Here is a 49,666-nt window from a genome sequence, read left to right as displayed (position 1 = left end):
GGGCCACCGCCCTCGACGTGCGCCGTCGGGTCGACTCGGTCGGTGGCCCGGGCGCCCGGCGGTCGGACCGAGGCCGGTGGCCTCGCGCCGCCGCCCCGCACCGCCTGGTAGCGCTGCCGCCGGTCTGGCCCTGCGGGGTCGGGCCGGCGTAGCGGGCCACGGGCCACGACCCCACCCTGCCCTGGTCATTTGTGACTAGCAACCCGTAACCCGATCGGGCCATGCTCGTTGTGCCTGGCGTCACAGCCACGTCCGGTCCCGCCCGACGGCGGGACCGCCCAGCGGGAGGACCACCTCACCCATGCGCCTGACCACCAAGATCGCCGTCGCAGCAGCCGCGACGGCCGTCGCGCTCGGCACGACGTTCGCCGGGGCCACCCCCAGCAGCACCGCTGCCGGCACCCGGGTCACCTCGTTCGCCCCGGCCGCGACCGCGACCATCACGCCCGGCGTCCAGATGTACACCCAGGGCGCGCAGTGCACCGCCAACTTCGTCTACACCGACGCCACCGGCGCGGTCTACGTCGGCTACGCCGCGCACTGCGCCGGCCTGGGCGCGGCCACCGACACCAACGGCTGCCTCAACGAGTCGGTGCCGCTGGGCACCACCGTGACGTTCAACAAGGGCGGGTCGCTGATCTCCGAGGGCACCCGCATCGGCACCGGCACCCTGGCCTACAGCTCGTGGCGCACGATGCGGGCCAAGGGCGAGACCGACCCCAACACCTGCGCCTACAACGACTTGGCCCTGGTCAAGGTCAGCGCCGCCGACGTCGCCAAGGTCAACCCGAGCATCCCCTTCTGGGGCGGCCCGACCGGCATCGACACCGACGGCACCGCGGCCGGTGACCGGGTCTGGTCCTACGGCAACTCCAGCCTGCGCTTCGGTCTCACCCAGCTGTCGCCCAAGACCGGCGTCAGCCTCGGCGACGACGCTGCCGACGGCGGCTGGAGCCACCCGCTCTACACCGTCACCCCCGGCGTGCCCGGCGACTCGGGCTCGGCGTTCATGACCGCGGACGGCAAGGCGATCGGCACCCTGTCGACCCTCGGCCTGGCGCCGCTGCCGGCGTCCAACAACATCGGCGACCTCGCCAAGGAGCTCGCCTACGCCCAGGCCAACTCCGGCATCGACGGCCTGCAGCTGACCCTCGGCACGGAGCCGTTCGACCCGATCCTCTGACCTGGCTCCGTCCGCGCCTCGGACCGGCCCCGTCCCCAGTGCCCTGGGACGGGGCCGGCTCGCGTTCGTGACCGTGACCGCATCGTGACCACCGAGGGTGGTCTGTCCCGACGTCTCGAGGGGTACTTTCGCGCCATGACCGAGGGCGGTGGGGCGCCGACGGAGCCGCGGGCCGCGATCCTCGCCACCGTCGCGGTCGGGCTCCTCGTCGTGCTGGTGTTGCTCGTCGCCGTGTGGGCGGCGGCCGCCGGCCCGGACGAGACGCTTCGCGGCACCGGTACGCCGCCCGAGCGGATCTCGCTCGCGCCGCAGACGACCGACGCGGCGGCGACCGACGGCAACCAGGAGGCTCCCGAGGAGCAGTCCGACACCGACGGCACGTGGATCGGCACGGTGATCGGGGTGCTCGTCCTCACCCTGGGCGTGATGGTGGGGCTCGGTGCGCTGTGGCTGCTCGGCGGGGCGCTGTGGCGCCTGCGCGACGTCCGGCTGCACCGACGACGCCGGGAGCCGGAGCTGCCACCCCTGGACCCGGTCGAGGCGGTCGTCGGGATCATGCTGGCCGACGCCGAGGCCCAGGAGGACCTGCTCACCTCGGGCACCCCGCGCAACGCCGTCGTGCAGTGCTGGCACCGTTTCGAGGTGCAGGCCGCGGCCGCCGGCGTGCCCCGCCAGCCGTGGGAGACCTCGGCCGAGTTCACCCTGCGCCTTCTCGAGCTGGTCGAGGCCGACGCCACCTCGGTGGCCCGGCTCTCCGAGCTCTACCGCGAGGCGCGATTCTCCGAGCACGAGCTGGGCGAGGACGCCCGGGCCGCCGCCCTCGACGTCCTGCGCGCCATCCACCGTGACCTGCGCACGCTGCTGAGCGGCGGCCGCCTGTGAGCGCCCCCGCCGCGCGGTGGATACGCCGCCTGGTCGCCGCGGCGGTCGTGGCCGGGGTGGCCGTGGTGGTCACCGGCGCCCTCGACTACGACCCCGAGCCAGTGCGCCTGGTGCTGCTCGTGCTGCTGCTCGTCGCCGGGACCGGCCTGCTCCTCGACGGCCTGCCCCGCACCGGCGTCACGTGGTACCCCACGCCGCTGCACCCCCCGGTCAACGCCGGGCGCGACGAGGTCACGCAGGCCCACGTGCGGCTGCTCGAGGACCACCAGCGCGCCCGGCACCCCGACGCCCTGCTGCGCGAGCGGCTCACCGCGCTGGCCGACCAGGTCCTGACCGTCCGCCACGGCGTGCCCTCCCACTCCGAGCGCGGTCGTGCGCTGCTCGGAGCCGACGTCGTCGCGGTGCTGCACGGCCCCGTCGCGCGTCTTGGACCCCGTCGCATCGATCAGGTGCTGCGTCGCATCGAGGAGCTGTGATGACCCCGCCCGACCCCTCCCGCCCCGCCCACCCCGCCGGAGCCCGCCCGGAGCCCGCGACCCCCCTCGCCCCGGCGGCCGCCGCCGACCTGACCGCCCGGATCCTCGACGAGGTCGAGAAGGCCGTCGTCGGCAAGCGGCAGCCCCTCACCCTCGTGCTCGCGGCCGTGCTGGCCAAGGGCCACGTGCTCATCGAGGACCTCCCCGGGCTCGGCAAGACCCTGACGGCCAGGTCGTTCGCCCAGGTGCTGGGGCTCGACTTCGCGCGGGCCCAGTTCACCCCCGACCTGCTGCCGGCCGACCTCACCGGCTCGTTCCTCTACGACCAGCGCCGCGGTGCGTTCGACTTCCGTCCCGGACCGGTCTTCGCGGGGCTGCTCCTGGCCGACGAGGTCAACCGCACCCCGCCCAAGACGCAGTCCGCGCTGCTGGAGGCCATGCAGGAGCGCCAGGTGACCGTCGAGGGCCAGACCTTCGCGCTGCCCGACCCGTTCTGCGTGCTCGCGACCGCCAACCCCGTCGAGTACGAGGGCACCTACCCGCTGCCCGAGGCCCAGCTCGACCGGTTCCTGCTGCGGGTCGCCTTCGGCTACCCCAGCGCCGAGCACGAGCACGACGTCGTCGCGCGCCGCCTGGCCCGACGCCGCGAGGAGACCGTCTTGGATCAGGTCACCGACGCCGCCGGCCTGCGCGCGCTGCAGGCGACCGTGGAGGAGGTGCGCGTCGACCCCAGCGTGGCGCGCTACTGCGTCGCCCTGGCCGCCGCCACCCGGTCGCACGGCCACGTGCAGACGGGGGCCTCGCCCCGCGGGTCGTTGGGGCTGGCCCTCACCGCGCGCGCCTTCGCCGCCATGCGCGGTCGCGACTACGTCGTGCCCGAGGACGTCAAGGCCGTGGCGACCCCCGTGCTGGCCCACCGGGTGTCGGTCAAGCCCGAGCTGTGGATGACCGACGCGAGCGGGGCGAGCGTGGTCGCCGAGGTGCTCTCGCGGGTCGCGACGCCGACGACCCTGGAGCAGCCCGTCGACCCGGCGCGCGCGCGATGAGTGCCGGATGAGCGGGCCGGTGTGGCACCCGACCGGTGGGCTGGTGCGTGCGGTCGTGGTGGGTGCCGTCGGCCTCGGGTGGGCCGTGGTCGGTGGTGAGCCGGCGCTGCTGGTGCTCACCGCACCGCTGCTGGTGGCCGCCGTGCCTGCGGTGCTGCGGCGGCCGCGGGGGGTGCCGTCGGTCCACGGGATGGTCGACCGCGCCTCGATGCACGAGGGCCAGAGCGCGGTGCTCGGCCTCCACGTGCGCCCGGCCGCGCCGGCCGACGTCGAGCAGGTCACCCGCGTGGTGAGTCCGGTCCCCTTCGAGCGCGCCACGCCCGCCGACGGGCACCAGTCGGTGCTGCACCCCGACGTGCATCGCGACGTGCACCGCGACGGCGAGGGCCGTGAGGTCGAGGTCAGCCCACGCCGCTGGGGCGTCTGGACGCTCGGCGAGGAGCGGGTCGCGCTCACCAGCGCCTGGGGCGGCTTCCGCTGGGGTCCGGTCGTGGTGCCCGGGCGTCAGGTCCGGGTGCACCCCGCGGCGGCGTACTCCTCGCGGGCGGAGTCGCCGCGACCGCGCGGGCTGGTGGGGGCGCACCGCTCCGACCGGCCCGGGTCGGGCACCGAGCTCGCGGGCATCCGGTCCTTCCAGTCCGGCGACCGGCTGCGCCGCATCAACTGGCGGGTGTCCGCGCGCACCGGCACCCTCCACGTCACCACCACCCGCGCCGAGCAGGACGCCGGTCTGCTGCTCGTCGTCGACCTGTACGCCGAGCACGGCGTCTCGGGCGGCGTCGACGGGGCGCCCAGCAGCCTCGACCTCACCGTCCGGGCGGCCGCGGCGCTCGCCGAGCACGCCGTGCGCACCGGTGACCGGGTCGCGCTGCGCCCGATCGGCGGCCGGTCGCGCCCGGTGCCGCCCGGGGCCGGACGGCGTCACCTGCGCCGGGTGCTCGGCACGCTCGCCGACGTCCGCACGGGCTCCACGCCCTACGACGACGTCAGCCGGCTCGACCTGCGCGTCGGCGCCGGCACGACGGTCGTCGTCCTGACGCCGCTGCTGGTCGACGCGGTGGCGACGACGGCGGCCGACCTGGTGCGGCGCGGCCTGCCGACCGTGGTGGTCGACACGCTCCCGCCCGATGCCCGTCCCGATCTCGGCGACAACGACGCCGGGCTGGTCGACCTCGCCTGGCGGATGCGCCTGCTCGAGCGCGAGCACGTCCGGCTGGCCCTCGACGCGGCGGGCTGCCCCGTCGTCACGTGGCGCGGGCCGGGCACCGTCGACGAGGTGTTCCGCCGACTGGCCCGGCGGCGCCCCCGCGCCGGGTCGGCACCGTGAACGGCACGGTCACGGCGGTGCGGGCCGTGCGCGGGTGGCCCGCCTCCCAGCGGTGGCTGCGGCTGGTGGTGCTCGTCGGCCCCCTGGTCGCGTTGCTCGCCGCCGCTGCGGCCGGCAACGGCCCACGGCCCTGGGTGGTCGCCCTCGTGCTGGGGCTGTCGGTGATGTGGGCGTCCGCGCCCGAGTCGGGCGTCGGGAGCCTGGCCCTGCTGGTCGTGCTCTTCTGGTGGACCCGCGTGCCCGACGACGCACTGCATCCCGCGGCCCTGGTGGCGGCAGCGGTGCTGGTGACCGCGCACGTCGCCGCCCTGCTCGCCGCCACGGCGCCGCCCCGCACGCCCGTCGACGTCGGGGTCCTGCGGTTGTGGGTGCGCCGGGGCTGCGCGGTGCTGCTCGTCTCGCCCGTGCTGTGGGTGCTCGCGCGGGTCCTGCGCGACGAGACGGCGCCCGCCGGGCTGTGGCCGGCCGCCCTCGCCACCGCGCTGCTCGTGGTCGTCGTGCTCGCCCTCGCCCTGGGCCGTGACGAGGAGGTGGGCTGATGGTCACCGCCGACGAGGACTTCGTCGAGCGGGTGCTCGCGCTCGTCGAGTCGGTCCCGCGCGGGCGCGTGACGACGTACGGCGCCCTGGGCGACGTCGTCGGCAGCGGGCCGCGCCTGATCGGCAACGTGATGGCCCGCCACGGGGCCGCGGTGCCGTGGTGGCGGGTCGTGCGCGCCGACGGCTCGCTCCCGCCGAGCCACCAGGACCAGGCCCGGCAGGCCTACCTCGAGGAGGGCACGCCGCTGCGGCGCTCGGGCCTGGCCGTCGACATCGTCGCCGCGTTCGTCACACCGGGGGAGTAGGTCAGCGCAACCGGCCGACGTAGCGCGCGGCGGCGCGCAGCTCGACGACGCGGCGCTCCCAGGTCGTCCCGACGACGACCAGGACGGTCCCGGCGACACCGATCAGCACCCACTGCGGCGTCGCGGCGGCGTACGGCGCGAGCTCGATCAGCGTGAGTGACCCACCCACGCCGGCGCCGACGAGCAGCGGCGCGCTCCAGCGCAGCCGGGCGCCGCCGACCACGAGCAGCAGGCTTGCGGCGCCGAGGAGCGCGGCGCGCAGGGAAAACGGGCCGGTGGCCAGCACCTGCAGGAAGGACGGCACGGTGGCCAGCACGAGGCCGGGCAGCAGGGTCGTCGCGGTCGACGCCGACGGGTCGCGGCGCAGCCGGTGCAGGCCGACCGCGACTAGCAGCAGGGCCGTCGGCAGCGTGTAGGGCTCGGGGGCGTGCACGCCGAGGTCGGCGAGCCGGACCCACGTGGCGAGCACCAGCAGGGCCGTGCCGACGTAGGCCAGCCGCCGGCGCGACGGGTGGACCAGCGAGTGGACGTCGACCAGAGCCCCCAGGAGCGTCAGGTGCAGCGCGAGGCTCAGCGTCTCGTCGGTGGCCAGGGGGATCGCGGCGAGGGCGGCGACCGCGGCGGCGGCACCGGTGGCGGCCTCGAGCGCCACCTGGGGACGGGCGAGCGCGACGGCGGCCAGCACGCCCAGGACGGGCACGGCGCGCAGGCCGTCGAGGCCGGCGAGGTCGCCGAGGACCCAGGTCAGGCCCGCGAGCGCGGGCGGCAGGAGGAGTCCGCCGACCTCGGTCGCGGCGGGGACGCGTCCGAGCAGGAGCGTCGCGGCGGCGACGGCGGTGAGGAGCGCGAGCGGGACCAGCGTCAGGGCCGTGCTCGGCCCGGCGACCACCACGGTGGCGGCGAGCAGGCCGGACCCGGCGAGCACCTGCGCGAGGGCGCCGGTGTCGCGGCGGCGCAGCCCGTCGGCGGCGTACGCCGCGGCGAGCGCGCCGAGGCCGGCCACGACGGTCCACAGGGCGACCGGCTGGAGGGCGAGGGTCGCGACGGCGGCGAGCAGCACCGCCGGGAGCGCGACGCGGACGCCGACCGTGCGACGCCACGCGGCCGGAACGACGACGAGGGCGAGCGCCCCGACCGCGGCGACCACGGCGACGAGCAGCCAGGGGGCGGCGACCGGGACGCCGGGCTCGAGCCGCAGGGCGCCGGTCGGGGTGAGCGCCGACTCCAGGGCCTGACCCACCAGGGCCAGGGCGAGCATGGCGCCGGGAACCAGCGACAGCGCCGCCGGGACGGTCGGCACCGCGAGGCGGCGACGGGGCGCGAGCACGGCGACCGCGGTCCAGAGCGCGCCGGCCACCACCGACGCGAGACCGACGTCGGTGGTGCCGTTGTCGAGCACGGGCAGCACGGCCACGCCGGTGGCCGTCGCGGCAGCGGCCGTGACGCAGACCTGCAGGAGGGCCTCGTCGCGACGCGCCGCCAGCGGGGCGAGCAGGAGCAGGGCCGCGCCGAGCAGCGCGACGCCGTCGCCCGACGTCCAGAGCTCGCCGAGGGTGAGGCCACCCCGGTCGGCACCCTCGGCGACGCCCGCCAGCGCGCTCAGCGTGAGGTCGCACCAGGTGAGGACGGCCGCGACGGCGGCGCTCCACAGGGCGGTGCGCAGGTCGGTGGTGGCGGCGCGGTGCAGGGCGGCGGCCAGCGTCGCGAACCCGAGGGTGGCCACGGCGGCGACCAGGAGGTCGTGGCCCACGGCCGTGGAGGGCAGGGCGACCTGCGCGACGAGGAGACCGAGCACGGCCGCGACCTGGGGGACGGCGAGCCGCCGCTCGACCACCACGAGGAGCGTGCCTGCGGCGGCCAGGGCGAGGCCGACCAGGAGGGCGAGGCCCGCGCCGTCGAGGCCGTCGGCCCCGCCGACCCAACCGGCCCGCTCGGCGCCCAGCACGTCGAGGACCAGCAGGCCGAGCGACACGGTGACCAGCGCCTCGGCCGAGACCCGCAGCCCGCGGACCCGGATCACGACCGCGCCGCCCGCGGTGGCGGCGGTGAGGGCCACCAGGACCACGGTGCGGCCGCCGACACCGAGCCAGCCCCACGCGACGGCGAGGAAGATCACGGCCGCGACGAGCAGGCACAGCGCGCCCAGGCCGAGCAGGATCGCGGGGACCGACGAGGTCCGGACGCCCGTCCTGGGCGGGGCCGCGAGCGGCGGCACCACGGGATCGGCGGGTGGCGCGGCGGCGTACGACGGGACGGGGGCCGCGGCGCCGACCGGGACCGGGGCGGGCGCCCAGGAGACGGCCCGCAGGCGCCCGACGAGGGTGTCGACCCGTTCGAGGGCCTGGAACACCTCGGCGGCACGGGGGTGTCCGAGCAGCACGTCACAGGTGCGGCACCGGTGGTCGGGGGCGAGGCCCTGCGGCAGCGGCTCTCGGCAGGACGGGCACACGCGAGGGTCGGCGTAGGTGAACATGGCGCCATCAGAGCAGCGCACGACCCCGGTGGGCCGGGCGCGACGGCTCACCCTGGCTGAGTACCGGGACTCACGGGGACTCACGGGGACCCGGGGGCCCAGGGCGGCCCGACCGGCGGGAGGGCCGGCCGAATGAGGGTGACGACCGGGCACGCGGGCCCGAGGATGGGTGCGTGCCCGACGCGACCGACCTCCTGACCGCCTACGACACCCAGCTGCGCGGGATCGCCGAGGTGGCCGACGCCGACGCGTTCGCCCAGGTGGGGCCGTTGTGGCGGGCGGTCCACCGTGACCGCGGGTTCGTCACCTACGAGGACCTGGCCGGCCACGACGTCGCCTGGCTGGTCGCCGCGACGGTGGCGTTCTTCCGTGACGAGACCGACGTGCCCACCTTCGAGTGGAAGACCCGCGGCCACGACGACCTGCCGGAGCTCGAGGCGGCGCTGCGGGCCGGCGGTCTCGTGCCCGAGGAGGTCGAGACGGTGATGGTGGGCGAGGCGACCGCCCTCGCGGTCGACGTACCGCTGCGCGAGCCCCTGTCCGTACGCCGCCTGCGCACCCCCGCGGAGATGGCGGCGGTCGACGCGGTGTCGCAGGCCGTCTTCGGTCGCGGCGGTGACCTCGCCGAGCAGGTGGCGCGGGGCGAGGGTCGCGTCGAGGCGTGGGGGGCCTTCGACGGCGAGCAGGCGGTGTCGTCGGGCCGGCTGGTCGTCGTCGACGGCACCGACTTCGCCGGGCTGTGGGGCGGCGCGACGCTGCCGACCCACCGCGGGCTCGGCCTCTACCGCGCGCTGACGGCGGCGCGGGCCCGCTCGGCGCTGGCGCGCGGTGTCCGCTTCCTGCAGAGCGACTGCACGGTGATGTCGCGACCCATCCTCGAGCGCTCGGGCCTGGTCGCCGTCACCACCACCACGCCGTGGGTGTGGACCCGCCCACGGTGAGCGGCCGCGTGACCGAGGTCCCCCCGACTCGGTGGACCCACCGGTAACCGCCACACTGACCGCGTGGTCATGTACCGGGTCCTGCACGCGGTCGTCCCGCCGCTCGCCAAGGCCGTCTGGCGTCCGACGGTGCGCGGCCTCGAGCACGTCCCGCGCACCGGCGGGGTGATCCTGGCGAGCAACCACCTCAGCTTCGTCGACTCCGTGGTGATCCCGGTGGTCGTGCCCCGCAAGGTGGTGTTCCTCGCCAAGTCCGACTACTTCGAGGGCACCGGTGTCCGCGGGGCGTTGCAACGGGCCTGGTTCGAGGGACTCGGCATGCTGCCCGTCGACCGCGACGACACCCGGGCCGCCATCGCGTCCCTCGACGTCGCGCTGGAGGTGCTCGGGCGCGGGGAGGCGTTCGGGATCTACCCCGAGGGCACCCGCTCGCGCGACGGTCGCCTCTACCGCGGCCGCACCGGGGTGGCACACCTGGCGCTGACCGCCGGCGTCCCCGTGGTGCCGGTCGGGCTGGTCGGCACCGAGAAGCTGCAGCCCGTCGGGTCCCGGCTGCCGCACCTGGTGCCCCTGACCGTCTCGTTCGGGGCGCCGATCGACGTGGCCGGCCGCCTCGACGGCGTACCCCTGGGCAAGGCGCGACGGGTCCTGACCGACGAGGTGATGGCCGCGATCGCCGGGCTGTCGGGCCAGGAGCCGGCCGGCACCTACAACGAGCGTGAGGTCCGGCCAGGACACTCCTAGAGCCCGAGGCGCAGCGGCTCGTCGGGGGGAGCGACCAGGACGTCGCGCAGCAGGGTCGGCAGTGCGCGCGGCGAGAACAGCACCCCGGCGCCGTGGGCGTCGGCCATCTCGGAGAGCGACCACCAGCGCATCGCCTCCATGCCCTCCTGGTCGGGGTGGCCGGGGTCGTCCTCCGCGACGCCGCTGCCCGGCTCGAAGGCCTCCACCGGCACCAGGAAGAAGTGGTTGCGCACCCCCGCCCAGCCGTGGGGGCGCAGCTCGGGCAGGTCGAGCTCCTGGACCCACACCAGGCGGGCGTCGTCAGGCTCGGCCAGGACGTGCCCGGTCTCCTCGAGCAGCTCGCGGGCCAGGGCCTCCTCGAGCCGCTCCTCGCCCTCGACGCCACCCCCGGGGCCGACCCACACGACGTCGTCGGGGCCGTCGCCGATGCGGTGGCGGGCCAGCAGCACCGTGTCGCCGTCGACGAGGAGGGCACGGCAGGACCGGCGCCGGGGCAGGGAGTGCTCGTCGTGCGTTGTGTCCATGCCGTCCATGATGGGTGCATGAGCGCTGACGACAGGCCCCCGGTCGCCCGCTCCCTCGACCTCGCGCCCCACCCCGAGGGCGGCTGGTACCGCCAGACGTGGCGCTCGCCGGTCGAGGTCACGCTGCCCGACGGGCGGGTGCGGCCGACGTCGACGCTGATCCACTTCCTCCTCGCGGCCGGGGAGTCGTCGGCCTGGCACCGGGTGGGCTCCGACGAGGTGTGGCTGGCCCACACGGGGTCGGTGCGCCTGCAGGACGGCGGCTCCGCGGACCAGCCGGTCGCGGGGCGCGAGGACGTCGTCGGCCTCGGCCCCGGCGAGGCCGCGCAGGTCGTCGTACCGGCGGGGGAGTGGCAGCGCACGCTGCCCGGCGACGCCGACGCGCTGGTGTCGTGCCTGGTGTCGCCCGGCTTCGACTTCGACGACTTCGAGCTCGCCGGCCCGGTCTGACGTGGGTCGAGCGCGGGTCGAGCGCGGGTCGAGCGCGGGTCGCGCCGTGCTGTCGGTGGTGCCTGGTTGAGTGTCGCCATGACCGCCACCGCGACCCGGCCCCCCGCGACGGGCTACCGCCTGGTCCGCGAGCACGTCGCGGTCGACGTGCCGGTGCTCGACGAGCACCAGCAGGCCGTGGTCGACCACCGTCAGGGACCGCTGCTGGTGCTCGCCGGTCCCGGCACGGGCAAGACCACGACCCTCGTCGAGGCCGTGGTCGACCGGCTGCAGCAGCCCGGGGTCAACCCCGACAACGTCCTGGCGCTGACCTTCTCGCGCAAGGCGGCCGAGCAGCTGCGCGACCGGGTCACCGCCCGCCTGGGCCGCACGCTGGCGACCGGGCTGTCCTCGACGTTCCACTCCTTCGCCTACGCGCTGGTGCGTCACCACGCCCCGGCCGACATCTACGCCGCGCCGCTGCGGCTGCTCTCGGCCCCCGAGCAGGACGTCGTGCTGCGCGAGCTGCTGACCGACCACCCCGAGTCGGTCACCTGGCCCGACGGGCTGCGGCGTGCCCTGGGCACGCGGGGGTTCGCCCGGGAGGTCAACGCCGTGCTGTCGCGGGCCCGCGAGAAGGGCCTCGACGGCGACGAGCTCGTCGCCCTCGGGGCCGAGCACCGCCTGCCCGAGCTGGTCGCTGCCGGGCTCTTCCTCGAGCAGTACCTCACGACCCTCGACTCGATGGGGGCCACCGACTACGCCGACCTCATCCGGCGGGCGACCATCGAGGCGGCGGCCCACCGCGACGAGCTGCGCCAGCGCTACCGCTACGTCTTCGTCGACGAGTACCAGGACACCGACCCCGGGCAGGTCGCGCTGCTGCGCCAGCTGGCCGGCGACGGACGCAACCTGGTGGCCGTCGGCGACCCGCACCAGTCGATCTACGGCTTCCGGGGCGCCGAGGTGCGCGGCATCCTCGACTTCCCCGCCCAGTTCCCCCGCGCCGACGGGGCCCCGGCCGACGTCGTGGCCCTGCGCACCACCCGACGCTTCGGGGCCCACCTGCTGCTCGCCTCCCAGCGCGTGGCCTCCCGGCTGGCGCTGCCGGGCTCGATCCCCGAGACGGCCAAGGCGGCGTTCCTCGACCCCCGGTCCTCGGCGCCGACCAAGGGCCGCGCCGAGGTGTTCACCTTCGACACCGACCGCGCCGAGGCAGAGCACCTCGCCGACCTGCTGCGCCGCGCCCACCTCGAGGACGGCGTCGACTGGTCCGAGATGGCCGTGCTCGTGCGGTCCGGTCGCTCGACGATCCCGCCGCTGCGCCGCGCCCTGGGCGCTGCCGGGGTCCCGGTCGAGGTGGCCAGCGACGAGGTCCCGCTGGTCCGCGACCCCGCGGTCGTGCCGCTGCTCGACGCCGTGCGGGCGGTGGTCAACCTCGACAACGACGACCCCGACCACGTCGACTTCGTGCACGCCTCGCGGGCCGAGTCGCTGCTGCTGAGCCCGATCGGCGGGCTCGACGCCGGTCAGCTGCGCCGCCTCGGCCGGCAGCTGCGCGCCCGGGCCAAGGAGCAGGTGCGCACGGTCGGTGACGACGAGGCCCCCGTCGCGCCGCCCCCGACGTCGCGCGAGCTGCTGCGCGCCGCCGTGGTCGACGCCGGCTTCCTCGACGGGCTCGAGGGCCCCGAGGTCGAGCGGGCGCGGTCGCTGGCCCGGCTGCTCGCCGCGGCGCGCGCCGAGCTCGACGGCGGCGCGTCGGCCGAGGAGGTGCTGTGGCACCTGTGGTCGGGCACCCCCTGGCCCGAACGCCTGCGCCGTGCGGTCGCCAACGGCGGAGGAGCGGCCCGGCGCGCCCACCGCGACCTCGACTCGGTGTGCGCGCTCTTCGAGGCGGTCGCGCGCGCCGAGGAGCAGCGGGTCCACCTCGGCGTCCCCGACCTGTTCGCCACCCTGTCGGCCCAGCAGATCCCCGCCGACACCCTGGCCGAGCGGGGGGCCCGCGGGTCCGCCGTACGCCTGCTGACCGCCCACCGGTCCAAGGGCCTGGAGTGGCGCCTGGTGGTGGTGGCCCACGTCCAGCAGGAGGCCTGGCCCGACCTGCGGCGCCGCGCGACCCTGCTGCAGGCCGACCGCATCGGCGAGGACGGCCTGGTCCCGCCCGTGACGCCGCGCGAGCTGCTGCTCGAGGAGCGCCGGCTCTTCTACGTCGCCTGCACCCGGGCCCGCGACCGGCTGGTCGTGACCGCCGTCCGCTCGCCCGACGACGAGGGCGAGCAGCCCTCACGCTTCGTCGACGAGCTCGGTGTGCCCGTCGTCCACCAGGTCGGCCGGCCCCGCCGCCCACTGTCGATGGCGGGCCTGGTCGGCGACCTGCGCCGGACTCTCGCCGACCCGACGACCCCCGAGCCGCTGCGCGAGGCGGCGGCCCGACGCCTGGCCCGGCTGGCCGGCGAGACCGTCGGCACCCGGCGGCTGGTGCCCCAGGCCGACCCGGCCACGTGGTGGGGCACCCGCGCCCGCTCCTGGTCGACGCAGCCGGTCCGCGACCTCGACAAGCCCGTGCCGGTCTCGGCCAGCGTGCTCGAGCAGCTCATGGTCTGCCCGACGCAGTGGTTCCTCGAGCGCGAGGCCGGGGGCGTGGCCCGGGCTCACCAGGCCGCCAACCTCGGGCTCATGGTGCACGCGCTGGCCGAGCGGGTGGCCAGTGGCGAGATCGACGCCGGCGTCGACGACGGCGAGGCCCTGATGGCCCACGTCGACGAGGTCTGGGACCGCCTGGAGTTCCGGACGCCCTGGTCCAAGGCGCGTGAGCACGAGCGCACCCGCGCGGCCCTCGCGCGCTTCCTGCGCTGGCACCACACCAACACCCGCACCGTCCTCGGCGTCGAGCACGACTTCGCCGCCGTCGTCACGGTCGAGGGTCCCGACGGCGACCCCGTGCCGGTGCGCCTGACGGGCTACGCCGACCGCGTCGAGCTCGCCGGCGACGGCAGCGTGGTGGTCGTCGACCTCAAGACCAACCGGTCGATGCCGACCGGCACCGGCGTCGCCCAGCACCGCCAGCTCGCCCTCTACCAGCTCGCCGTCGACGCCGGTGCCGTCGACGACCTGCTGCCCGAGCCGGGACCGGCCCGCTCCGGAGGTGCCGAGCTCGTGCAGCTCGGCAGCCTCGACGACCGCGACACTGCCGTCGTCCAGGCCCAGGACCCGCCGTCGCCCGACGGTCCCGAGCGCCGTGCGCTGGCCGCCGAGCTCGGGCAGGCCGCCCGGATGCTGCGCAGCGAGGAGTTCCCCGCCTCACCCGGGGCGCAGTGCCGTGACTGCTCGTTCGTGCCGATCTGCCCGGCCCGCAGCGCCGGTTCGGTGACGGGATGACGACGACGATGACGACCACACCCCGCACCCTCGAGACCCCCGCCGACCTGCAGGCCGTCATGCAGGCGGCGTTCCCGGTCAGCGACCAGCAGTGGCGCGCCGTGAGCGCCCCGCTCGAGCCGGCCGTGGTCATCGCCGGCGCCGGCTCGGGCAAGACGACGCTCATGGCGGCCCGGGTGGTCTACCTCGTCGTCACCGGCCAGGTCCGGCCCGACGAGGTGCTCGGGCTCACCTTCACCACCAAGGCGGCCAGCGAGCTGCGCCGCAAGATCCGCGACGCCCTGGTGGCGGCCGGGGCGCTGGGCGACCTGCGCCCGGCCCGCGACCGCGACGAGGCGGGCTCCGAGGAGCAGCTCGAGCCCACCGTCCTGACCTACAACGCCTACGCCGCGCAGCTGCTGACCGAGCACGGCCTGCGCATCGGTCACGAGCCCGACACCCGTGTCGTCACCGACGCCGCCCGCTACCAGCTCGGCGCCCGGGTGGTCGACCGGTTCACCGGCGACGTCCACCACCTCACCGACCACCCGCCCACCGCCATCCAGAACCTCCTGGCCCTCGACGGCGCCATGAGCGAGCACCTGGTCGGGCCCGACGAGGTGCGGGCGTTCGACGCGCGAGAGCGGGTCGCGTTCCTGCGCGCGGTGGCCGAGGAGGAGGCCGGCAAGAACCGCAAGACCTACCGCGAGCTGCCCGAGAAGGCGATCTTTGCGATCGACCGGCGCGGCGAGCTGCTCGACCTGGTCGCCGACTACCGCCGGCTCAAGGCCGCCCTGGGCCTGATGGACTTCTCCGACCAGATCGAGCTCGGCGCACGGCTGGCCCGCGAGCGGCCCGAGGTCGGCGAGGTCGAGCGCGCCAAGTTCAAGGTGGTGCTGCTCGACGAGTACCAGGACACCTCGGTGGCCCAGGCCACGATGCTGTCGCGCCTCTACTCCGGCCCTGACGTGGCCAGCGGGCTGGGCCACGCCGTCACCGCCGTCGGTGACCCCAACCAGGCGATCTACGGCTGGCGCGGCGCGTCGGTCAGCAACATCGTCAACTTCGCCCACACCTTCCCGCCCGTGTCGGGCGAGCCGGCGCTGTTCCACCTCACCGTGAGCCGGCGCTCCGACCGCCGCATCCTCGAGGCGGCCAACCACCTGGCCGCGCCCCTGTACGCCGCCTACGACCAGGTCGAGGCGCTGCGCCCGGCCGAGGGTGCGGCCGACGGCGAGGTGCGCGTCGCCGTGCACGAGACCGCGGCCGACGAGCTCGACGCGCTCGTCGCGTCGGTCCGCGCCGTCCACACCGGCGAGCCGGGCGGGCTGTGGTCCGACGTCGCCGTGCTCACCCGCGACAACGCCCACGCCGAGGGGGTGTTCGACGTCCTCACCGACGCCGGCATCCCCGTCGAGATCGTCGGCCTCAAGGGCCTGCTGCGCCTGCCCGAGGTCGCCGAGGTCGTCGCCACGCTCCACCTGCTCCACGACGTCACCCACAACCCGTCGATGCTGACGCTGCTGACCGGGCCGCGCTGGGCGATCGGCCCGCGCGACCTGCGCCTGCTGAGCCGACGGGCGCTCGAGATCTCCGGTCGCTCCGGCACCGCCGGGCGCGACCTGACCCTGGCCGACCAGCTCGTCGAGATCGCCGACGGCGTCGACCCGGCCGAGCTGCCCGCCCTCGACGACGCCCTCGCCGACCCGGGGGAGGCGGCCTACTCGCCCGAGGCGCTCGAGCGCTTCGCGCTGCTCGCCGCCGAGCTGCGCTACCTGCGCGGCCACGTGGGTGAGCCGCTGCTCGACCTCGTGCGCCGCATCATGGACGCCAGCGGCGTCGACGTCGAGCTGGCCTCCGCGGTCAGCCCCGCTGCGGCCGCCCGGCGCGACAACCTCGACCTCTTCGTCAAGGCGGTCGCCGACTTCCAGGCCGTCGACGGCGACGTCACCCTGTCGGCCCTGCTCGCCTACCTCACCGCCGAGGACGACCAGGGCAACGGGCTCGACCTGGCGACGCCGAGCGAGGCCGACTCGGTCAAGCTGCTCACCGTCCACCGCGCCAAGGGGCTCGAGTGGGCCTCGGTGTTCCTGGTCGGTGTGTGCGAGGCACGGTTCCCGTCCGGCCGCTCGCGCACGCTGTGGACCTCCTCGCCGTCGGTGCTGCCAGCCCCGTTGCGCGGCGACGCCGCCGACCTGCCCCAGCTCGCCGGGCACGACAAGGCCGCCCTCGAGGCCTACCGCAAGGCCACCCGCGAGCACGACGCCGAGGAGGAGCTGCGCCTGGGCTACGTCGCGGTGACCCGCCCGGCCCACCTGCTCTCGGTGTCGTCGTACTGCTGGGGGCCGCGCCCAACGCCCTACGGCCCGTCGGCCTACCAGGCCACGCTGCGCGAGCTGCTCGAGCAGTGGGGCGAGCAGGCGACCCCGTGGCGCGACAAGCCCGCCAAGGGCGACCCCCACCCCTACGCCGACGACGACGCGTCGGTGCCGTGGCCCTCGACCGTGCGCACCGACGAGGCGCAGCTGCGACTCGAGGCGGCCGCCCGGGTGGCCGCGGCCGACCCCCACGCCGACGACGCCGACCTCGACATGCTCACCGCCGCGCGCATCGGTGAGTGGGACGACGAGATCGACCGGCTGCTGACCGAGGCCCGCCGCGACCGGGGCGACCTGGTCGAGGTGCCGATGCCCTCCAGCCTCTCGGCCACGGCCGTCGCCCGCCTGCGCGACGACGCCGAGGGGTTCGCCCGCGACCTGGCCCGGCCGATGCCGCGGCCGCCCTCGCCCGCCGCCCGGTTCGGCACCCGTTTCCACGCCTGGGTCGAGGCCCGGTTCGGGCAGCTCGCGCTCCTCGACACCGACGAGATCTCGGGTCGCGGCGACTCCGACGTCGCCGACGACGCCGAGCTCCAGGAGCTGGTCGAGGCCTTCGAGAAGGGCGCGTTCGCCGACCGGGTGCCCCTGGCGGTCGAGCCGGCGTTCGCCCTGGTGCTCGACGGGCAGGTGGTGCGCGGCCGGATCGACGCCGTCTACCGCGAGCCCGACGGGTCGGTGCTGGTCGTCGACTGGAAGACCAGCCACCGCCAGGCCGCCGACCCGCTGCAGCTGGCGATCTACCGGCTGGCCTGGGCCGAGCTCCACGACCTGCCGCTGGAGCGGGTGCGGGCCGGCTTCTACTACGTGCGCTCGGGCGAGCTGGTCGAGCCCGACGACCTGCCCGGGCGCGATGCGCTCGAGCAGCTGTTCACGCCGTGACTGCCTCGCGGTGCCGACTCAGCCACGACGCGACCGCGCGGGCGGCGACCCGCCCGGCGCGGTTGGCGCCGATGGTGCTCGCCGACGGGCCGTACCCCACCAGCTGCACGCGGGGGTCGGCCACCGCGGTGGTGCCGTCGAGCCGGATGCCGCCGAGGCGACCGCGCAGGTGCAGGGGCACGAGGTGGCCCACGGCCGGGCGGAACCCCGTCGCCCACAGGATCGCGTCGACCGGCTCGGTCGTGCCGTCGGCCCAGCGCGCGGCGCCCGACTCGAGCGAGGCGAACATCGGCCTGCGCTCGTAGGCGCCCAGGGCGTGCGCGGCGCGCTCCTGCTCGCGCAGCGCCAGCCCGGTCACGCTGACCACGCTGGCCGGCGGGAGCCCCCGGCTGACCCGGTCGGCGACCAGGGCCACCGCGGCGCGACCGACCTCGGGGGTGAACTCGTCGGTGCGCCACACCGGCGGCCGGCGGGTGACCCACACGGTGTCGGTGACCAGCGCGACCTCGCCGAGCAGCTGCACGGCCGACGCGCCCCCGCCCACGACGAGGGTGCGAAGCCCCCGGAACGCCTCGGTCCCGGGGTAGTCGGCGGTGTGCCACTGGGGCCCGGCGAAGCGCTCGAGCCCGGGGTAGTGGGGGACGAAGGGCCGCGTCCAGGTGCCGGTGGCGTTGACCAGGGTCCGCGTGGTCCACGTGCGGTCACCGGCCTCGACCACGAGCAGGCCGTCGTCGTCGCGGACGCGCCCGACGGCGACGGGCCGCACGACCGGGAGGTCGTGGTCGCGCTCGTACGCCGCGAAGTAGGCCGGCACGGCCGTGTTGGCCCGCTCGTCGTCGCCGGCCACTGGCGCCACCGCGTCGGGCAGGGCCGCCACGCCGTGGACGTCGCGCATGCGCAGCGAGTCCCAGCGGTGCTGCCACGCACCGCCCGGGGCCTCGTCGGCGTCGAGCACGACGTGGTCCACGCCCCGGCGCTGCAGGTGGTACGACGTCGACAACCCGGCTTGGCCGGCTCCGATCACGAGACTGTCGAGGACCTCCACGTCCGCACAACGCCACGACCCGGTGCCCTAGTCCCTGATGCCTTGGTCCCGGTGGGCGTGCTCACGCCCTGCGTCCTAGGCTCCCTGGGTGAGCTACCCGCACCTCCAGCTGACCGACGGCGCCCACGACCGTCTCGGGATCCACCGCAAGGAAGATGCCTGGCTGGCCGAGCGCTGGGCCGACGACCGCTCCCGGGTCCTGGTCGTGTCAGGCACCCGCGTGCGCCCCGTGGGGGGCACCCTGCCGTGGGTCGCCCCGGCCGACGTGCGCGAGGCGTCCGACGACACCCGCGTGCTGCTCGGCGAGCGCGACGGCCTGACCTACTGGGCGCTGATCACCGGGCCCGAGGCGGCCGCGAGCCAGGAGGGGGAGTGGTACCCCCTGCGCGGCCTGCTGCCCGCCCTGGCCGGCGACCACGTGGTCGACGCCCCGCTGGTCTTCCACGCCCTGGGCCTGGCCGAGTGGCACTGGGCGACCCGGCACTGCCCGCGTTGCGGCGGCACGTTGGTGTCGCAGGCGGCCGGCCACGAGCTGCGGTGCACGGCCTGCGGGCGCACGCAGTTCCCCCGCACCGACCCGGCCGTGATCATGCTGGTCAGCGCGGGAGAGCCGGGGGCAGACGACGAGAGGTGCCTGCTCGGGCGATCGCCGCTGTGGCCCGCCGGGCGATTCTCCACCCTGGCCGGGTTCTGCGAGCCCGGCGAGAGCCTCGAGGACGCCGTACGCCGCGAGGTCGCCGAGGAGTCCGGCATCGTGGTGGGGGAGGTCGAGTACTTCGGCAACCAGCCCTGGCCACTGCCGCAGAGCCTGATGCTGGGCTTCTTGGGACGCGCGGTGTCGACCGAGATCGACATCGACCACGACGAGCTCGAGGACGCCCGGTGGTTCACCCGCGCCGAGATGCGCGTGCAGGCCACCGACGGCAGCCTCGTGCTGCCGGGCGGCGTCTCGATCAGCCGCTCGTTGGTGGAGCACTGGTACGGCGGGCCGCTGCCCGGGTCGTGGTGACCGCCTGAGTCAGGCCGCAGGTCAGGCCGTGGGTCAGGCCGTGGGTCAGGCCAGGGAGGCGACCTTCTCCTTGACCTGGGCCAGCGACGGGTTGGTCTGGGCGGTGCCGTCGGAGTAGACCAGCGTCGGCACGGTCTGGTTGCCGTTGTTGGCCGTCTCGACGATCGCGACGGCCTCGGGCTGCTGCTCGATGTCGACGATGTCGTAGGCGATGCCCTCCCGGTCGAGCTGGCTCTTGAGCCGGTGGCAGTAGCCGCACCAGGGAGTGGTGTACATCGTGAAGCTGCTCATCGCGGAAGTGTCCCCTCGGACGTCTAGGGTCGGGTGTCACACGATCCAACCACCTCACCAGGAGTGTTGTTCCAGCATGGCCGCCGACCTGTTGTCCTCGCTCGACCCCGAGCAGCGCGAGGTGGCCGAGACCCTGCGCGGACCCGTGCGTGTGCTCGCAGGTGCCGGCACCGGCAAGACCCGGGCGATCACCCACCGCATCGCCCACGGCGTGGCCACCGGGGTCTACGCGCCGACCGAGGTCCTGGCGGTCACCTTCACCACCCGCGCGGCCGGTGAGATGCGCGGACGCCTGCGCGGCCTGGGTGCGCCCACGGTCCAGGCCCGCACCTTCCACTCGGCGGCCCTGCGCCAGCTGCGCTACTTCTGGCCCCACACCCACGGCACCGAGCTGCCCGAGCTGACGGCGTCCAAGATCCCGCTGGTGGCGGCGGCCGCGCGCACGCTGCGGGTGCGCCCCGACCAGGCGATGCTGCGCGACCTGGCCTCCGAGATCGAGTGGGCCAAGGTCAGCAACGTGCGGCCCGACGACTACGCCGCGATCGCGGTGGCCCGCAACCGCTCGGTGGCCAAGGTCGAGCCCGACTTGGTCGGCCGCATGATCGCGGCCTACGAGGACGTCAAGCGCGCCCAGGGCCGCATGGACATGGAGGACGTCCTGCTGCTGACCGCCGGGTTGCTGGCCGAGGACGAGCGCGTCGCCGCCCAGGTCCGCCGCCAGTACAAGTGGTTCGTCGTCGACGAGTTCCAGGACGTCTCGCCGCTGCAGTCGGCCCTGCTCGACCTGTGGCTGGGCGGGCGCGACGAGATCTGCGTCGTCGGTGACCCGGCCCAGACCATCTACTCCTTCGCCGGCGCCAACGCCGACTACCTGCGTGACTTCCCCGCCAAGCACCCCCGCACGACCTCGATCGAGCTGGTCCGCAACTACCGCTCGACCCCGCAGGTGGTCACTGCCGCCAACACGCTGCTCGCCGGCACGAGCTCCACCAGCGTGCAGCTGCGCGCCCAGCGTCCCGCCGGGGCCGCCGTGACCTACCAGGGCCACCCCGACGAGGTCGCCGAGGCGTCCGCCGTGGCGCGCGAGGTCGTGCGCCAGCGCGCCGCCGGCCGCCCGCTGTCGGAGATCGCGGTGCTCTTCCGCATCAACGCCCAGTCCGAGGTCTACGAGGAGGCCCTCACCTCGGCGGCCGTCCCCTACGTCATCCGCGGCGCCGCCCGCTTCTTCGACCGGCCCGAGGTCCGCGAGGCCGTGACCCGGCTGCGCGGCGCGGCCCGCGGTGGCGTCAGCGCCGCCGCCGGAGACACCTGGGTCGACCTGGTGCGCGACACGCTCTCGGGCATGGGCTGGACCCCCGACCCGCCCGAGGCCCGTGGCCAGACCCGCGACCGGTGGGAGTCCTGGCAGGCGCTGGTCAGCCAGGCCGAGGCCCACGGGGCAGAGTCGTCGACCCACGACCTCACGACCTTCGTCGACGACCTCGACCGGCGTGCCTCCGAGCAGCACGCCCCGGTCGCCGAGGGCGTCACGCTCGCGACCTTCCACGCCGCCAAGGGCCTCGAGTGGGACTCCGTGTTCCTCGTCGGCCTCCAGGACGGCACCCTGCCGATCACCTACGCCCAGACCCCCGAGGCGATCGAGGAGGAGCGCCGCCTCCTCTACGTCGGCATGACCCGTGCCCGCGCCGACCTGGCGCTGTCGTGGGCCCAGGCCCGCAACCCCGGGCAGGCCGCGCGCCGCAAGCCGTCGCGGTTCCTCGACCCCCTGCTGCCCGACGCCGACCGCGCGCCCGCCCGGGCCAAGGCCGCGCGCGGCACCCGCACGTGCGTCGAGTGCGGCAAGCCGCTGGCCGGCACCGACAAGACCCGGCGTCGCTGCACCGACTGCCCGGCCCCCTACGACGAGGCCCTCTTCGAGCGCCTGCGCGGCTGGCGCCTCGAGCGCGCCCGCGCCGACGAGGTCGCCCCGTTCATGGTCTTCAGCAACGCCACCCTCGAGGCGGTCGCCGAGCGACGGCCCCAGACACCCCAGGCCCTGCTGGCGATCAGCGGGATCGGTCCCGACAAGCTCGACCGCTACGGCGACGAGGTGCTCTCGCTGCTCGCCGACGACTGAGGTACCTCAGATCCGAGAAAGTCGGAAAATAGGTCATTAAATAGTTTGCTCCTTACATCAGGGAACGCGTAGCGTTCCCGTCAACAACCAGTCCGCGCACCAGGGCACTGACAACGCCCGCGCCAGAAGATCCGAAGGAGGTGGCCCCCGTGGAGATCACCAACACCATCCAGACGCCGAACCAGCTCATCAGCAGCGTTCGCCCCGCGTCCGGTTTTGGCATGCCCAACGGCGGCCAGCAGTCCTGCTTCGGCATCCTCGCCGACGCTCGTGGTTCGTGGATCCCGGCCACCGGTCTCATCTCGATGACGACCGAGGGCGCGGACGTCCGCGACCGCAAGGACCTGGCTGCCAAGGGACACGTGGCTGTCGTTGCCTACGTCCCGGGTTACCCCGCCTGGAGTCCGCCGATCTGTTGACACCCGACAGACCAGCAGCCTCCAGGCCGCGGAACCCGAACACCGGGATCCGCGGCCTTTCTGTTTCTCATCACAGCCTTGGCCCTGACAGAAAGCCAGGAGATGACCACCCAGCACCACCCGGCACCACCCCGCACCATCCCTGCACCATCCGCGATCAAGAAGAAGAGAGGTGACACGATGACTACCAGCCTTCTGCAGCGCAGCGACGGCAAGCTGGTCGAGTTCCAGGCCACTTCTGGCCCCGGCCTCGGCCACCTGCACGACGAGGCCGACCGGTACGGCGAGGTCGACGAGACCTCGCTCCCGTGCCGCGTCAACGACCCCGAGCTCTGGTTCGCCGAGCTTCCGGCCGACGTCGAGTTCGCCAAGGACCTCTGCCAGACCTGCCCGGTCCGGCAGCTCTGCCTCGGCGGCGCCCTCGAGCGTCGTGAGCCGTGGGGCGTGTGGGGCGGTGAGCTGTTCCTCCAGGGAACCGTCATCCCCCGCAAGCGCCCCCGGGGCCGTCCGCGCAAGGACGCCGTGGCGTGAGCACCGCGCAGCCCAGCACCACCCCAGACCACCAGACCACCGACACGAATCGGAGCACCACCGTGAACACCATGCATGAAGACCATGCGCGCGCACAGATGAGCGCGCGCCTGGGAGAGGCGCGCGAGATGCGTACGGGCCACCAGCTGGCCCGTGCCAGGCGCTTGAGCCGCAAGGCCGAGCGTGCCGCGCAGCAGGCTCGCCTCGCCCTCGCTCGCGCTCTGTAAGGAACCTCTAGGAGCTGTCACCTCCCAGGGCACCCAGATCGCGGGTGGATGCAACTGCACAGGAAACAACCGACCACGAGCCGGGTCCGACACACGTCGGGCCCGGCTCGCTGGTCCTACGATCAGGTCATGACGCTGACCTGCGACTTCTGCGGACGTCAGGCCGATGAGGCCGACGAGGCCGACACGTTGGCGTGGACCACGAGCGTCGAGAACAAGCGGCTCAAGCGCTACTGCGTCAGCTGCTCGCGCGAGCACCTGCGCTCGATGGAGGGCAAGCTCGACGCCGAATTTTGGTGACGGCTAGTAGGGGAGGACGTCCCAGGCGCAGCCGCAGTACGGGTGCCGCTGCCAGGTGCGGACGACCGGAGCGGCGCTGTCGGGGCGGTCGGGGCCGGCCAGGTCGACGGTCGTCGACCAGGTCAGCGGACGACCGCCCCCGACGTAGGTCGCCGCCTCACGCGCCGCCCAGGCCACGGCCAGGGCCAGCAGCGCGGGGTCGGGCGTACGGGCGGGCAGCGCGGCCAGCTGCTCGACGACCAGGGTGCGACGGGGGTCGCGCGCGGCCTCGGCCGCGTCGACGCAGCGCACGCAGGCGGTCAGCCCGGGCTCGACCAGGGGCCCGAGTCGCAGGCTGCCCGGCGCGCCGGTGCCGGCCAGCACCAGGTGCGGAGCGCCCTCACGCACCCAGCCGTCGAGGCTGGCGCGCGGCACGGGGCCCGCGGAGCCGACCACGTAGAGGTCGGGCGGGTGCCCGGCGCGCGCCGGACGGACCCCGCTGCGCACCAGCAGCCGGGTCAGGGCGTCGAGGCCGAGCCCTCGGTCGACGACGGCGACGGTCCCGGTCGGGGTCGCGGCCGGCGGGGGAGCGGCGAGCAGGCCGGCCGCGTCCAGCGAGTCCAGCAGCGCCGCGGCGTCGGGTCCGTCGACCCGGGGCTGCCGCCCGCGGACCAGGTCGTCGAGGACGGCGAGCAGGTCGGCGCGGCGGCGTACGACGACGCGGGCGGGCGGGTCGAGCCCCACCTGCACGTGGTCGTCGTCGCGCGGCACCACGTGCACCCCGGGTGCGAGCCGGACCGTCGTCGTGGTCGCCATGCCTCGACCCTGGCACGAGACGACGACCTCGTGCCGACGTCATCCACAGGAGCACGTCGACCCGTCGCGTAGACGCGACGGGTCGACCTGGTCATCCACAAGAACACGTCGACCCGTCGCGTAGACGCGACGGGTCGACCTGGTGGATCGGGGTGGGCCGGGTGGATCAGGCCTTGCCGAGGATCCGGTTGAGGTTGGTGCCGCAGACCGGGCACACGGCCTTCGCCATGCGGGTGCCCTTGTCGTTGACCTTCACCTCGCCCTCCGCCTCGCGCTTCTCCTTGCACTTCACGCAGTAGAACTCACCGCTCCAGGTCTCTGCCATGACGGCCTCCTTGCCCTTGGTATGTCTGGGTCTCGTGATCGGTTGACCACGGCGGGGGACATTCGGGGGAAGCCCGCCCGGGGCCCTGCGTCGCCGCGGAGCCGCTCCGACCCTACGGCACACCCGCGGGTGTGGCCGTCAGGTGCGCGGCGCGGCGTGGAGGCTGCCCTAGGGTCGGGGCCATGCCCGAACTCGCTCACCTGCGCCTCGAACGCCCTCGCGACGGGGTCGCCCTGCTCGTCCTGGACAACCCCGACCAGCGCAACGCCATGTCGCCTGCGATGACCTCGTCGTGGGTCGCGGCCATCGACGAGCTGGCCGCCGACACCTCGGTGCGCGCGGTCGTGGTCACCGGTGAGGGTCGGGCGTTCTGCTCCGGCGGCGACACCGCCTGGATCGCCAGCGAGCCCGAGGCGGGCGTCGACCGGCTGCGCTCGCGGATGCTTCCGTTCTACCGCGCGTGGCTGTCGGTGCGCCGTCTGGAGGTCCCGACGATCGCGGCGATCAACGGCGCGGCCATCGGCGCCGGGCTGTGCCTGCCACTCGCGATGGACCTGCGGTACGCCGCCCGCGGCGCCAGGCTCGGGGTCCCGTTCGTCAAGCTCGGGATGCACCCCGGCATGGCCGGGACCTACCTGCTGCCCGAGGTGGTCGGCGAGGCCGCGGCCCGCGACCTGCTGCTCACCGGCCGTCTGGTCGACGCCGACGAGGCGCTCTCCCTCGGCCTGGTCTCCCGTGTCGTCGAGCCCGACGCCCTGCTCGACACCGCGCTCGAGGCCGCCGCCGCGATCGCCGCCACCGCCCCGATCGCCAGTCGCCTGACCACCCTGGCCCTGCGCCAGCGCCACGCCTCGATGGAGTCGGCGCTGCAGTGGGAGGCGATGGCCCAGCCGTTGACGCTGGCCACCGCAGACCTGCAGGAGGGGATCCGGGCCGCGCAGGAGAAGCGGCCGCCCCGGTTCGAGGGTCGGTAGGACCGCAGGACCGGACCACACGACAGGACCGCCGAAGACAGGCGGCCCCCGGATCCGGGTCGCGACACTTGCCTTCCCCTTGCGAGTGTCAGTCACCGGCCCCGGGGGCCATCTGGCCGCAACGCTAGGGACGGCGGTGGGGCGGGTCAATGCCGCGCGCTCCACGCCTGTGGACAACGCTGTGTACAAAGGTGTGGAGAACCGCGAGAACCGTGGAGACGCGCCGGAAACCCCTGTGCACAGGGTGTGGAAGAACCTGTCACAACGACGACGTACCCTGCGGTGACCAGCACGGACGCTCGTCCACCGCCTGTGGAGGAAAGAAATCCCGGTGCCCGACACCCCTGACCCGCCCGCCGCCCCCGCGTCGTACGACGCCGGCCCCGTCGCCGCGCTGCGCCGCATCGCGTTCCTGCTCGAGCGCCACCGCGAGGACACCTACAAGGTCAAGGCCTTCCGAGGCGCGGCGGCCGCGATCCTGCCGCTGGGCGACGACGCGGTCGCGCAGGCGGCCGAGGCCGGCACCCTCGTCGCGCTGCCCGGGGTAGGGGCCAGCACGGCGAAGGTGATCGCCGCCGCCGTCCGCGGCGAGATGCCCGAGCGGCTGGCCCAGCTCGAGCGCACCCACGCCGCACCGCTGACCGCCGGGGGCGCCACCCTGCGCGCGGCGCTGCGCGGCGACTGCCACTCCCACTCCGACTGGAGCGACGGCGGCTCGCCGATCGAGGAGATGGCGATGACGGCCATCGAGCTGGGGCACGACTACCTCGTGCTCACCGATCACTCGCCGCGGCTCAAGGTCGCCCGCGGCCTCAGCGCCGAGCGCCTGCAGCGCCAGCTCGGCGTGGTCGAGGCCGTCAACGAGCACCTGAGGTCCGGTGCCGGCGGGGGCTTCACGCTGCTCAAGGGCATCGAGGTCGACATCCTCGACGACGGCTCGCTCGACCAGAGCGACGAGATGCTCGACCGGCTCGACGTCCGGGTCGCCAGCGTCCACTCCAAGCTCGCGATGGACGCCGCCCCGATGACCCGCCGGATGGTCGCGGCGGTCCGCAACCCGCGCACCACCGTGCTCGGCCACTGCACCGGCCGGATGGTCACCGGCAGCCGCGGCACCCGCGCGCCGTCGCAGTTCGACGCCCGCGCCGTCTTCGAGGCCTGCGCCGAGCACGACGTCGCGGTCGAGATCAACGCCCGGCCCGAGCGCTGCGACCCGCCCGACGAGCTGCTCGCCCAGGCCCGCGACGCCGGGTGCGTCTTCTCCATCGACTCCGACGCCCACGCCCCCGGGCAGCTCGACTTCCTCGTGCTGGGCTGCGAGCGGGCCGAGGCCGCCGGCATCGACGCCGACCGGATCGTCAACACGTGGCCGAAGGACCGGCTCCTGGACTGGGCGCGGAAGTAGGTTGACGCCATGGGGGCCCCGCGAGACGTCGAGGTACGCCGCTCCAAGCGGCGTCGTCGCACGGTCTCGGCCTACCGCGAGGGCGACCGGATCGTCGTGCTGATCCCGGCCTCGTTCAGCGCGGCCGACGAGGCCGAGTGGGTCGAGACGATGGTCGCCCGCATCGAGCGCTCCGAGCAGACCTCACCGGTCACCGACGACGACCTGCTCGAGCGGGCCCTCGCCCTCAGCGACCAGTACCTCGGGGGGCTCGCCGTGCCCGAGTCGGTGCGCTGGGTCACCAACCAGCACACCCGGTGGGGCTCCTGCACCCCGGTCGAGCGCACGATCCGGCTCTCCGAGCGACTGCGGACGATGCCGGGCTGGGTCGTCGACTACGTCATCGTCCACGAGCTCGCCCACCTGCTCGAGCCCGGCCACGACGCCGGGTTCTGGGCGTGGGTCGAGCGCTACCCCCGGTCGGAGCGGGCGCGGGGCTACCTGCTGGGCTGGTCGGCGGCCGCCGAGATCACGCCGCCCTCGGAGTTCACGCCCGCCGACACCGACTGACCGGGCTGACCCGGCCGACCCGGCCGACCGGGCCGGCCCGCCGCCCGTACGGCGAGGGCCGCCGCGACCAGCGGCCCCAGGTCGTCGCCCGGCAGCGCGTCGACGGGCCACCACCGCACGTCGAGCGACTCGTCGCTGACCACGGGCACGGCCTCGGCCGGGGCCACGGCCAGGAACCGTACGTCGAGGTGGTGGACCAGCAGGCCGTCGGCGCTGCCCCCGCAGAAGGGCACCTCGTGCTCGTCGAGGTGGATCGGCACCGGGCCCAGGGCGAGGTCGGTCAGCCCGGACTCCTCGACGGCCTCGCGCAGCGCGGCCCCGGCCAGCGTGGTGTCGGTCGCCTCGGGGTGGCCGCCGAACTGGAACCACGCGCGGGCCTTGCGGTGCAGCGTGAGCAGCACGTGGGTGCCGTCGTGCGACAGCACCAGGGTGCTGGCCGTGAGGTGGTCGGGCCGGCAGTCACGACTCAGCGCATCGGGGTGGGCCTGCAGGTGCGCGACGTAACGGTCGCGCAGGGCGGCCTGGGCGGCGTCCGGCGGCTGCCACGCCCGCAGGGTCGCGAGCGCGTCGGCGTGGAGCGTCACTCCTCGTCGGCCGGCTCGTCGCCCTCGAGCAGCTTGCGCAGCTCGGCGTCGAAGTCGTCCTCGCTCAGCGAGTCGGGCGCGGCGGCCTCCTCGCGGAAGCCCAACGGGTCGTCGAGGTCGGCCGAGGTGGGCAGCAGGTCGGGGTGCAGCCAGACGCCGTCGCGGGCCTCGGTGCCCTGTCGGGTGCGCAGCGAGGCCCACAGGGTCGAGGCGTCGCGCAGCCGGCGCGGGCGCAGCTCGAGACCGACCAGGGCGGCGAACGTCTGCTCGGCGGGCCCGCCGGCGGCACGGCGGCGGCGTACGGCCTCCTGCAGCTTGGCGGCCGACGGCATCCGCTCGGCGGTGGCCTGGCCGACGACCTCGTCGACCCAGCCCTCGACCAGGGCGAGGGCGACCTCGAGGCGCTCGAGCGCCGCAGCCTGGGCGGGTGAGCGGGGCAGGTCGAACATGCCGCCCTCGACGAGCTGCTGGATCGACTCGGGGTTGCTGGGGTCGACGCCGCGCAGCTGCTCCTCCATGCGGCGCTGGAGGCTCTCGGCGTTGACCTCGAGGCCACGGGCGTAGTCGGTGACGGCGCCGATGAGGTGCTCGCGCAGCCACGGCACGTGGCTGAAGAGCCGGTGGTGGGCGGCCTCGCGCAGGGCGAGGTAGAGGACGACGTCGTCCTCGCTGACGTCGAGGCCCTCGGCGAAGGCCTTGACGTTGGTGGTCACCAGGGCGGCCTTGCCCCGGGCGCCCAGCGGGAGCCCGACGTCGGAGGCGGTGAGCACCTCGCCGGCCAGCTCGCCGAAGCCGGAGCCGACCTGGGTGGCCAGCATCGCGCCGACCGCCCTGCCGATGATGCCGAGCAACGGGGCTGCCTGGGCGGCGGCCTCGGGCGGCAGGGCGCCGCTGAGCCCGCGCACGGACTGCTCGGCGACGGGCTCGACGAGGACCTTCCAGACCTCGAGGGTGCCGACGATCCACTCCGCGCGGCTCCAGGCCGCGGTCGAGGTGACGCCGGAGGGGAACTCCGTGGCCTCGTCGAGCCAGTGGTCGGCGAGCCGGACGGCGTCGGCCACGGCGTCGGACTGCTTGGCCGTGGGGGTCGGGTCGGGCTGCTGCGCGACGGCCTTGCGGGCGAGGTCGACGGCGACGTCCCAGTTGAGGGCGCCGTCGTACGGCTGCATCAGCGACTGGATCTGGCCGAACAAGGCACCCAGGTCGGGCATCCCGGCGCCGCCGGGACCGCCGGGGAAGCCCCCCGGCCCGCCCAGGCCGCCCAGGCCGCCCAGGCCCATCTTGCTGAGGTCGAACCCGTCGCCGCCGAAGAGGTGCTCGAACGGCGTGCCCTTGAACGGGTTGGGCTGCTCGTCGTCGGACTGGTCACTCATGCTCCAACCGTACGCCGCACGCATAAGGTGCGTGCGTGACCTCCAGCACCGTGCGCCTCGTCGAGATCCGTGACACCCCGCTCGTCGTCGACGACGTGCTCGCCAGCCTCGACGAGGACGTCGACGGCGGCGTCACGCTCTTCGTCGGCAAGGTCCGCGACCACGACGGGGGGCGTGCGGTCAGCGGCCTCGACTACTCCGCGCACCCCAGCGCGCTCCAGCGGCTGCGCGAGGTCTGCGAGCTCGTCGCCTCCCGCCACGACGTGCACGGGGTCTCGGCCATCCACCGGGTCGGCCGGCTCGCGATCGGCGACCTCGCCGTCGTCGTCGGCACGGCCGCCGCCCACCGCGGCACCGCCTTCGAGGCCTCACGCGACCTGATCGACACCCTCAAGGACGAGGTGCCGATCTGGAAGCACCAGGTCTTCGCCGACGGCACCGACGAGTGGGTCGGCACGCCGTAGCGCCTGCACCGAACCAGCGCCGGGGCGACCTACCCTCGAGGCATGGTCCTGCTCTGGCTCGTGCCCACGGTCGTCGTGACCGTCGTCGCGATGCTCTGGGTCTCGTGGGTCGGTCGCGCGGGTCGCGGCGAGGTCGACCGCGAGGTCGCGCTGCGGCGCCTGGCCCAGGCCCTCGACCCGGCCCCGCGCCGCGGACTGGCGCGGCTGTCGCCACGGTCGCGCCCGCGCGCGCTGCCGTCGTACGTCGCCCCCGCGCGCCGCGACCGCAGCACCGGCATCGCCGTACGCCCCTCGCGCCCGGTCGCGCCGCGCGACCAGCAGCCCGGGCAGCAGCGCCGCGCCTCCTGACGTCGCCCCGCCGGGCCAGGCCGGCGGCAGCACGACCAGGAAGCGCGGGCGGGCGACGCGAGCCCACCGGCCGGGACCCGTATTGGAGCCGGATGAGAGGCTGGTGCGCATGAGTCAGCGCCTGATCGCAGCAGTGATCGCGATCCCTGCGGTCATCGCGCTGTTCGTCTACGCCTGGACCAGCCCGCTGCCCTACGCCTACTACCAGCCCGGCACGACCATCGACGTGCTCGGCACCGACGGGGCCGACGCCGAGGTCATCCAGGTCGACGGCGCCACGACGTACCCCGACGACGGCCAGCTGCGGATGACGACCGTGCAGGTGTCGCCGGCGGCGGTCAAGGGCGAGAAGGGCGGCGAGAGCCTCGTCGACCTGATCTCGACGTGGGCCAACCCCGACAACGCGGTCTACCCCTACGACGTCGTCCACCCCGACGGCGAGACCCTCGAGAGCAACCGCGAGGAGGGCCAGCTGCAGATGGCGACCTCGCAGGACGCCGCCGTCGAGGTCGCGCTGTCGGAGATGGGCATCGACGTCCCGCAGGTGCTGGCGATCACCGCGCTGACCCCGGGCAAGCCGGCGGAGAAGGTGCTGGAGGTCGACGACGTCATCCGCACCGTCGCCGGCACGAAGGTCGACGACGCCGGGCAGCTGGTCAAGCTCATCAGCGACAGCCCGGCCGGCAGGCCGCTCACCGTCGGCATCACCCGCGACGGCAAGGACCTCGACGTCTCGGTCGTGCCGGTCACCGAGGGCGGGCGCTCGCTGATCGGGATCACCCCCGAGGTCGCCGAGTACAAGTTCCCCTTCGACGTCAAGATCAACATCAACCCCAACATCGGTGGCCCCAGTGCCGGCCTGATCTTCTCCCTCGCCGTCTACGACACCCTCACCGAGGGGTCGCTGACCGGGGGACACGAGATCGCCGGCACCGGTGAGATCGCCCCCGACGGCACCGTCGGGCCGATCGGCGGCATCCAGCAGAAGATCGCCGGGGCCCGCGACGACGGCGCCGAGCTGTTCCTCGTCCCGATCGACAACTGCGCCGACGCCCTGGGCGCCGACAACGGCGACATGCGCCTGGTGATGGCGCAGACCATGCACGACGTCCGTCAGGCGCTGGAGAAGTACGCCGCCGACGACGACCCCGCCGACCTGCCGTCCTGCGAGGACGCTGCCGCCATCCTCTCCGGAGCTGCCTCATGAGCGAGACCGACCACACCGAGCCCGCACCGGCGGACGATCCGGCGGGCGATCCGGCGGGCGATCCGGCGGGCGATCCGGCGGGGGATCCGGCGGGGGAGGAGGCGTTCACCGCCGACCCGCGCTGGGGCGACCTCGAGGCCGACCCGGCCCTGGCCAGCGCGGTGATCGAGATCGAGCGCCACCTGGCCGGCGACGGCTGGGACCAGCCGGCCCGGCTCTACGCCCTGGTCGAGACCGCGAGCCTGGTCGTCCAGGAGCCGGCCCTGGCCGCGGCGATGGGCCTCGACGCCGACGCCGAGCGGGGCTCGCTGACCGCGGTCGAGCAGGAGATGGCCGACCCCACGACGCCGCTGGAGCAGGTCCTCGAGTCGATCCTGTGGCCCCCGACCGTCGACGGGTGCGCGGTGATGGTCGAGCGCCTGGTGCTGCCCCCCGGCTCCGACGACGAGCTGCCCGACGACGTCGCGGCCGCGCAGGCCTTCGCCCGCGAGCACCCCGATCGCCAGGAGGTCCGCATCGTCGCCGGCGCGACCCGCACCGGCTCGACGTACTGCGCGCTGCGCCTGAGGGCCCACGACCACGACACCTCGGTCGTCGGCGGTCTCGACCTGGTGCCCGGCCTGCTCCAGCTGCTGCACGCCACCCTCAGCGACGACACGACCGACGACACGACCGACGACACGACCGACGCCCCCCACATCCCTGACCCCCTCGGCACCACCGACACGCACGACGACAAGGACGAGACGCCGTGAGCGAGCTGTTCGACGACGACCCCCGGGCCACCCCGCCCCCGCGCGCATCCGGCGGGCGCTCACGGGCCCTGCTGATCACGGCGGTGACCCTCATCCTCGCGATCTTCGCGCTGACCGGTTTCGCGTCGATCTACACCGACCGACTCTGGTATCAGTCCGCGGGCTACGGCCAGGTCTTCAGCACGATGCTGTGGACCAAGGTCGTGTTGTTCCTGCTCTTCGGGACCCTGCTCGGCGGTGCGGTCGCGCTCAACATCTACCTCGCCTACCGGTTCCGGCCGCTGTTCCGGCCGACGTCGCGCGAGCAGTCGAGCCTCGACCGCTACCGCGACGTCGTCACGCCGATCCGTACCTGGCTGGTCGTCGGCATCGCCCTGGTCCTGGGCGCCTTCGCGGGAGCCTCCGGGCTCAGCCACTGGCGCACCTACCAGCTGTGGCGCAACGGGTCCTCCGTCGGGTCGCAGGACGCCTACTTCAACAAGGACATCGGCTTCTACCTCTTCGACCTGCCCTGGTGGCACTTCGTCGTCGACTTCACGATGGCCACGATGGTGCTCGCGATCATCGCGGCCCTGGTCACCCACTACCTCTACGGCGGCATCCGCCTCCAGGCCACCCAGGACCGGCTCTCGGGCTCGGCGCAGGCCCAGCTGTCGGTGCTGCTCGGCATCTTCGTGCTGGCCAAGGGTGTCGACTACTACCTCGACCGCTTCGACCTGGTCACCCAGAAGAACCGTCTCTTCACCGGCATGAACTACACGGGCGAGAACGCCGTGCTGCCGGCCAAGAACATCCTCATGGCCGTCGCGGTCATCTGCGCGGTCCTGTTCTTCCTCAACGTCTGGCGCCGCACCTGGCAGCTGCCGTCGGTGGGCCTGGCCCTGCTGGCGCTCTCGGCGATCCTGATCGGGATGATCTTCCCGGCGGTCGTCCAGCAGTTCCAGGTCAAGCCGTCGGAGGCCGACAAGGAAGCGCCCTACATCCAGAAGAACATCGACGCCACCCGGCAGGCCTACGACATCGCCGACGTCGAGCCGACGCCGTACTCGCCCAACACCGACCTGCAGAAGGTCGTCCAGGCCAACCTGCTCAGCGCGACCAGCACGACGCCGGTGATGGACCCCAAGCTCGTGTCGCCGGCGTTCGAGGCGCTGCAGCAGCAGTTCGGCTACTACTCGGTGCCGCCAGTCCTCGACGTCGACCGCTACACCGTCGACGGCAAGGACCGGGCGATGGTCCTCGGCGTGCGCGAGCTCGACCAGGCCGGGCTGAGCGACGACGCCCGCAACTGGTCCAACCTGCACACCGTCTACACCCACGGCGCCGGCATCATCGCGGCCTACGCCAACCAGCGTGACCGCACCGACGCGTTCAGCGCCGACACCACGACCGACTCCTCGGCCGCGACCTCGGGGCGCATCGAGTGGGCCCAGGGCCGCGGCAGCGAGGACGACCTCACCCAGGCGCTCGGCCTCGACACCTACGAGAGCCGGATCTACTACGGCGAGCGCAGCCCCGACTACTCCGTCGTCGGCAAGGCCGACGCCGGTGCCGACGACGTCGAGCTCAACCTGCCGGTCCCGGGCTCCGACCTCGGCGAGGCCACGACCTACGGCGGCGAGGGCGACGCCTCGGTCGGCAGCACCTTCAACCAGCTGATGTTCGCCATCAAGTTCGGCGAGCCCAACTTCCTGCTCTCGGGCCGCGTCAACGACAGCTCGAAGGTCCTCTACGTCCGCGACCCCCGCGAGCGGGTCGAGAAGGTCGCGCCGTGGCTCAACGTCGACACCGACGCCTACCCGGCGCTGGTCGACGGCAAGATCCTGTGGATCGTCGACGGCTACACCACGACCGACCGCTACCCCAACGCCCAGCGTGAGTCGTTCGACGCCATGATCAAGGACGCCCTGCAGACCAACACCGGCCTGCAGACCGTGCCGACTGACGAGATCAACTACATGCGCAACGCGGTCAAGGCGACCGTCGACGCCTACACCGGCGAGGTCACGCTCTACGCGTGGGACGAGACCGACCCGATCCTCAAGGCGTGGCGCGAGGTGTTCCCCGGCAGCGTCAAGGACCAGGACGAGATGTCCGAGCAGCTCCTCGACCACGTGCGCTACCCCGAGGACCTCTTCAAGGTCCAGCGCTACCAGTACGCCCGCTACCACGTGCAGTCGGCCAACGACTGGTACGAGAACAACGACCGCTGGGCCGTGCCGGTCGACCCGCAGGCGACCAGCACGTTCCAGGCGCCCTACCGGCTCTTCGTCGGCGACACCGCAACCGGTGCGGCCGACTCGTCGACCGACGTCCCGTCGACGAGCGGCGCGGCGTCCAACTTCGCGCTCACCTCGGTCTACGTGCCGTTCAACCGCGACAACCTGGCGTCCTTCGTGTCGGTCGACTCCGACGGCACCAGTCCCGACTACGGCAGGTTCAGCGTGCTCGAGCTGAGCAACGCCGACTCCGACAACCAGAACGACCAGACGTCGGGCCCGGGGCAGGTCGCCAACGAGTTCGTCAACGACACCGACATCAACGCCGCGTTGCAGCCCCTCAAGGTCAGCGGCGCCAAGATCACCTACGGCAACATGCTGACCCTGCCGGTCGAGGACGGGCTGATGTACGTCCAGCCGGTCTACGCCCAGAACCAGAGCAGCAACGCCAGCTACCCCGAGCTGCGCTACGTGCTGGTCAAGTACGGCGACGAGATCGGCTACGGCACCAACCTGCAGCTCGCCATCAAGAACCTCTACGGCGGCTCGCCCACGGTGACCAACCCGCCCGACGGCACCAACAACCCGCCGGCCACCGGGCAGACCCTGCAGGAGCTGCTCGACGCCTCGCTCGACACCGCCATCACGGCCTTCACCAGGGCCGAGACCCTCAAGTCCGAGGGCGACTTCGCCGGCTACCTGGTGCAGGTCGACCTGGCCCGCAAGGCGCTCGACCGGGTGGCGGGCTACCGCCAGCAGATCGAGAACGGCGCCGACCCGGACAAGGCGCCCACCCAGGAGCCGTCGGGCCAGCCCAGCGCCGGCAGCACCGACCAGCCGACGGGCGCCGCGACGACCGAGCCGACGGCCTCGGCGTCGCAGACGCCCGCGACGACGCCCGCGAGCTGATCCGCGGGTCCTCCCGGAGCCAGACCCTCGGCTCGTTCTCCGGGAGGACGCGCAGGTGGGTAGGATTCGGGCTGCATCCTGTAGCCCGTCCTGCACCCGTCCCCTGACGGATCGCGTCTCACGTCCGTCTCCCAGAACCCCGGAGCCCATGTCCTCGTCCTCCGCCTACTCCAGTGCCACGGAGCAAGCAGCCAAGCTGCGCCGCGACGCGGAGATGGCCGCGGCCGAGCAGGCGGCCGAGCGGATCGTCGCCGAGGAGCTCGCGACCGAGGCGATTCAGGCCCGCACCGTCGCCGAGCGGCTCGCCAAGGAGCACGCCGAGGCAGCAGCGGCCGCCCACGAGGCCCGCACCGTCGCGGAGGCCGCGGCGGCGACGTACGCCGAGCAGCGCCGGCAGGCCGAGGAGGCCGCGACCCGCGCAGCGCTGACCCGGGAGGCGGCCGAGCGCTCGGCCCGCGACCACGTCGAGCTGGCCGAGTCCGAGTCGGCCAAGCGGTCCTCGGCCGAGCGGCACGCCTCTGAGCTCGCCGAGCGGGTCGTCAGCACCCTCGCCGAGCGCGAGGCTGCCGAGGCCGCCGCCCGGCGCGAGGCGCTCAACGCCCAGGAGGCCTCCGCGGCCCGGGCGCGCGCCGAGGAGAACGCCAAGTACCTCGCCGAGCTCGCCGAGCAGGCCCTGGCCGACCGCGCCGAGAGCGAGCGCCGCGCGCTCGAGCTCTCCGAGGCCGCGGTCGTGGCCGCCGACGAGCACCTCACGATGCTGCGCGAGGCCCACGAGGAGCGTGAGCGGCTCGAGCGGATCGCCCGCGAGCAGGTCCGGGCTCGCACCTCCGCCGAGGAGGCCGCCCAGCGCCAGGCCACCCTGGCTGCCGAGGCCCACCAGGCGGCGCGCGACGCCGAGCTGCGTGCTCGCAGCACCGCCGACCAGGCCGCGGCCAAGGCCGAGGAGCACGCCGCGTTCGCCCGCCACGCCCTCGCCGAGCGCGAGACGGCCGAGGCGGCGCTCACCGAGCTCGCCGATGCACGTCGTGCCGCCGAGCAGTCGGCCGCGGAGCAGTCGGCGCTGGCCGAGCAGGCCATGCTGGCCCGCACCCAGGCCGAGGAACGGGCCCGCGACCTCGCCGACAGCGCGAGCGCCTCGGCCCAGGAGTACGCCGAGTTCGTCCGGCGCGCCGGGCTCGACCGCGACGAGCTGCAGTCGGTCGCCACCGAGCAGACCAAGGCCCGCACCCGCGCCGAGGAGATCGCCGCCGAGCAGGCCGAGCTGGCCCGCCTGGCGCACGTCGAGGCGACCCGGGCCGCCGAGATGGCCCAGCAGGTGGCGGCCGCGGCCGCGACCGCGGCCGAGGAGCACGCGTCGTTCGCCCGCCAGGCCCTCGAGGAGCGACGCGCGATCGAGGACCGCGTCGCCGAGATGGCCGAGGCGCGCCGCGCCGCCGACGAGGCGGCCGCGGTGCAGGCCGAGCTGGCGCGGGTCGCGCTGCTCGACCGCACCCGTGCCGAGGAGCAGGCCCGCGAGACCGCCGAGGCTGCGCGCCGCTCGGCGGCCGAGTTCGCGACGTTCGTCGAGCAGGTCGAGCAGGAGCGCTCGGTGCTGCAGGAGAACGCCCAGGAGCAGACCCGCGCCCGCGGTGAGGCCGAGCGCGCCGCCAGCCGCCACGCCGGGCTCGCCGCCGAGGCCCACGCCGCGGCCATGGACGCCGAGCTGCGGGCCCGCGAGGTGTCCGAGGCCGCCATCGCGAGCGCCGAGGAGTTCACCGCCTTCACCACGCGTGCGCTCGAGCAGCGCCAGCTCGCCGAGGCCGCGGCCGCCCAGAAGGCCGAGCTCGCCGAGCAGGCGTTCCTGGGGCGCGAGCAGGCCGAGATCAAGGCCCGCGAGCAGATCGAGCTGGTCCTCGAGGCCAACCGCATCGCTGCCATCAGCCAGGAGCAGGCGGCCTCGGCCGCCGAGGAGGCCCGGCTCGCCAACCAGCTGCGCACCTCGGTCGAGGACGCCGCCAAGAAGGCCTCCCGTGCCCGTCTCGAGGCCGAGGAGTCGGCCCGCGAGATGGCGCTGATCGCCGAGACCGCCGCGCAGCAGCGCCGCGAGGCCGAGCTGCGGGTGCGCGACGTCCACCAGCAGGCCGAGTCGCTGCTCAGCGAGCACCGCGAGTCGTTGCGCATCGCCCAGGAGCAGCTCTCGGGCGCCAAGCGCGAGGCCGCCGCCCAGGCCCAGGCCCGTGCCGACGCCGAGCGCACCGCGGCCCGCCACGCCCAGGCCCGCGCCGAGGCCGAGACCCGCGCCGCCGACCTCGCGATCCAACTCGCCGAGGCACGGGCCCGGCTGCTCGCCGTGCCCCGGCCCGCCACGCTCCCGGTCGCCGTCGAGGCCCCGGCCGCACCGGAGCCCGAGCCGGAGCCCGAGCCGGCCCCCGCCGTACGGGCCGAGACCGAGCCGCCCGCGGACGCCTCGGTCGCCGAGCCCGCCACGACGACCGGAGGGGTCGACCTCGACAAGACCGTGGGGGAGTCGGAGCCCGGCTCCGCGCGTCCGGTGCCCCCGCCTGCTCGGGCCGCTGTGCTGCCGCCGCCCGCGACGACCGAGCGCGCTGACGCTCCACGCACCCCCGCCACGCCGGGCCTGGCGCCGGCGTCGCTCACCGGCCTCGGACGACGCCTGGCGTCGCGCCTGCGCCCCGAGCAGCAGGCGGCTGCGGCCGAGCAGACCGACGCGGCCCCCGAGGAGCCTGAGCCTGCCGCCCGTGAGCAGCGCACCGCCGGGGCCGGTGCCGGCGACGACGGTTCCGGTGCCGCGGCCCTGGCCCCGGCGTCCGCTGGTGACTTCGCCGAGGTCCGCACCCACCGCACCCCGATGCGGGTCGCCGGGGGCATCGCCGTCGCTGCGGCCCTGACGTCGGCCGTCCTGCTGATCGCCGGTGGCTTCTCCGCGGTCCTGCTCGTCCCGGTCTTCGTCATGCTCATCGCGGCGTTCGTCGTGATCTTCCTGGGTGGCCGGACCTCCGAGGTCCGCCTCGAGTCCGGCGTGCTCCACCTGCGCCTGGGCGACGAGCGCCGCACCTTCGACCTGACCAACGACACCACCGTCATCGAGGTGCGCTCCGAGCCGACCAGCCCCGACTGGGCGATCGTCTTCGTACGCCGCGGCCTCGCCCCGGTCCAGGTCGACCGCCGCGTCGTCGACCCGCCGGCCTTCACCAGCGCGATGAACGTCTGGCGTCCCGACGTCTTCCAGACGTCGCACCAGACCTTGGACCAGTCCTCGGACCAGGGCCCGGACCAAGCCTGAGACCACCGTCACCGAACCCGGTTTTGGCAGTCCCGCACTGGTCCGGTAACGTTCTGTTCACCGACGCGGGGTGGAGCAGCTCGGTAGCTCGCTGGGCTCATAACCCAGAGGTCGCAGGTTCAAATCCTGCCCCCGCTACGAATTTCAGGCTCGGTTCCCTCTGGGGAACCGAGCCTGAAAGCTTTCTAACTTGACTCGGTCATCACAAAGTCATCACCTACTCGTCCAGCAGGTGTGCCCGGCGGCCCGCGCCGAGAACTGGCATGGACCGTCTCGGGGCGCCTTGGAGCCGCTCGGAGCGTCCAGCCCACCTACAGGGCATGAAGACCCAATTCCACCCGATCAGCGGACTCGAACCGCTGCTAAGCATCGAGGACCTCGCCGAGTACCTCGGCGTGCCGGTCACGACCATCTACGACTGGCGCGTGGACGGCAAGGGTCCCTGCGGCGTCCGCGTAGGGCGCCATGTGAAGTTCACCCGCAGCGACGTGCTCGCCTGGATAGACGCCCAGCGCGAACCTCGGCCCGGCGGGAAACCGTAAGGGCGGTGATCTGAGATGGGACGGCCACGCACCGCCATCGGCACCTTCGGTGAGTTCACCTACATAACCGCACCCAACGGCAAGACCAAAGCCCGGGTCCGGTTCCGCGACGACGACGGTCAGCTCCGTCTTGTCCAGGCCACTGGCGACACCCGCAAGGCTGCCGAGCGTGCCCTAAAGCAGAAGCTCACGCGCCGCGACAGCTACTCCGCCGGAGGTCGCGATCTGTCGGCCGACAGCACCTTCGGTCGGCTCGTCGAGGTGTGGCTCGCCGACCTTGACCTCACGGGCAGGCTCGCACCGAGCACCCGCGCGCTGTATGAGCGCAACATGCGCCAGCTCGTCATGCCAGCCTTCGAGAACAACTCGCTGCGCGAGGTAACCGTGCGCAGTGTCGACCAGTTCATCAAGAAGCTCGCTTCCACGAAGAGCTACAGCAGTGCGAAGCAGGCGCGCACCGTCCTGAGCCTCGCGTTCGGCCTGGCCGTCAGGTACGACGCACTGAAAGAGAACCCGGTGCGCGGCATCGCCAAGATGCACAAGCCGCCGTCGCAGGCGATGGCGCTTACGGTCGACCAGGTCGAGACGATCCGAACGGCGGTCCGTGCATGGCGGCGTGGCGAAGGTCTATCCGGCCCGAAGCCCGACGGGCAGTTGGAGCAGATCATCGAGGTCATGCTCGGCACGTCCGGGCGCATCGGCGAGGTGCTCGCGATGCGCAAGTGCGATGTCGACGTAACCAAGTCGCCGGCAACGGTCCGCATCTGCGGCACGATCATCTCGCCGGCGGGTGGGCCGACCTACCGGCAGAACCACCCCAAGACGGAGAAGTCGACAAGGGTGGTGTCGGTCCCGAGCTTCACAGCCGAGGTTCTGCGCGAGCGCCTCGTTGCGGTGGTCGACGAACCGCCCGAGCACTTGCTGTTCTTCAGCCGGAACCACACCCCCCTGACGACGAACAACGTGCGTCGCCGTCTGCGGACCATCCTGGCTGAGGCTGGCATCGCCGACGTCACGCCGCACGCGTTCCGGCGCACGGTAGCGACGGTGCTAGACCGCGCCAGCGGCCCCGATCTGGCGGCCGAGTTGTTGGGGCACACGTCATCGAAGATCACCAAGCAGCACTACATCGAGCCCGACGAGACAGTCGACCCGGTGACCGCCGAGATCCTGGAGTCTCTCGCTCCGAGGAGGAAGCGCGATATGGACTGACGGCAAGGCCTGCCGGAGGTTTCGTCGACGTTACGCCGCTACCCATCCGACACGGTGGAGGCCGATCTGGCGGCGGTGCGCAGCATGGCCCTAATCGCCTGACGCGTGTGCCCTGCCCGGGTACCCGCCTTCGATGAAGAAGATCATGTCCACGACTTTGGCGCGGGTGTAGAGCCTCGTAGTTGGCTGGCCAGTCGTGAAGTCGAGAGTGGGCTGGCGCAGCGCATCGATAGTGTGAGCGTTCGCTCGATAGAACTCGCCGACCCGCCGCAGCGATCCCTGGCTGAAGGTTGAGACGCCGAAGCCCTTCTTGAAGTAGGTGTCGAACGCTGGGACGCAGCCGAAGACACCGAGCATCACCTTGGTGACCAGAATGTCGGACGCTTGGACCGGGCGGAGCGCACTACGAATGTCAAGGGCTGCTCGGTACACCAGCTCGATGCCTTCAGCGTCGTAGGCGTCGAGGTCGAGGTCCCAGACTGCCGGCGGAATGCTGGCGATGGTTTCAACGAGGGGCACCAGATGTCGGGCGCTTCGCTGGAGCAGCTCGGAGGAGCCTCGCAGCATGCCCCAACTGGCCAGGTAGAACCCGAGCTGCAGGCAACTGACCTCCATGCCGGTGGGGTCACCCCAAACTGCGACCGCCGTCCGGTGCTGCTGGAAGTGGTTGAAGCAGTAGTCGAAGGACGCGTACCGAGCACTCGGGCCGCGATCGCGGAGATACCTCTCGACGGCCACTTCGATGTTCACTTCGTCCGGCTTCTGTTGAATCGCCGTGTTGCGCTGGCCTTCTTGACGCCCGCGGACAGGCTCCGCGTCCCCATCCGAGCGGCGGTAGAGACCGTGTCCGACCCGCGTGATGAGCGGCTCTCGGTTCGCAAACATGCCTCGCGATGCGGCGGAAGCATTCGAGGTCGCGCCCTGTATGTGCGCCCGGAGCGACTGCTCCTTCACGTCCGGGTAGTGATGGCGGAACCAACCGACGATCTCGGAGGCTCGGAAGGGTTCAGCGAGGTATTGCACGCACTCTTCGAGTCGCTCCCAGATCGTTTCGGCCATGGGCTGATCTTCGTCCACGTGCGGTCTGTCCGCCGCGTTACATGCCAAGCGTGCTGCCACCAGGATTGGGACGATGCACGATCGCGGAATGCAGTTCGGCTCGGCTCCGGGCGGCACCTCGCGGCGGGGATGGCGGCTCGGGCGTCGGGCGGAGTCGGTCGCGGACGAGTTCGACGATGGGGGTGTGGTCGGTCTCGCCGAGCGGGATGTAGCGCTCCCTGGGTGGCGCAACCATCTGGCCGCTGTTCTCGACGATGCGCGGCATCTTCATCCGGGTGAAGTAGAGATTTCGCTTGATGCCAGCGTCGATAACGTCGGCGATCCGGGTGTCGAGTTGGGTGAAGAGAGTGGTGAACGCGTGCAGGACGCGCCGGTCGAAGCCTGCGTCGGGGCGGACCGCTCTGAGCCTGCTGACAGCGTTGGCGCCCTCAACTACCGCGAGCCCACCCGTTCCGACCTGGCCACCGACCTCGCGCAACTCGTGTTGGAGATCGAGGTAGGTCTGTGCCCGACTGAGCCACGCTTGTTGGAGGTCCGGGTCGATCTTTGCGGCCAGCTTCGCGAGTCCTTGGGATAGGAGTCGCTGTGAGTCGACCACGAGGCGCAGGTTCGTCGCGCTGGGAAAGGACTGCATCCGAATCACGAGGTTGTGCTCGGCCTGGAGTACTCCGAGTAGACCTGGTTTGGCGGGTCCGGGGATGATCTTGGTCTTGGGGCGCCAGCCGCGCATGTCGATCGCATAGTCGGGCGGCTCCAGGCTGGCGTCGAGGGCGCATGCCAAGGCTGCCCAGCCGAGCCGGTCGGAGCGGTGGAGCTTCTCCCAACCGGGGATCGTCGAGTAGCGCCGGTCGAGCACGATCAGGGCACGGACGGTGGCGGCGACGTCGCCGATGAGCGTCTGGGTCTGCCGGGTGTCGAGGCTGCCGTAGTCGAGCCCGGCTTCGAAGTCCTGCTCGCCCAGCGCCGCGGCACGGGCGATCTGTCGCCAGTGTTCGACCATCGGCAGGTCGTGAGGAGTGATCAGCTCCTCCAGGCCAGGCAGGCGTGCGGTCGATGCTTCGACAGTCTGGTTGAGGGCGTTCCCTAAGGCTGCCAATCCGCCGTGCTGAATGGCGGGCAGGCGAAACGGGTTCGCGACGGTCGGGTTCAGGTTGCTGGCCGCCCGTGGTGCCACAGCTGCAACGGCCTCCTGGCACCACACGAGGGCGGACTGCCGGTAGCGGCGGATCTGCTCGCCGATCTGGCGGCGCTCAGCCTCGGTCGTCGTGACCGGGACCGTGTGGGTGCCACCACCCCCGATCCGGAGCTGGACACGGTGCTGTTTCAGCAGCGACGACAGCTCTGCGCGCAGTAGTGCGCTGTTCTCGCCGTACATCAGGGCTCGTCCAGTGCCCGGGCGTCCTCCAGCGCGGCAAGGAGCAGCTCCATCTGGAGGGCATCGAGGCCGTAGTCGAGGAGCTGTTGGACAGCCGAGACAGCGACCGCCATGAGGATGTCGCGGTCGTCGGTGATACCGAAGGTGTCGAGAGCGGGTACGTCGTCGCCGTGAGCCCAGTCCAGTTCGATGAGGGCACGCTCGAAGGCGGAGGAGGCCTCGACGGTATGGGCGTGATCAGCGAGAGCTGCGATATGGGAGCGGGCCTCGACAAGGGTGACTGCGTGGGCAAGCAGCATGGGCTATGCCTTTCGGTGGAATGGGCACGACCAACCACCGTGCGGCTGGCGGCGGGGTCGTTCGCGGCGAGTTGTTCAAGCTGTGGACAACTCGGTGTGGTGGACATCCTGCGAACGCGCTACGAGGCGGTGCGGACCTGCTCCTCGATGGATCGGCGGGCGGCGACGTCGTCGCGCACAAACAGGAGGAAGTCGGCGTAGCGGTCGACGACCTCGACCTCGCCGCCGGTCTCGCGGAGGGCTTCGCCGGGCCAGGTGGTCTGTCTCGTGGGACGATCACGGTCGAGTCGGCAGCCGGCCGTGGAGACCCACTCGCGCAGCCGGTTGCGGCACTCGGCGAAGTCGCGATGCCACCCGATCGGCCCCGAGGGTGTGCCCTCGGAGTTGTACGCGTTGAGCCAGTGGGTGTGCAGGGCGGAAAGTTCCCAGACGAGCTCGTCGTGGCGGTGCCAGTACGGCGGCACCACCGTCGGCGGAAGGCCGTACGTCAGGCGAAGCCAGCCGACCCAGGCGTCGAGGTCGGTCCACTCCGCCATCGCCTCGTCAGCCGAGAGCAGGTTCCAGTTGATCGGGCGAAGCGGGTCTTGGTCGTCGAAGTCGGCGGTCCCGAACACCTCGTCGGGACCGCCGTACTCCGAGTCGCCGTCCTCGTTGTCCAGCAGGGTCTGCTGGCCGTGAAGGTCGGTGCTCATCGTTCTCACACCCGTCAGATGCCGACGGTCTGGGGAGACTCGTTGACAACCGTCATCTCGTTGGTCGGTGGGTCGGGCTGCTTGGCCGGGTTGCGGTCCACGACGTAGCGGGTGCGGGCGCAGTCGTGCCCGATGCGACGGGCGACGAACTGCTCACGGATTTCACTGGGACCGCCGGGGCGCTCCTGCTCGTACTCGTGGACGTAGCCCGAGGCGACGATCTGGTCACCGGGCTTGAACCTCGGGTACGCCCGCTCGGCCGCACGGTCGAAGAGCACCAGGTCGCAGTAGACCGGGTCGAGCTTGGTGAACGAACCGTCGACTTCCTTGCGGTGCTGCTCGATGCCGACCCGGCAGTAGAACCGGGCGTGGCCCTTGCCGGTGAAGGTCAGCTCCGGCGCGGTGGCGATAAACCCCTGAAGGCTCATCTGGGTGGGAATCGTCATCACTGACTCCTGACGTCGGGCGGGTGCCCGGATGGCAGCCGCTCTTAGGAGTCAGGTGTGCGGGCTACTCCCTGGGCGCAATGCCGACGAACACGCCGCCGAACTTCGCTTCCCCCATGTGGCATTCGACGCCGTCAATCCACACTGTTCCATCCCGCGTCACTTGGTCACACACGCTCTCGTCGTCGAGGTGGGCGGCCTCGAATCCACCACCAAGCGAGGTGTTGTGCCCATCTACGCGACGCCCGGCTCGGCAGACGGGCTTCGAGTAGCACTCGTCGCAGATGGTGTTGTACTGCCAGGCTCGGCCGATTGCGGGCCGACCGCAGATGGGGCATGGGTGGGCGAGTTCGCCGTCACCGCCCATCTCCATGATCCAGTCGTTCGCCGCGAGCGGCGTCCTCCTGGGTCGCGCTGCGAGCATGCCGGCGGAGGAAGATGTAGATGTAGTCAGCCCGTGCGATGTCGGTGACGCCAACCCTCTCCGCCTCTGGCAGTTGGCCGACACTGTCGAGTCCGGCGACCAACGCGCCGACGGCGGCTCGCTGCCAGTCGTTGAGATCGTCGAGAGTGATCGACCGATTTCGGTGTCGGTTATCGCGCCAGAATGCCTCGATCTCTCGAACCCGCTCGCGATCTCCGCCAGGGTCGATTGACCATACGTTGCCGCCGTCGAAGGCGAAGATCACGAGCCCTCGGTCGCAGGCAAAGGCCAAGCCTCCGTCGCGCTCGTCGGCATTGAAACCCGGGTGGGTGATCTCCTTCACCGTCGTAGGGTCGTTCGCCCACTCGGCCGTTGCGGATGCGGCCCCCTCGCGCGTGACCTCGCCTTGTCCTCGCGACACGTTAGTCGTCCGACTCGGGCGTTTGCCGGAGCGACAGTTTGAGTTCGTCGGCTGCTGCGAACTCTCTGACGCGGAGCTGAACTGTCCGCTTGCGGATTACGTCCTCTGTCTTCGAGGATGCGAGGGTGCCAAAGGGGTCTTGAACGGCGCGGACGAACGGGGCCGCATGTTGGAGGTCGGCGCGGAGGTTACCAACCAAGTAGAGCCAGAAGCGGTGTCGCACACTGCCGCCGGCCGTCTTCCACTCGTTCCAGCTCATCGCCTGAACCTGCGCATCGACTCCAGAGGACTTGAGTTCGATCATGCGGTCGATCTCGGTTCCGTCGATCGTAAGGATGTCGAAGCCGGGAAACAGGTCGCTGATTCCCTGACTCTGAAGAGTTTCAGAGACCGCCTTCACGACGGCGGATTGGGCGATGGCTTCTTTGATCATGCTGGGGGAGCTGACGTCGACAATCAGTACGTCCGCATTTGGTGCGGGCTCGTCACTAGGCAGGACGGCGGTGGAGCGTCCGGGGAAACGACGCTGCTCGAACGCGAACGTGATACGCATGCCGAGTCGATCCAGCTCGCTTAGGTCGGTGCCCTGTGCTGCTCGTGGGGCGCCGCGTGAGCCGCTGAGCGAATTCACGTCTGTGGTCGATCCACCAGCATGGCTCCTTCCGCCAGTCGACGTCTTGGGAGCTGCTCCCGTGACTCGTATGACTTCACCGTCAATGAGGAGATCCTCGAAGGTGTGAAGCGGGACGCGAGATGCGACTTGCTGCGCCGTCGGCGGTGCCTGTGTCCGGGTCCCCGCGTCAGCCTCCGTTGATTCTCCGTCGGTCTGGAACTCGCGGCTCTCGGCGCTGGCGCCGTCGTCCTCCGTGTCGGAGTCGTCATCGCCGTCGGCGAGTTCTTCCGCGACCTCCTGCCACTTATCGGATGCACCAGCAAGGTCAAGGAGCTGTCGACGCATCCCGGGGCTGGCGTTGATGAAGGAGAGGAACGTCTCGACCGTGTTGACTTCGAGGGCTTCGGCTAGCGCCATCGCGAGAGCCTGAGCGTCCTCCGCAACTGGCGGCCACGGAGGTCCTGTCCAAACGACGAAGCCTTGGAACTCGTCGGCGTCGGTGCGGCGTACGTGGTAGGCCCGCTGGGGGATGCCCCCTAGGTCCTCTCCTCGGAACGCACAGCTCATCGAGAGTGATTCGACCGGCTCTATCCGTTGCGCGAACTCGGTGAGCACCTTCTTGTCGAGGCGGCTTCGGTCTGCGCGATCGGCGCTGAGGCGTGCGAGAAGTGGCGGGAGGAGTTCAATCAGTCCTTGTCGGAAGCTTGCCATTTGGGTGTCGTCGAGTACGTGCTCCCCGGGCTGGACGCTCCACTCCAAGGCCTGCTCCAGGAGGGGTGCTCCGAAGAGCTCGCGTAGCGGCCGGTTGGCCCCGGGCTCCGCCTCCAGAACGAAGAGAGGTACGCGATCCTGCACCCCGCTTCGTTCACGGCTTCCGGACACCGATGCGTACAAGATGTCCTGTGCGGGGAGGAACGCGATGCCTGCGGACGTGCGCGCGGCGAGCGGAGAATCACCGAGCGGCATCTGGCCGTCGGAGCTGGTGCCCGCGAGCAGTTCGAATAGCTCCCGGTAGATCGGCCGGAGTTCTCGGCGTGCGACCTGCTCGGTCACTCCGTCGGCGTAGACCTGGGACAGTCGAATGCATAGTTCGCGTGCGTCGTCGATCGTGAACGCTGCGGGTGTCAGCTCGCCACGAACTTGGAGCTCGTCCAGGCAGGCGCGAAGTTGAGCCGCCGACACGCCTTGGGGCTGGCTGAGGACGGGGAGGTAAGTGTCCGCGTTGCGTCCGCTACGCCCGAGCCTTCGTGCGAGCTCATCGGTGCGCCGCCAGGTCTGGTTCGGACGACGCGGGCCGTGGCTGGTCGGGCAGATCGCGTGGTTGCGGAGGCGGTGGAGCCAGAAGTCTGGACCGCCAGTAGCAATCTCTTCGGTTGTTGCGCGCTGCGGGGCGTTGCGTGAAGACGGCCACTTACCAGAGCCCACCAGAGCAAGCTCAGCCTGCGTGTGCTGAGAGTAGGAGGACCAGTTCCGCACGAGATGTTGGAGCAGCTCAGCGGCGACGTCGTTGCTCTTCCGCTGCGCGACGACGGCGATTTCATCGAGGCGGTCGAGGTTGTGCGCCTGGTAGAGGTAGTGGTCTGTGGAGTCCCAGCGTGGGTCTGCTTTGAGGGAGCCAATCAAGGCAGCCCGGTAGTCCGACCAAGCGTCGTTCAGACCGGCGAAGGCCCAACCGCCGGGGAGTCCAAGGCCCTTCGTGCTGGTCCAGCCCGTGCCAGTGTCATCGACATCATGGAAGTGGACGAGGCGTAACCCCCGGCTGACTCCCAGCCACGCGAAGAAGTTGCGCCATCTATCGTCGACCGTCGTTTCCAATGCTTCGTCTGTGTCGTCTTCGAGGTCGACTTCACCCTCGTCGTCATCGGGCTGTTGGTGGGCTCCATCGTCCTCGTCGGCGTGGACTCCGATCGCGCCGGAGTAGGCGGCGAATGCCTCAGGTGCTGCCAGGAACCTGACGTCTAGCCGCTCGCCAGCCGCCGCCATCGCGTCGACGATCCCCTCTACGGAGTCTTCGCCGATCCAGTCGCGCCCGAAGTACACCTGGTGAGCGGGCGCCCAGGTGAGGTCGCCGTCGCGATCTGAGCGGCATGGCACCTCGAGGCGGCTCAGGTTGAAGAAGGCGCGGTCTGAGCCAAGGCGGCCCATCGGGAGCGGGTGGTCTGCCTTGGTGGTCTTGCCGGCAAGGCGGCATATCGTTGCGAGGGCTTCGATTGAGCGGTTTGCCTCCCTGAGCTCGGTATCAACTCCGCCGGTTCGAGTGAGGCCAGGGAGCACAGAGGCGCGCATGACTTCCTCGAAACGAAACTCCTTGATGCTAAAGAGTGCGTCCCAAGCCTTCATTCGGTCTTCGAGGACGGAACGCTGCTCGGAGCGACCGAGCTGTCCCCAGCAGACTGCGTGGGCCAGAAACCGGATTCGACGGAGCGGAAGTTCCTCCGCCGAAGACGCGGGTGGATAGAAGGCGCTCTCTTCGCCGAGAGCAATGCGGCGGACCGTCCCGTCTTCGTTCTCGCCGACGGGGAAGATGGGCTCGGTGGAAGCAGTCGCTTCGAGGTCCTGCCGCTCGTCCGCGTCCGCCCGTTCCCACATGAGCGTGCAGAGGTCGAGTAACGGGTCAACGCGGTAACGGGTGTCAGGTCCCAGTCGAAGTGCGGTCTTGGACTGGTCCGAGTAACGGGCGAGCGTCTGAAGCGATTCGGCGGCAGTGAGCGCGGTGGCTCCGTAGTCGGCGCACACTGCTGTCAGCTCGCCGTCGCAGAACTCTGGATCTGGGAATCGTCGCCCGGAGACCTGAGTGCTGGCCTTCAGCAACTTCGTGAAATGAGGTCCAGACTCGCCGAGTAGTGATGACGGGAATACGACATCTCCGAGGGTGAGGGTCTCGCCGTTGGCAGGAAAGAGAGGAGTCGATGAGAGCTGCTGGGCCAGCGCTTCGGTCAGCAGGCTGGCCGCAGGGCCAGCCTCTCCGCCGAGGCGGTCGAGCACGCGAAGGACGTAGCGCAGGCCCCCTTGTCCAAGGAGATGCGGCAGGAGCAAGTGAACGAACGTCTCGGCTGCTTGACGAACGAGATAGCCGTTGTAGTTATCGCGGGAGCTGCCGACCTGGACATGCTGCCGTGAGAGGTCGGTGGTGAACGCCCCGTTGACCAGAAGCGAGCAACCCGAGGGCTCCTGTGTTGGCAAGAAGACGTGGAACCTCCGGTTCGGCGCCTCGACGCGGGGATCGTCAGCGTCCCGCACTGCTACCGAGACCTCTGTGACATCGACCCCGGCCCATGCCGGCCCGGAGAGCCCGTCCCGGTTGTCGCCAATCTGGACCTCGGCATTGTGCGCCACCCAATAGCGGTCACCTTCTCCGTCCTTGTTGAGGAGATCCACTCGATAGAGGCCGGTCTGGTCAAGGCCGCTGCACCGCTCGATCACACCATCGGACACGCGGTGACGCTCCAGCAACCACTGACGATCCGCCTCTTCTGTTGCGGTATCGACTTCGATGACCACCTCTTCAAGGTGCTTCAGGAAGAGGACGCTAGTCATTGGCAGGGTCAGCAACTGGCGGGCGAGGCCAGCGAGCTGGTCCTTCGTGATTCCGTCGTGGAACGGGAAGCGAAATGCTGTGCGGAAGCCATCCGACTGGAGGCTGCGCCACGTAGCGGGGTGGTGCGCAATAGGCGATGGGAAGCGCATAGCAGGAACGTCGCGGACGTCGCCACGGTCGAGGCTGGTCCAGAGTTCCGAGACCTGGTCGACGGCGTTCTCCTTGCCCAATCGGAAGGCAACGGATTCGGAGTACGCCTCCGGCGCATCGGTGATCTCCAGCACAGACTTGAATCCCAAACCCTTGTTGAATCGCCCTGGGTTCTGTAGAGGCTCGGGCTATTGGATTCCGACCAGGGGTTGGTCGGTCCTGGCACGAGCGTAGAACGTGTCCTCGTACTCGTCGGGTGGGACGTCGCCGAGGTAGCCGTGGAG

General features: G+C 72.4%; 44 protein-coding genes and 1 tRNA gene. 30 read left to right on the top strand and 15 right to left on the bottom strand.

Annotation, left to right across the window (positions count from 1 at the left end; genetic code table 11):
- Positions 1 to 301 precede the first annotated feature (301 nt).
- The 7 genes from FZC61_RS09690 (at position 302) to FZC61_RS09660 (ending at position 5,758) form a co-directional block, all read left to right on the top strand.
- Positions 302 to 1,183 (top strand): hypothetical protein, encoded by an 882-nt coding sequence (locus tag FZC61_RS09690; protein ID WP_148613974.1) that lies wholly within the window; start codon positions 302 to 304, stop codon positions 1,181 to 1,183.
- A gap of 135 nt (positions 1,184 to 1,318) precedes the next feature.
- A complete protein-coding gene (locus tag FZC61_RS09685) occupies positions 1,319 to 2,065 on the top strand; it encodes a DUF4129 domain-containing protein (RefSeq protein WP_148613973.1) in 747 nt (248 codons plus the stop codon).
- Positions 2,062 to 2,541: a hypothetical protein gene (locus FZC61_RS09680; RefSeq protein ID WP_148613972.1), complete on the top strand. Its 480-nt coding sequence runs from the start codon at positions 2,062 to 2,064 to the stop codon at positions 2,539 to 2,541. The genes FZC61_RS09685 and FZC61_RS09680 overlap by 4 nt, the downstream gene beginning before the upstream one ends.
- Positions 2,541 to 3,587 carry an AAA family ATPase gene (locus FZC61_RS09675; RefSeq protein ID WP_148613971.1) on the top strand — a complete coding sequence of 349 codons (1,047 nt, stop codon included), beginning with the start codon at positions 2,541 to 2,543 and terminating at the stop codon, positions 3,585 to 3,587. Before FZC61_RS09680 ends, FZC61_RS09675 begins: the two co-directional genes overlap by 1 nt.
- Before the next feature lie 7 nt (positions 3,588 to 3,594).
- Positions 3,595 to 4,914: a DUF58 domain-containing protein gene (locus FZC61_RS09670; RefSeq protein ID WP_148613970.1), complete on the top strand. Its 1,320-nt coding sequence runs from the start codon at positions 3,595 to 3,597 to the stop codon at positions 4,912 to 4,914.
- Entirely contained in the window at positions 4,911 to 5,453 is a 543-nt protein-coding gene (locus FZC61_RS09665) for a hypothetical protein (protein ID WP_148613969.1), read from the top strand. The genes FZC61_RS09670 and FZC61_RS09665 overlap by 4 nt, the downstream gene beginning before the upstream one ends.
- Positions 5,453 to 5,758 carry an MGMT family protein gene (locus FZC61_RS09660; RefSeq protein WP_148613968.1) on the top strand — a complete coding sequence of 102 codons (306 nt, stop codon included), beginning with the start codon at positions 5,453 to 5,455 and terminating at the stop codon, positions 5,756 to 5,758. The genes FZC61_RS09665 and FZC61_RS09660 overlap by 1 nt, the downstream gene beginning before the upstream one ends.
- Before the next feature lies 1 nt (position 5,759).
- Here the strand turns inward: FZC61_RS09660 and FZC61_RS09655 are convergent, their stop codons facing one another.
- On the bottom strand, positions 5,760 to 8,282 hold the full coding sequence (locus FZC61_RS09655) for an SCO7613 C-terminal domain-containing membrane protein (protein WP_148613967.1): 2,523 nt from the start codon (positions 8,280 to 8,282) through the stop codon (positions 5,760 to 5,762).
- Between the two features lie 122 nt (positions 8,283 to 8,404).
- Between FZC61_RS09655 and FZC61_RS09650 the strand changes: the two genes are divergently transcribed.
- Positions 8,405 to 9,172, top strand: a complete 768-nt coding sequence (locus tag FZC61_RS09650; RefSeq protein ID WP_148613966.1) for a GNAT family protein — start codon at positions 8,405 to 8,407, stop codon at positions 9,170 to 9,172.
- A gap of 69 nt (positions 9,173 to 9,241) precedes the next feature.
- On the top strand, positions 9,242 to 9,916 hold the full coding sequence (locus tag FZC61_RS09645; protein ID WP_148613976.1) for a lysophospholipid acyltransferase family protein: 675 nt from the start codon (positions 9,242 to 9,244) through the stop codon (positions 9,914 to 9,916).
- Here FZC61_RS09645 and FZC61_RS09640 read toward each other — a convergent pair.
- On the bottom strand, positions 9,913 to 10,440 hold the full coding sequence (locus FZC61_RS09640; RefSeq protein WP_170286051.1) for an NUDIX domain-containing protein: 528 nt from the start codon (positions 10,438 to 10,440) through the stop codon (positions 9,913 to 9,915). The two genes, FZC61_RS09645 and FZC61_RS09640, sit on opposite strands and share 4 nt — an antisense overlap.
- Positions 10,441 to 10,458: 18 nt before the next feature.
- Here FZC61_RS09640 and FZC61_RS09635 point away from each other — a divergent pair, with 18 nt between their 5' ends.
- From FZC61_RS09635 to FZC61_RS09625, 3 genes are all read left to right on the top strand, one after another.
- Positions 10,459 to 10,890 carry a cupin domain-containing protein gene (locus tag FZC61_RS09635; RefSeq protein ID WP_148613964.1) on the top strand — a complete coding sequence of 144 codons (432 nt, stop codon included), beginning with the start codon at positions 10,459 to 10,461 and terminating at the stop codon, positions 10,888 to 10,890.
- Positions 10,891 to 10,968: 78 nt separating this feature from the next.
- Positions 10,969 to 14,247, top strand: a complete 3,279-nt coding sequence (locus FZC61_RS09630) for an ATP-dependent helicase (protein WP_148613963.1) — start codon at positions 10,969 to 10,971, stop codon at positions 14,245 to 14,247.
- 8 nt (positions 14,248 to 14,255) lie between these two features.
- On the top strand, positions 14,256 to 17,483 hold the full coding sequence (locus FZC61_RS09625) for an ATP-dependent helicase (protein WP_148613962.1): 3,228 nt from the start codon (positions 14,256 to 14,258) through the stop codon (positions 17,481 to 17,483).
- Here the strand turns inward: FZC61_RS09625 and FZC61_RS09620 are convergent.
- Positions 17,473 to 18,507, bottom strand: coding sequence for an NAD(P)-binding domain-containing protein (locus FZC61_RS09620; protein ID WP_425465814.1), 1,035 nt, complete (start codon positions 18,505 to 18,507; stop codon positions 17,473 to 17,475). The genes FZC61_RS09625 and FZC61_RS09620 overlap by 11 nt on opposite strands.
- A gap of 109 nt (positions 18,508 to 18,616) precedes the next feature.
- Here FZC61_RS09620 and nudC point away from each other — a divergent pair, with 109 nt between their 5' ends.
- Positions 18,617 to 19,537 carry an NAD(+) diphosphatase gene (gene nudC, locus FZC61_RS09615; protein WP_148613960.1) on the top strand — a complete coding sequence of 307 codons (921 nt, stop codon included), beginning with the start codon at positions 18,617 to 18,619 and terminating at the stop codon, positions 19,535 to 19,537.
- A gap of 45 nt (positions 19,538 to 19,582) precedes the next feature.
- Here nudC and FZC61_RS09610 read toward each other — a convergent pair whose 3' ends face one another.
- The gene (locus tag FZC61_RS09610) at positions 19,583 to 19,828 is read right to left on the bottom strand and encodes a mycoredoxin (protein WP_148613959.1); all 246 of its coding nucleotides are present in this window, start codon (positions 19,826 to 19,828) and stop codon (positions 19,583 to 19,585) included.
- A gap of 76 nt (positions 19,829 to 19,904) precedes the next feature.
- Between FZC61_RS09610 and FZC61_RS09605 the strand changes: the two genes are divergently transcribed.
- The 5 genes from FZC61_RS09605 to FZC61_RS23040 all read left to right on the top strand — a co-directional run bounded on the left by FZC61_RS09605 (position 19,905) and on the right by FZC61_RS23040 (position 23,421).
- A complete protein-coding gene (locus FZC61_RS09605) occupies positions 19,905 to 21,944 on the top strand; it encodes an ATP-dependent DNA helicase UvrD2 (RefSeq protein ID WP_148613958.1) in 2,040 nt (679 codons plus the stop codon).
- Between the two features lie 149 nt (positions 21,945 to 22,093).
- Positions 22,094 to 22,363, top strand: coding sequence for a hypothetical protein (locus FZC61_RS09600; protein ID WP_148613957.1), 270 nt, complete (start codon positions 22,094 to 22,096; stop codon positions 22,361 to 22,363).
- A 180-nt stretch (positions 22,364 to 22,543) separates the two neighbouring features.
- Positions 22,544 to 22,894, top strand: a complete 351-nt coding sequence (locus FZC61_RS09595; protein WP_148613956.1) for a WhiB family transcriptional regulator — start codon at positions 22,544 to 22,546, stop codon at positions 22,892 to 22,894.
- Complete coding sequence (locus FZC61_RS09590; protein ID WP_148613955.1) at positions 22,891 to 23,121, top strand: hypothetical protein; 231 nt, start codon at positions 22,891 to 22,893, stop codon at positions 23,119 to 23,121. The genes FZC61_RS09595 and FZC61_RS09590 overlap by 4 nt, the downstream gene beginning before the upstream one ends.
- A 129-nt stretch (positions 23,122 to 23,250) precedes the next feature.
- Positions 23,251 to 23,421: a hypothetical protein gene (locus FZC61_RS23040; RefSeq protein WP_170286050.1), complete on the top strand. Its 171-nt coding sequence runs from the start codon at positions 23,251 to 23,253 to the stop codon at positions 23,419 to 23,421.
- Between the two features lie 3 nt (positions 23,422 to 23,424).
- Here FZC61_RS23040 and FZC61_RS09585 read toward each other — a convergent pair whose 3' ends face one another.
- Positions 23,425 to 24,216, bottom strand: coding sequence for a hypothetical protein (locus FZC61_RS09585; RefSeq protein WP_148613954.1), 792 nt, complete (start codon positions 24,214 to 24,216; stop codon positions 23,425 to 23,427).
- Positions 24,217 to 24,382: 166 nt separating this feature from the next.
- Positions 24,383 to 24,541 (bottom strand): DUF5679 domain-containing protein, encoded by a 159-nt coding sequence (locus tag FZC61_RS23035; RefSeq protein ID WP_011754982.1) that lies wholly within the window; start codon positions 24,539 to 24,541, stop codon positions 24,383 to 24,385.
- A gap of 182 nt (positions 24,542 to 24,723) precedes the next feature.
- On the opposite strand from FZC61_RS23035, the gene FZC61_RS09580 reads away from it, so the two are divergent.
- The 3 genes from FZC61_RS09580 (at position 24,724) to FZC61_RS09570 (ending at position 27,469) form a co-directional block, all read left to right on the top strand.
- Positions 24,724 to 25,515: an enoyl-CoA hydratase/isomerase family protein gene (locus tag FZC61_RS09580; protein ID WP_148613953.1), complete on the top strand. Its 792-nt coding sequence runs from the start codon at positions 24,724 to 24,726 to the stop codon at positions 25,513 to 25,515.
- Between the two features lie 331 nt (positions 25,516 to 25,846).
- The gene (locus tag FZC61_RS09575) at positions 25,847 to 26,920 is read left to right on the top strand and encodes a PHP domain-containing protein (protein WP_148613952.1); all 1,074 of its coding nucleotides are present in this window, start codon (positions 25,847 to 25,849) and stop codon (positions 26,918 to 26,920) included.
- A 9-nt stretch (positions 26,921 to 26,929) separates the two neighbouring features.
- The gene (locus FZC61_RS09570) at positions 26,930 to 27,469 is read left to right on the top strand and encodes a M48 metallopeptidase family protein (RefSeq protein WP_148613951.1); all 540 of its coding nucleotides are present in this window, start codon (positions 26,930 to 26,932) and stop codon (positions 27,467 to 27,469) included.
- Here FZC61_RS09570 and FZC61_RS09565 read toward each other — a convergent pair.
- Together FZC61_RS09565 and FZC61_RS09560 are read right to left on the bottom strand one after the other, a co-directional pair.
- Positions 27,397 to 28,053 (bottom strand): NUDIX hydrolase, encoded by a 657-nt coding sequence (locus tag FZC61_RS09565; protein WP_148613950.1) that lies wholly within the window; start codon positions 28,051 to 28,053, stop codon positions 27,397 to 27,399. The genes FZC61_RS09570 and FZC61_RS09565 overlap by 73 nt on opposite strands.
- Positions 28,050 to 29,426, bottom strand: a complete 1,377-nt coding sequence (locus tag FZC61_RS09560) for a zinc-dependent metalloprotease (protein WP_148613949.1) — start codon at positions 29,424 to 29,426, stop codon at positions 28,050 to 28,052. Before FZC61_RS09560 ends, FZC61_RS09565 begins: the two co-directional genes overlap by 4 nt.
- 35 nt (positions 29,427 to 29,461) lie before the next feature.
- On the opposite strand from FZC61_RS09560, the gene FZC61_RS09555 reads away from it, so the two are divergent.
- The 9 genes from FZC61_RS09555 to FZC61_RS09515 all read left to right on the top strand — a co-directional run bounded on the left by FZC61_RS09555 (position 29,462) and on the right by FZC61_RS09515 (position 40,365).
- Positions 29,462 to 29,890 carry a molybdenum cofactor biosynthesis protein MoaE gene (locus tag FZC61_RS09555; protein ID WP_148613948.1) on the top strand — a complete coding sequence of 143 codons (429 nt, stop codon included), beginning with the start codon at positions 29,462 to 29,464 and terminating at the stop codon, positions 29,888 to 29,890.
- 42 nt (positions 29,891 to 29,932) lie between these two features.
- Positions 29,933 to 30,238, top strand: coding sequence for a hypothetical protein (locus FZC61_RS09550; RefSeq protein ID WP_148613947.1), 306 nt, complete (start codon positions 29,933 to 29,935; stop codon positions 30,236 to 30,238).
- 109 nt (positions 30,239 to 30,347) lie between these two features.
- A complete protein-coding gene (locus FZC61_RS09545) occupies positions 30,348 to 31,445 on the top strand; it encodes a YlbL family protein (protein ID WP_148613946.1) in 1,098 nt (365 codons plus the stop codon).
- On the top strand, positions 31,442 to 32,200 hold the full coding sequence (locus FZC61_RS09540) for a PPA1309 family protein (RefSeq protein WP_211357195.1): 759 nt from the start codon (positions 31,442 to 31,444) through the stop codon (positions 32,198 to 32,200). The genes FZC61_RS09545 and FZC61_RS09540 overlap by 4 nt, the downstream gene beginning before the upstream one ends.
- Positions 32,197 to 35,328, top strand: coding sequence for a UPF0182 family protein (locus FZC61_RS09535; protein WP_148613945.1), 3,132 nt, complete (start codon positions 32,197 to 32,199; stop codon positions 35,326 to 35,328). Before FZC61_RS09540 ends, FZC61_RS09535 begins: the two co-directional genes overlap by 4 nt.
- A 148-nt stretch (positions 35,329 to 35,476) precedes the next feature.
- Positions 35,477 to 38,611, top strand: coding sequence for a hypothetical protein (locus FZC61_RS23030; protein WP_170286049.1), 3,135 nt, complete (start codon positions 35,477 to 35,479; stop codon positions 38,609 to 38,611).
- A 64-nt stretch (positions 38,612 to 38,675) separates the two neighbouring features.
- Positions 38,676 to 38,749: transfer RNA gene (locus FZC61_RS09525), tRNA-Met, on the top strand.
- 182 nt (positions 38,750 to 38,931) lie between these two features.
- The gene (locus FZC61_RS09520; protein ID WP_148613944.1) at positions 38,932 to 39,153 is read left to right on the top strand and encodes a helix-turn-helix transcriptional regulator; all 222 of its coding nucleotides are present in this window, start codon (positions 38,932 to 38,934) and stop codon (positions 39,151 to 39,153) included.
- Between the two features lie 15 nt (positions 39,154 to 39,168).
- Positions 39,169 to 40,365: a tyrosine-type recombinase/integrase gene (locus FZC61_RS09515; protein ID WP_148613943.1), complete on the top strand. Its 1,197-nt coding sequence runs from the start codon at positions 39,169 to 39,171 to the stop codon at positions 40,363 to 40,365.
- Positions 40,366 to 40,455: 90 nt separating this feature from the next.
- Here the strand turns inward: FZC61_RS09515 and FZC61_RS09510 are convergent, their stop codons facing one another.
- From FZC61_RS09510 to FZC61_RS09475, 7 genes are all read right to left on the bottom strand, one after another.
- A complete protein-coding gene (locus FZC61_RS09510) occupies positions 40,456 to 41,424 on the bottom strand; it encodes a DUF7669 domain-containing protein (RefSeq protein ID WP_211357194.1) in 969 nt (322 codons plus the stop codon).
- A 37-nt stretch (positions 41,425 to 41,461) separates the two neighbouring features.
- Positions 41,462 to 42,799 (bottom strand): hypothetical protein, encoded by a 1,338-nt coding sequence (locus FZC61_RS09505; RefSeq protein WP_148613942.1) that lies wholly within the window; start codon positions 42,797 to 42,799, stop codon positions 41,462 to 41,464.
- Positions 42,799 to 43,098, bottom strand: a complete 300-nt coding sequence (locus FZC61_RS09500; RefSeq protein ID WP_148613941.1) for a hypothetical protein — start codon at positions 43,096 to 43,098, stop codon at positions 42,799 to 42,801. Before FZC61_RS09500 ends, FZC61_RS09505 begins: the two co-directional genes overlap by 1 nt.
- A 119-nt stretch (positions 43,099 to 43,217) precedes the next feature.
- Positions 43,218 to 43,790 carry a hypothetical protein gene (locus FZC61_RS09495; RefSeq protein WP_148613940.1) on the bottom strand — a complete coding sequence of 191 codons (573 nt, stop codon included), beginning with the start codon at positions 43,788 to 43,790 and terminating at the stop codon, positions 43,218 to 43,220.
- A 14-nt stretch (positions 43,791 to 43,804) separates the two neighbouring features.
- Positions 43,805 to 44,236, bottom strand: coding sequence for a single-stranded DNA-binding protein (locus tag FZC61_RS09490; RefSeq protein WP_148613939.1), 432 nt, complete (start codon positions 44,234 to 44,236; stop codon positions 43,805 to 43,807).
- Between the two features lie 356 nt (positions 44,237 to 44,592).
- Positions 44,593 to 45,003, bottom strand: a complete 411-nt coding sequence (locus FZC61_RS09480; protein WP_148613937.1) for a hypothetical protein — start codon at positions 45,001 to 45,003, stop codon at positions 44,593 to 44,595.
- A 79-nt stretch (positions 45,004 to 45,082) separates the two neighbouring features.
- The gene (locus FZC61_RS09475) at positions 45,083 to 49,516 is read right to left on the bottom strand and encodes a protein NO VEIN domain-containing protein (protein ID WP_148613936.1); all 4,434 of its coding nucleotides are present in this window, start codon (positions 49,514 to 49,516) and stop codon (positions 45,083 to 45,085) included.
- Positions 49,517 to 49,666: the final 150 nt, after the last annotated feature.

Origin of the sequence: Nocardioides rubriscoriae, assembly GCF_008087085.1 — a bacterium.
Lineage (GTDB): Bacteria > Actinomycetota > Actinomycetes > Propionibacteriales > Nocardioidaceae > Nocardioides > Nocardioides rubriscoriae.
This window is presented reverse-complemented; position numbering and strand designations above follow the sequence as displayed.

Excerpts from the sequence above, each read along its gene's own strand:
- FZC61_RS09690 (WP_148613974.1), top strand. The coding sequence starts at position 302 with ATGCGCCTGACCACCAAGATCGCCGTCGCAGCAGCCGCGACGGCCGTC.
- FZC61_RS09685 (WP_148613973.1), top strand. The coding sequence starts at position 1,319 with ATGACCGAGGGCGGTGGGGCGCCGACGGAGCCGCGGGCCGCGATCCTC.
- FZC61_RS09675 (WP_148613971.1), top strand. The coding sequence starts at position 2,541 with ATGACCCCGCCCGACCCCTCCCGCCCCGCCCACCCCGCCGGAGCCCGC.
- FZC61_RS09670 (WP_148613970.1), top strand. The coding sequence starts at position 3,595 with ATGAGCGGGCCGGTGTGGCACCCGACCGGTGGGCTGGTGCGTGCGGTC.
- FZC61_RS09660 (WP_148613968.1), top strand. The coding sequence starts at position 5,453 with ATGGTCACCGCCGACGAGGACTTCGTCGAGCGGGTGCTCGCGCTCGTC.
- FZC61_RS09645 (WP_148613976.1), top strand. The coding sequence starts at position 9,242 with ATGTACCGGGTCCTGCACGCGGTCGTCCCGCCGCTCGCCAAGGCCGTC.
- FZC61_RS09640 (WP_170286051.1), bottom strand. The coding sequence starts at position 10,440 with ATGGACACAACGCACGACGAGCACTCCCTGCCCCGGCGCCGGTCCTGC.
- FZC61_RS09635 (WP_148613964.1), top strand. The coding sequence starts at position 10,459 with ATGAGCGCTGACGACAGGCCCCCGGTCGCCCGCTCCCTCGACCTCGCG.
- FZC61_RS09630 (WP_148613963.1), top strand. The coding sequence starts at position 10,969 with ATGACCGCCACCGCGACCCGGCCCCCCGCGACGGGCTACCGCCTGGTC.
- FZC61_RS09625 (WP_148613962.1), top strand. The coding sequence starts at position 14,256 with ATGACGACCACACCCCGCACCCTCGAGACCCCCGCCGACCTGCAGGCC.
- FZC61_RS09610 (WP_148613959.1), bottom strand. The coding sequence starts at position 19,828 with ATGAGCAGCTTCACGATGTACACCACTCCCTGGTGCGGCTACTGCCAC.
- FZC61_RS09605 (WP_148613958.1), top strand. The coding sequence starts at position 19,905 with ATGGCCGCCGACCTGTTGTCCTCGCTCGACCCCGAGCAGCGCGAGGTG.
- FZC61_RS09595 (WP_148613956.1), top strand. The coding sequence starts at position 22,544 with ATGACTACCAGCCTTCTGCAGCGCAGCGACGGCAAGCTGGTCGAGTTC.
- FZC61_RS23040 (WP_170286050.1), top strand. The coding sequence starts at position 23,251 with ATGACGCTGACCTGCGACTTCTGCGGACGTCAGGCCGATGAGGCCGAC.
- FZC61_RS09585 (WP_148613954.1), bottom strand. The coding sequence starts at position 24,216 with ATGGCGACCACGACGACGGTCCGGCTCGCACCCGGGGTGCACGTGGTG.
- FZC61_RS23035 (WP_011754982.1), bottom strand. The coding sequence starts at position 24,541 with ATGGCAGAGACCTGGAGCGGTGAGTTCTACTGCGTGAAGTGCAAGGAG.
- FZC61_RS09580 (WP_148613953.1), top strand. The coding sequence starts at position 24,724 with ATGCCCGAACTCGCTCACCTGCGCCTCGAACGCCCTCGCGACGGGGTC.
- FZC61_RS09570 (WP_148613951.1), top strand. The coding sequence starts at position 26,930 with ATGGGGGCCCCGCGAGACGTCGAGGTACGCCGCTCCAAGCGGCGTCGT.
- FZC61_RS09560 (WP_148613949.1), bottom strand. The coding sequence starts at position 29,426 with ATGAGTGACCAGTCCGACGACGAGCAGCCCAACCCGTTCAAGGGCACG.
- FZC61_RS09550 (WP_148613947.1), top strand. The coding sequence starts at position 29,933 with ATGGTCCTGCTCTGGCTCGTGCCCACGGTCGTCGTGACCGTCGTCGCG.
- FZC61_RS09545 (WP_148613946.1), top strand. The coding sequence starts at position 30,348 with ATGAGTCAGCGCCTGATCGCAGCAGTGATCGCGATCCCTGCGGTCATC.
- FZC61_RS09540 (WP_211357195.1), top strand. The coding sequence starts at position 31,442 with ATGAGCGAGACCGACCACACCGAGCCCGCACCGGCGGACGATCCGGCG.
- FZC61_RS23030 (WP_170286049.1), top strand. The coding sequence starts at position 35,477 with ATGTCCTCGTCCTCCGCCTACTCCAGTGCCACGGAGCAAGCAGCCAAG.
- FZC61_RS09520 (WP_148613944.1), top strand. The coding sequence starts at position 38,932 with ATGAAGACCCAATTCCACCCGATCAGCGGACTCGAACCGCTGCTAAGC.
- FZC61_RS09515 (WP_148613943.1), top strand. The coding sequence starts at position 39,169 with ATGGGACGGCCACGCACCGCCATCGGCACCTTCGGTGAGTTCACCTAC.
- FZC61_RS09510 (WP_211357194.1), bottom strand. The coding sequence starts at position 41,424 with ATGGCCGAAACGATCTGGGAGCGACTCGAAGAGTGCGTGCAATACCTC.
- FZC61_RS09505 (WP_148613942.1), bottom strand. The coding sequence starts at position 42,799 with ATGTACGGCGAGAACAGCGCACTACTGCGCGCAGAGCTGTCGTCGCTG.
- FZC61_RS09500 (WP_148613941.1), bottom strand. The coding sequence starts at position 43,098 with ATGCTGCTTGCCCACGCAGTCACCCTTGTCGAGGCCCGCTCCCATATC.
- FZC61_RS09495 (WP_148613940.1), bottom strand. The coding sequence starts at position 43,790 with ATGAGCACCGACCTTCACGGCCAGCAGACCCTGCTGGACAACGAGGAC.
- FZC61_RS09490 (WP_148613939.1), bottom strand. The coding sequence starts at position 44,236 with ATGACGATTCCCACCCAGATGAGCCTTCAGGGGTTTATCGCCACCGCG.